Here is a 57,671-nt window from a genome sequence, read left to right as displayed (position 1 = left end):
CAGGCAGGCGTGGACCAGCCGCAGCCCGACCTCACGCCTGAACGCCTCGTCAGCCGCCCAGTCCACCGCCCGCAGGCTCTCGGGCGAGCCGTCGACACCGGCCACCACGCAGTCGATCTCCATCCGCTTCCTCCCATCCGGGCCGGACGGCCCGGCTCGACCCGGCACCACATCGGCCGCCGACCTCACGTCCACGACCCTGGTCCGGCGACCCGACTCCTCCGTATCCCAGCAGCGGGCCGGCCGCGCCGTGAGGGCCGAACGGGGCCGTCCGCCGGGACCAGCGGCCCCACCCGGTGACCGTCTCGGGGACGGAGAACGGGAGCCCAGGGACCTGGTGCCCGGCGAGGTCGGCCACCGGGGTGGCCGGGAGCCCGGGACAGGCCCACTCCCGCCACGGTCGAATCCGTGCCGGTCGACAGCTCCTGCACGCGGGCGGCCCAGCGCGCGTAGCATTTGCCGGGCCCGCGAGGAGCCGAACCACACCGCCACCGGCGGCCGGCCACCCCAGAAGAGGAACCCCACCCATGAGTGACGCCGCCCGCGACGAGAAGACCAAGCGCAGAGCCATGCTCATCCGGGCCGGCGTCTACATCTTCGCCACCCACTTCTTCGCCGGGTTCGTGATCCTCCTCTTCGCCCTCGGCAACCGCCACTGACCCCCGGCCCCACAGCACGAACGAACCGCACACCGCACAGCGGCCCCACGACCGGACAGCCTGCAAGCGTCGAACTGCGCGATGTGTTCAACGCGATCCTCTACGTCAACCGCACGGGAATCCCGTGGAAGGCGTGGGGTCGTGGTGGTCCCTTCGGGACGGAGTCGCGCGGTGGTGGGGATCAGGAGGCGTCAGCCAGCCAGAGGTCGGGGCCGAACACCTCGTACTGGATCCGGCGGGCCGGAACACCCGCGCGCAGGAGCTGGCCGCGGGCGGCGCGCATGAAGGGGAGCGAGCCGCAGAGGTACACCCGGGCATCCGCGGGCACCGTCAGGTCCGTGAGGTCCATCAGGCCCCGCCGGGCGCCTGGCTCGTCGGTGCCCGGCTGCTCGTACCAGAAGACGGCGCCGGCACCTGGCAGCTGCGCGACGAGTTCGCGGGTGCGGGTGCGCAGCGCGTGGTCGACCGGGGAGCGGTCGGCGTGGAGCAGCAGGACGGGCCGGGTGGAGCCGGTGGCGGCCAGGTGTTCCAGGATGCCGACCATCGGGGTGCATCCGATGCCGGCGGAGACCAGGACCAGCGGGTTGTCGGTGTCGTCGACGGCCACGTCGCCGAACGGCGCGGACAGGGTGAGTTCGTCGCCCTGGCGGACGGTGTCGTGCAGCAGGGTGGAGACCTCTCCATCGGGCGTCCCGGGTGCGTGGACGCGCTTGACGGTGATCCTGCGCTCCTTCGCCCCGGGCGCGCTGGAGAGGCTGTACTGCCGCAGCTGGTGGACGCCGTCGGGCATGCGGACGCGGACGCTCACGTACTGGCCCGCGCGGGCGAGCGGAGCCGGGTCGCCGTCGGTGGGGCGCAGCAGGAACGAGACGGTGTCCGGGGTCTCCTGCTCGCGGGCCACGACGGTCCACCGCCGCCAGGTGTCGCCGGGACGGACTGCGGCTTCCTGGTACAGGTTTGCCTCGCGGGCGATGAGGGCGCCGGCCATCAGCCAGTAGACCTCGTCCCAGGCGGCCGCGACCTCGGGGGTGACGGCGTCGCCGAGGACGTCGGCGATCGCCGCGAAGAGGTACTTGTGGACGATCGCGTACTGGTCCTCGGTCACGCCCACCGCGGCGTGCTTGTGCGCGATGCGCTCCAGCAGGGCCTGGGGGTGGCTGTCCGGGTCGGCCGCGAGGGCGCCGGCGAAGGCGGCGACGGATCCGGCCAGGGCCTGTCGCTGGGCTCCGCTGGCCTGGTTGCCGCGGTTGAACATCCCGTCCAGCAGCTCGGGCCGGTCGGCGAACATCGTGGCGTAGAAGCGGGTGGTGATGTCGTCCAGGGCCGCGCCCACGGCGGGGAGGGTTGCGCGGATCACGTCAGCGGAGTCGGGCGAGAGCATGGCAGTCCCTTGGAAGTGGAGAGAGGTGAGGAGAGGGGTTCGGTGGCGGCCGGTTGTTCGAAGGCCGAGACCGGTGTACCAGGCGTCGAGGCCACCATGCCGGGACAATTCGGACGCTGCCTTCGATCGGGGCCGAAGGTCCCGACGACTGAGGTCCGCGGGCCCGAAGCCGGGCTCTTCGGCCTGCACCGTTCGGCCCTAGCGGCCCGCCCGTCGGCTCCGGCGCTGCCTCGATCGGAGCCGGACCGTACTGCGGGGTCGGGATCTCGGAGGGGACGGCGCACGACGGAAGCAGGGCCGAACCCGGAGTGGGTGATCGGCCAACTCATCGACGGGCTCCGGCTCCGGAGCCCGGTGTGCGTCGAACGCGGGCACCGGGCTCCGGGCGCACGGGGTGGTGCGGGCCTGGTCAGCGAACCGGGTGCAGGGCAGCGGTGTCGTCCGTGCGGTGGTCCAGGCGGCTGGTCACGTCGATGACGCCGTCCACGCTTCGGCACAGCCGTTCCACCACCGACACGAGCGCGCGGTGCTCGACCGTGCCGCTCAGGGTGACCCGGCCCTCGCTGACCCGGACGTCGACGCTGCCCGGGGCGAGCCCCAGGGTGCGGTCGAGCAGCTCGTGCCTGATCTCCTCGTTGATGGCACGGTCCTGGCGGAGGAAGACGCGCAGCAGGTCGCTGCGGCTGACGATGCCGACCAGGCGTCCGGCCTCGTCGACGACGGGCAGGCGCTTGAGGTGCTCGCGCTGCATCAGGCGGGCGGCCTCGACCACGGTCCACTCGGGTCGCGCGCACACCGCCGGGCTCGTCATGAGGCCCTCGGCGGTGGCGGCGCGGCTGCGGGTGCGCTCACCGGGTGACAGCTGCGGGGTGAGCAGCAGGCCGGCGGGGTCCTCCTGGGCGGCCTCGTTGAGCAGCAGGTCGGCTTCGGAGACCAGGCCGACCGGCCGTTCCTCGCGGTCCAGGACGGGCACGGAGGTGATGTCGTTCTCGGCGAGCAGACGGGCGATCTCCTTGAAGCCGGTGTCGGGCCGGACGTGCACGACGGCCGAGGTCATCAGCTCTCCCACGATGCGGTGTCGCATGGTCGGCTCTCTCCTTGTCTGGTGCCGGCGGCCCCGGGGCCGCTCGGTCGGGTGTGGTGGGGGTGCGGTGCGGCGTCCGGCGAAGGTCCGGACGGGTGGTGCCGTGCGGTCGGTGGTCAGGTCGTCGCGTGGCGCACCACGACGACGGGGCACGGTGTGTGCTGCACGCAGTGCCCGCTGACGGAGCCCAGCAGCGCGCCGACGAAGCCACCGTGGCCCCGGCTGCCGACGACCAGGAGCTCGGCGCCCCGGGCTGCTTCCAGCAGGCTGGAGACGGTGCCGCCCTGCACCACCCGGGGCCGGATCTCGACCTGGCCCTGCGGGTCGGTCGTCCGCGCGATGGCGTCGTCGAGGACCTTGCGCATGACGGCGGCCAGGTCCTCGTCGGCCTCGAAGGGCACGGTCCAGCCGGTGGAGACCGGGTGCTGCCAGGCGGTGACGGCTTCGACGACGGCGCTGCGGGTGCGGGCCTGGTCGACGGCCCATCGCAGGGCGTCGATCGAGGACGGGGATCCGTCCACACCGACGACGATCCGGCGCTGCGGTTCGGTCTGCTCGGTCACGGTGCTTCTCCTTGTCGTGGTGGTCGCCTCCACCATCGGCTCGACGGCCCGTGGTGGCGAAGGGCCGAGGGGGCCGCCATGCCTGGGACCTTCAGCCCCGGTGCGAGAGGGCTGCCGTTCGCGGGACCGACGGACCTGCCGAACAGGGCCCATGAGTCCCTGTCACCGCCCGGCTCACTGCGGTGCAGTGGGTGCGCGATACCGAGCCCGCCACAGGGGCGGCCACGATGTGAGGAGACGGGTATGGGGCGCGAGGGGCCGGCCATCGAGCTGGCCGGACTGAGCAAGGACTACGGCCGCAAGAAGGGTGTCGACCGCCTCGACCTGACCGTGGAGCGGGGCGAGGTCTTCGGGTTCCTGGGGCCCAACGGCGCCGGGAAGACCACCACCATCCGCTGCCTGGTGGGCCTGCTGCGGCCGAGCGCCGGACGGATCCGGCTGCTGGGCCTGGACCCGGTCGCCGACCACCGGCGCCTGGCCCCGCACCTGGGCTACCTGCCGGGCGAACTTCGCCTGTACCCGGAGCTGACCGGTACTCAGACGCTGCGACTGCTCGGCGATCTGCAGGGCGCCGCCACGCCGCGCCGCACGGAGCTGTGCGAGCGGCTCGGACTGACGGTCGCCGACTTGGCCCGGCCGGTGCGGGAGTACTCGCGCGGTATGAAGCAGAAGCTCGGCCTGGTCCAGGCACTCCAGCACGATCCCGAGCTGGTGGTGCTGGACGAGCCCACCGAGGGCCTGGACCCGCTGGTCCAGGAGGTCTTCTTCGCGCTGCTGGAGGAGGCATCGCACGCGGGACGTACGGTCCTGCTGTCGAGCCACGTGCTGCCCGAGGTGCAGCGCGCCTGCGGCCGGGTGGCGCTCGTGCGGGCGGGGCGGCTGGTGGCGGTGCGGGCCGTGTCCGGCCTGCGCCAGGAGCGCGCCAGGCGGGTGCGGCTGGTCGTGGCCGACGGCCTGGGTGCGCGGCCCCTGGGGCCGGCGGAGCACTGGTCACCGCACTGGCGAGGGGACGAGGTCCAGTTGCTCGTCCCGCCGGCGGAGTTGGTCCCGGGACTGCGAGAGCTCCTGGCCGCGCTGCCGGTGGCGGACCTGTCGGTGGAGGAGGCCGGGCTGGACGAGGCGTTCCTCGACCTGTACCGGCAGGACGTCGAATCAGCGGAGGCACTGTCATGAGAGCCCGGTTCCCCTTGTTCTGGCTCGCTCTGTACCGGCGCCGCAGAATGGTGGCGTTCCTGGCTGCGGGCATGGTCGTCTTCGAGGCACTGATCGTGGCGGTCATCCGGGCGGTGCCGCCGACCCAGCTGTTCGCCGGGACCGGGCCGACCGGACCGGATGCGTTGAAGGCGTTCTCCGGATCGACCGGCGACGTGTCCATCGCCAGCTACCCCGGCCTGCTCGGGGCCGGCCTGGTGCATCCGTTCTGGATCGCCATGCAGCTGACGGCGATCGGCTCGCTCACTGCGGCGGCCGTCGCGGCCGACGTCGAGTCCGGCACGGTGGAACTGCTGATGGTCCGGCCGGTCTCCCGCCTGCGGCTGCTGGCCGAGCGGACCACCGCCGTGGTCGCGGCCTCGCTGGCGCTCAACGCCGCCGCCACACTGGCGGTCGCCGGCGGCGTGGCCCTCTCGCCCGCCCTGCACCACGCGGTCCCCCTGCGCGGCGTGCTCGCGGCCGGCCTGACGGGGTGTGCGTTCACGCTGTGCCTGTCCGGACCGGCCCTGGCCGTCTCGGCCGCGGCGCGCCATCGGGCCCAGGTGATCGGCGCCACCATCACGCTGGGTGCCGTCGGCTTCGCCGTCAACTTCATCGCCATGGCCTGGCATCCGGCCGCGCCGCTGCGGTACCTGAGCCCGTTCCACTACTACACGCCCGGTGACGCACTCGCCCACGGGACTCTCGCCTGGGGCCCGTTCGCCGTCCTGGTGGGTGTCGGACTCGCCGGGATCACCGTCGCGCTCCCACTGCTGCGGCGCCGGGACCTGGCTCCCTGAGCAGCGCCCACCGCCCGCAGCCCGGCCGGTGTTCGACCGCAGGAGGCTCCCCGGTACGGTCGATGAGCTGCGGGTCTCGACCGTTCCGGGGAGTGGGCAGGACGGCCGCGATCAGACGGCGTGCAGCCCGTGGGCGGCGAACACCGCGCGGGCCGCGGTCACCTGGTCGCCGGTCGGTACCGGCGCGTCGGCGAGGGTGAACTCCAGGCCCAGCGCACGCCATTTGGCGGTGCCGAGCTTGTGGAAGGGCAGCACGTCGACCCGGGTGACGTTGCCGAGGGAGGCGGCGAAGGAGGCGACGCCCTCGATGTTCTCGGGAAGGTCGGTGAGCCCCGGGACGAGGACGAAGCGGACCCAGATCTGGGTGTCGAGGCCGGCCAGGCGGCGGGCGAAGTCCAGGGTGGGGGCGAGTCGCTGCCCGGTCAGGTGCCGGTAGAGCGCACGGTCCCAGGACTTGATGTCGAGCAGGACCAGGTCGGTGTCGGCGAGCAGCGCGTCGGTGGCGCGGGCACCGAGGAAGCCCGAGGTGTCCAGCGCGGTGTGCAGGCCGAGTTCGTGCTTGAACCGGTGCAGCAGCTCGCCGGTGAGCTCCGGCTGGAGCAGCGGCTCGCCGCCGCTGATCGTCGCCCCGCCGCCCGAGGCGTGGATGAACTCGGTGTACTTGGCGACCTCCTGGACGATCTCCTCCGCGGTGGCGCGCCGGCCGTCGCGCAGGTGCCACGTGTCGGGGTTGTGGCAGTAGAGGCAGCGCAGCGGGCAGCCGGCCAGGAAGGCGACGAAGCGTGTGCCCGGGCCGTCGACACCGGTCGACAGGTCCCAGGAGTGCAGCATGCCGGTCACCGGGCAGGACGGGGGAACGGCGCCGCCGGCCGAGGCGGCGGCGGAGGTCTTGGTCATGGCGGTTCTCCTTGCGCAGAGGCGCGGTGCCGACGCCCGTGGTCGGGGAGGACGTCGGCACCGCGCGCGGGTGGGCGCTGCTACAGCGCGCCGTGGAAGGTGCGGCCGATCACGTCGAGCTGCTGCTCGCGGGTGAGGCGCACGAAGTTGACCGCGTAGCCGCTGACCCGGATGGTCAGCTGGGGGTGGTTCTCCGGGTGTTCCATGGCGTCCAGCAGGGTCTCGCGGTTCAGGACGTTGACGTTCATGTGGAAGCCGCGGCAGGCGGTGTACCCGTCGAGCACGCCGACCAGGTTGTCGATCCGCTCCTGCGCGGTGCGCCCGAGCGCGTCGGGGGTGACGGTGTTGGTCAGGGAGATGCCGTCCTCGGCCTGCTCGTAGGGGAGCTTGGCCACGGACAGGGCCGCGGCGACGTAGCCGTGGCGGTCGCGTCCGTTCATCGGGTTGGCCCCCGGGGAGAAGGGCTCACCGGCCTTGCGGCCGTCCGGGGTGGCGCCGGTCTTCCTGCCGTAGACGACGTTGGAGGTGATGGTCAGCACGGACTGGGTGTGCTCGGCGCCCCGGTAGGCGGGGTGCCTGCGCACCTTGCCCATGAACTCCTCGACCAGCCGCACCGCGATGGCGTCCGCCCGGTCGTCGTTGTTGCCGTAGGCCGGGTACTCGCCCTCGACGAGGTAGCCGACGGCGAGGCCGGTGTCGTCGCGCACCGGGCGGACGGTCGCGTACCGGATGGCGCAGAGCGAGTCCGCCGCCACCGCGAGGCCGGCGATGCCGCACGCCAGGGTGCGGCGCACGTCCCGGTCGTGCAGAGCCATCTCCAACCGCTCGTAGGCGTACTTGTCGTGCATGTAGTGGATGACGTCCAGCGCGTGGACGTAGGTGGCGGCCAGCCAGTCCAACTGCTCGTCGAACCGGGCCAGTACCTCCTCGTAGTCGAGGACGTCACCGGTGATCGGACCGGTCGCGGGGCCGACCTGGACGCCGGAGATCTCGTCCCGGCCGCCGTTGATCGCGTAGAGGAGGGTCTTGGCGAGGTTGACCCGGGCACCGAAGAACTGCATCTGCCGGCCGACCGGCATCGCCGAGACGCAGCAGGCGATCGCGGTGTCGTCACCGAAGCGCGGGCGCATCAGCTCGTCCGACTCGTACTGGATGCTGGAGGTGTCGATCGAGACCTGGGCGCAGAACTCCTTGAAGCCCTGGGGCAGTTGCGGGCTCCAGAAGACGGTCATGTTGGGTTCGGGGGCGGGGCCGAGGTTGTAGAGGGTCTGGAGGTAGCGGAAGGAGGTACGGGTCACCAGCGGCCGCCCGTCCTGGCCGATGCCGCCGATGGACTCGGTCACCCAGGTCGGGTCGCCGGAGAACAGTTCGTCGTACTCGGGGGTGCGCAGGAACCGCACGATCCGCAGCTTGATGACGAAGTCGTCGACCAGCTCCTGCGCCTGCCCCTCGGTCAACCGGCCCGCGTCGAGGTCCCGTTGCAGGTAGATGTCGAGGAAGGTGGAGGTGCGCCCGAGCGACATCGCGGCGCCGTTCTGCTCCTTCACCGCCGCCAGGTAGGCGAAGTAGAGCCACTGGACCGCCTCGCGGGCGGTCGTGGCGGGGCCCGAGACGTCGTGGCCGTAGCTCGCGGCCATCTGCTTCAGCTCGCCCAGCGCCCTGATCTGTTCGGCGATCTCCTCGCGCAGGCGGATGGTCTCCTCCAGCCGCGACGGGTCGCGCGGCAGCTGGTCCAGTTCGGCCTTCTCGGCCCGCTTGGTCTCGATCAGCCGGTCCACGCCGTACAGCGGGACGCGACGGTAGTCGCCGATGATGCGGCCGCGGCCGTAGGCGTCGGGCAGGCCGGTGATGACGCCGGCCTTGCGGGCGGCGAGGATCTCCGGGGTGTAGGCGTCGAAGACGCCGTCGTTGTGGGTCTTGCGGTACTGCGTGAACACCTTCTCCAGCTCAGCGCAGACGGGGTAGCCGTAGGTCTTCAACGCGCCGGCGACCATCCGCCAGCCGCCGTAGGGCATGATCGCGCGCTTGAGCGGGGCGTCGGTCTGCAGCCCGACGATCAGCTCCCGTTCCCGGTCGACGTACCCGGGCGCGTGCGCGGTGATGCCGGCGGGGACGTCGTAGGAGACGTCATACACCCCCTTCGCCCGCTCCTCGGGGAGGCGGTCGGTGATCTGCTTCCAGACCGCGAGGGTCCGCTCGGTGGGCCCGGCCAGGAAGGAGGCGTCCCCCTGGTAGGGGGTGTAGTTGTGCTGGATGAAGTCGCGCACGTCGACGGCGGCGCGCCACCGGTCTCCCCGGAACCCGTGCCAGGCGGTCGCGGTCCCCTGCTGCTGTGCGGTCATGGTCGGTCCGTCCTTCTCGCTCGGGTGGTCAGGAGTGGTCGCCGTAGTAGGCGTGGCGCATCAGCTGCTGCATGTCGGCCAGCAGCGGCATCCGGGGGTTGGCCGGGGCGCACTGGTCCTCGTAGGCGTTCATCGCCTGCTGCGGCAGGGCGGCCAGGAACGCCGTCTCGTCCACGCCGGCTTCCTTGAAGGAGCGCGGGATGCCCACCCGGTCGCGCAGGTCCTCGATGGCGGCGGCCAGGGACTCCACGCCCTGTTCGGGGGTCTCGGCGGGCAGGCCGAGCATGCCGGCGATGGCCTGGTACCGCTCGGGAGCCACGTAGCTGCGGTACTTGGGCCAGCTGGTGACCTTCGCCGGGGCCGTGCCGTTGTAGCGGATGACGTGGGGCAGCAGCAGGGCGTTGGTGCGGCCGTGGGCGACGTGGAAGGTGGCGCCCAGGGTGTGGGCCATGGCGTGCACCACGCCGAGGAAGGCCGAGCCGAAGGCCATGCCGGCGATCGTGCCGGCGTTGTGCATCTTCTCGCGGGCGACCGGGTTGTTCGGACCGTCGGTGACGGCCTGCTCCAGGTGGTCGAAGATCAGCCGGATGCCCTGCAGGGCCAGGCCGTCGGTGAAGTCGTTGGCGTAGACGGAGACGTAGGTCTCGATGCAGTGGGTGAGGGCGTCGAAGCCGGTGTCGGCGGTGACCGCCGGCGGCAGGTGGGTGGTGAGCGCGGGGTCGACGATGGCCACGCTCGGGGTGAGCGCGTAGTCCGCCAGCGGGTACTTCTGTCCGGTGGCGGTGTCGGTGATCACCGCGAACGGGGTGACCTCGGCCCCGGTGCCCGATGTCGTCGGGATGCACACCAGCTTCGCCTTCTCCCCGAGGTCGGGGAAGGTGAAGGCGCGCTTGCGGATGTCGAAGAACTTCTCCTTCAGGTCGGCGAAGTCGACCTCGGGGTGCTCGTACATCAGCCACATGACCTTGGCGGCGTCCATCGGCGAGCCGCCGCCGAGGGCGACGATGGTGTCGGGCCCGAAGTCGCGCATCAGCTCGGCGCCGCGGCGGACGGTGTCGATGCTCGGGTTGGGCTCGACGAAGTCGACCACCCGGACCTCGACCGGCTCGCGGCGGCGGTCCAGGATGCCGCGGATCCGCTCCAGGTGACCGATCTCCACCATGGTCCGGTCGGTGACGACGACGACGCGGTGGGCGTTCGGCATGCTCGCCAGGTACGCGACCGAGTTGCGCTCGAAGTAGATCTTCGGCGGGACCTTGAACCACTGCATGTTGGTGTTGCGCCGCCCGATCCGCTTGATGTTCAGCAGGTTGAGGGCCGAGACGTTGCCTGCCACCGCGTTGTGTCCGTAGGAGCCGCAGCCCAGCGTGAGTGAGGGGGTGAAGGCGTTGTAGACGTCGCCGATGCCGCCCTGCGAGCTGGGCGCGTTCCAGATGATCCGGCACGCCTTGACCGCGTGCCCGAACTCCTCGACGAACGCCGCGTCCTCGGTGTGCACCGCCGCCGAGTGCCCCAGTCCGTTGAACTCCACCATCGCCGAAGCCAGTTCGACGCCCTCGCGGCGCGAGGCGGCGGTCAGCACGGCCAGCACGGGGCAGAGCTTCTCCCGGGTCAGCGGCTCCGACGGCCCGACCCGTTCGGCGTCCACCAGGATCACCGAGGTGTCGGCCGGCAGGTCGAAGCCGGCCGCCGCCGCGATCTGCACGGCCGAGCGGCCCACCACGTCGGCGTTCAGCCGCTCCCCCGCGCACCCGCTCCCGCCCGCGGCGCCGAACAGGTACCGCTCCAACTGCGCCTTCTCCTCGGCGTTCGCGTGGTGCGCCTTCAGGGCGCGGAACTCGGCGAGCGCCGCGTCGCGGATCTCCGCGTCCAGGATGACGGCCTGCTCGGAGGCGCAGATCATGCCGTTGTCGAAGGTCTTCGACAGCACGATGTCGTTGACGGCCCGCTTCAGGTCCGCACTCCGCTCGACGTAGGCGGGGACGTTGCCGGCGCCGACGCCGAGGGCCGGCTTGCCGCAGGAGTACGCGGCCCGGACCATCGCGTTGCCGCCCGTGGCGAGGATGGTGGCGACGTCCGGGTGGTTCATCAGGGTGTGGGTGGCCGCCATCGACGGCTCCTCGATCCACTGGATGCAGGACTCCGGTGCTCCGGCCGCCACCGCCGCCTCCCGCACGATCCGGGCCGCCTCGGCCGAGCAACGCTGTGCACAGGGGTGGAAGGCGAACACGATCGGGTTGCGGGTCTTCAGCGCCAGCAGGCACTTGAAGACGGTGGTGGAGGTGGGGTTGGTGACCGGGGTGATGCCGGCGACCACGCCGACGGGCTCGGCGATCTCCACGATCCCGTCGATCTCGTCGCGGTACACCACCCCGACGGTCTTCGTGCGGGCCATCACGTGGGTGACGTTCTCGCAGGCGAACACGTTCTTGACGGCCTTGTCCTCGAAGAGGCCGCGCCCGGTCTCCTCCACCGCCAGCGCCGCGAGTGCGGTGTGCTGGGCCAGCGCGGCCAGGGACGCCTTCTTGACGATGTGGTCGACCTGCTCCTGAGTGAAGTCGGCGTACTCCCGAAGAGCCGTCAGCGCGTCGGCGACCAAGGCGTCGACGGCGGTCGTGGGCGCCGGAGCGGGGGCGGGAGGAGCCGGTTCCTCGGCCTGCGGGCGGCGGGGCATGGCGGGACCACCTTTCGGTTCTTCGTCCGGGGATCGTGCGCCGGCGGGTGTCGCCTGCGCTTTCACCCACAGCCTTCCCGAGCAACGACGCGCAGGGAGGCGGCCGTTGGGGTACGCCTGCGGGCCGAAGGTCCCTCCTCCGCAGGCTCCCGGGTGACCACGGCCCGGGGAGGAACACGGCGGTGGCCGTGACAGGACCTGGTGTCGGTCCTGCCACGGCCACCGTGGTGTCGTCGGGTCAGTCGTGCGGCACCACCGCGACGGGGCTGTGCGCGTGGTGCAGCACCGCGTGGGCCACGGCGCCCAGTCCGGGCAGGGCCGGCCGGATCCTGGGGGTGCGCCGGCCCACCACCACCAACGAGGCGCTGCGGGACGCCTCCACCAGTGCCCGCCCGGCCGGCCAGCCGGTCACCTCGGCGTCGACGGGCACCCTGGGGAACTTCTCCCGCCAGGGCGCCAGCGCGTCCTGGAGCCGGACCAGCGCGGCGGCCGCCACGGCGTCGGTGATCTGCAGGGGGTCCACCGGAGCCGCCGTCACGTACCGCCCGGTGGGCAGATCACGGCTCTCCAGCACCCGCAGCTTCGCTCCGCGTTCGGTGGCCTGCTCGAAGGCGAAGGCGACGACCTCGGCGCTGGGCCGGGCGCTGTCCACCCCCACCACCACGTCGGACCCCACACCGTCGCCGTCCTCGCCTGCCCGGACCAGGACCACCGGGCAGGCGGCGTGCGCCGCCGTGCGCAACGCGACCGACCCGACCAGCAGTCCGGCGAGCCCACCGAGTCCGCGCGAACCGAGCACCAGCATGCCTCCACGTTCTCCGGCGGCGACCAGGGCGTGGGCCGGGTGGCCGGGCACGTGCTCGCAGGAGATCCGAAGGCCCGGCAGCACGTCCGAGAGGTGGTCCCACAGGTCGGACACCGGCCGGGGCAGCGACTGCGCCGCGTCCACGGGCTCCGCCGACAGCGCCGGCTCTGCTCCACCGGCGTGGATCATCCGCAGTGCCTGCCCGCTCCGGTGGGCCTGGTGGGCCGCCCACTCGGCCGCCGCCGTGCTCTGCGCCGATCCGTCGACTCCCACCACCACAGCGTGCGACATGATCACGACCTCCTTCGTTTCCACGGTCGCGGCACCGATGTGTGCGACCTCGTGTCTGACGGACAGGCTCGCGCCCGGGTGCAGGGCGGCCACAGAGGCCGAGCAGTCCCCGGCCGGGTCCGAAGGTCCCGGCCGGGGACTGCTCTCACGCCTCGGGTACGACCGTCACCGGGCAGTCGGCGTGGTGCAGGACGGCGTGGGCCACCGGGCCGAGGTGGCCGGCCCGATCCGCCGGGCGGCGGCCGAGCACCAGCAGCCGGGCCTTGGCCGACGCCTCCACCAGGACCGGTCCCGGTGCGGCGTCCTCGGTGTCCGCGATCACCGCGACCTCGGGATGGGCCGCCTGCCAGGGCTCCAGGACCCGGGCCAGCAGCACGCTCTCGCCGCTGTGGCCCTCGCCCGCCCCTGCCGGACCCGCCCCGGCGTGCACGACGCGCAGCGGCAGGCCGTACCTCCGCGCGGCCTGGAAGGCGAAGAGCAACGCCGCCTCGGCGGGGCGGCGGGCGTCCAGCCCCACCACCACCTGCTCGCGCGGATGCGTGCCCGGGCCGTTCGCCGGGAGCAGCACTGTGGGGCTGCCGGCCCACGCGGCGACGTGCAGCGCGGTGGAGCCGACGCGAAGATCCGCAAAGCCGCCGCTGCCGCGTGCCCCGAGCACCAGCAGCTCGGCGTCCTCGCCCGCGGCGACCAGCGCCGAGGTGACGGCATCGTGGACCTCGTCGGTGCGGACCGGCAACTGCGGGTGGCGCACCGCGAGAACGTGCCGGACCTCGTGGAGCAGGTCCCCGGCGGGCCGGGCCGGCCGGCTCCCGCTGGGGAGCAGGTGCGGCATCAGGGGCAGGGCGTGCAGCACGCGCAGCGGGCGGCCGCGCAGCAGCGCCTCGCGGGCGGCCCAGTCGGCGGCCGCCAGGCTCGCTTCGGAGCCGTCGACGCCGATGGTGACGGGCAGGTCCATGGTGTTCGTCTCCTTCCGGTGGAGGGCCTTTCGCTCCGGATCAGCTGCCCGGCCGCCAGTCGGCGATCTCGGGCAGGTCGGTGCCGTGTTCGCGGATCCAGTCGTGGTGCCGACTGCGCTGGTCGGCCATCGCCTGCCGGACGGCGGCCGCTCGCACGGCCAGGCCGGGGACGCGGTCGATGACGTCCATCACCAGGCGGTAGCGGTCGAGGTCGTTGCGGACCACCATGTCGAAGGGCGTGGTGGTGGTGCCGGACTCCTTGTAGCCGCGCACGTGCAGGTGCGGGTGGACGGTGCGGCGGTAGGCGAGGCGGTGGATCAGCCAGGGGTAGCCGTGGTAGGCGAAGATCACCGGCTTGTCCTGGGTGAAGAGGGCGTCGAACTCGGTGTCGGGCATGCCGTGCGGGTGCTCCTCGGCGGGCATCAGCCGGGCCAGGTCCACCACGTTGACCACCCGCACCCGCAGGTCCGGCAGGTGACGGCGCAGCAGCTCGGCGGCGGCGATCACCTCCTGGGTCGGCACGTCACCGGCGCACGCCAGCACCACGTCCGGCTCGCGGGTGCCGTCGTCGGTGCCGGCCCACTCCCAGATCCCGGCCCCGCGCGCGCAGTGGGCGCGGGCCTCCTCCAGGCTCAGCCAGTCGAAGCAGGGTTGCTTGCCGGCCACGACGACGTTGACGTAGTCACGGCTGCGCAGCACGTGGTCGGCGGTGGCGAGCAGGGTGTTGGCGTCCGGCGGGAAGTAGACGCGCACGGCTTCGGGGCTCTTGCTGAGGACGTGGTCGACGAAGCCGGGGTCCTGGTGGGAGAAGCCGTTGTGGTCCTGGCGCCAGACGTGCGAGGTGAGCAGGTAGTTGAGGGAGGCGATCGGGGCGCGCCAGCCGATCGTGCGGGTGGTGCGCAGCCACTTGATGTGCTGGTTGACCATCGAGTCGACGATGTGGACGAACGCCTCGTAGCAGGAGAACAGGCCGTGGCGGCCGGTGAGGAGGTAGCCCTCCAGCCAGCCCTGGCAGGTGTGTTCGGAGAGGATCTCCAGAACCCGGCCGTCATGGGCGAGGTTCTCGTCGGTGGGCAGCGTCTGGGCCTGCCAGGCCTTGCCGGTGGCTCCGTAGACGGCCTGGAGCCGGTTGGAGGCGGTCTCGTCGGGCCCGACCAGGCGGAAGTCGCGGCGCTCGGCGGTGTCGACCATCACCTGTTCGAGCAGGTCACCGAGGACGCGGGTGGGTTCGTGCAGGGTCGTGCCGGGCTTGTCGACGGGGACGGCGTAGTGCTCCAGGGCGGGCAGGGGCAGGTCGCGCAGCAGCAGGCCGCCGTTGGCGTGCGGGTTCGCGCCGAGCCGGCGGGTCCCGTCGGGGACGCAGTCGAGGACCTGCGCGGTGGGCCGGCCGTGCTCGTCGAACAGTTCCTCGGGCCGGTAGGAGCGCAGCCATGCCTCCAGCTGGGCGAGGTGGGCGGGGTCGGTGCGGACCTGGTCGAGCGGCACCTGGTGGGCGCGCCAGGTGCCCTCCACCGGCACGCCGTCCACCTCGGCCGGGCCGGTCCAGCCCTTGGGGGTGCGCAGCACGATCAGCGGCCAGGCCGGGCGCTCGGTGGCCCCGTCCTGGCGGGCGGCGCGCTGGATGGCGGCGATCTTGTCCATGGCGGTGTCCATGGCGGTGGCCATCGCACGGTGCACGGCGAGCGGGTCGTGGCCGGTGACGTACAGCGGGTCGTGGCCGAAGCCGCGCAGCAAGGCGTCCAGCTCCGCCTCAGGCAGGCGGGAGAGGACCGTCGGGTTGGCGATCTTGTATCCGTTGAGGTGCAGGATCGGCAGCACGGCGCCGTCGTGCACCGGGTCGAGGAACTTGTCGCTGTGCCAGGAGGCGGCGAGCGGCCCGGTCTCGGCCTCGCCGTCGCCGATCACGCAGGCGACCAGCAGGGCGGGGTTGTCGAAGGCGGCGCCGTAGGCGTGCGAGAGGGCGTAGCCGAGTTCGCCGCCCTCGTGGATCGAGCCGGGCGTCTCGGGGGCGACGTGGCTGGGAACGCCGCCGGGGAAGGAGAACTGCCGGAACAGTCCTGCCATGCCTGCGGCGTCGCGCGTGACGGACGGGTAGGTGTCGGTGTAGCTGCCGTCCAGCCAGGAGCCGGCCAGCACCGCCGGGCCGCCGTGTCCCGGGCCCCAGACGCAGATGGCGTCCAGGTCCCGCCCGGAGATCACCCGGTTGAGGTGGGTGTACACCAGGTTCAGTCCCGGCGAGGTCCCCCAGTGCCCGAGCAACCGGGGCTTGATGTGCTCGGGCCGCAACGGCTCGCGCAGCAGCGGGTTGGCCATCAGGTAGATCTGACCGGCCGCCAGGTAGTTGGCTGCCCGCCAGCGGGCATCGAGCGCGCTCAGCTCGGCCTCGGTCGGCTCTCCCGGCGTTGAAGCGGTCACGGTCATGGCGGCGGTCTCCTCGGGATTCGGTCGGCTTCGCTGGCCGCCGACGGCGGGCCGTGCCCATCGTCACGCCACGCACCCGGCCGGACACAGGGTCGACCGGGTCACGGCCCAGCGGCTGGGCAGGGACCTGCGGCCCAGCCATCACGCCCTGGCCGAACCCGCCACGGCACCGCGGGACCTGTGGACCGCCTTCGCCCGAACACCGCCGTCGCTCCGGTGGCCGGCACAGGACCTTCGGACCACCCACCGGGCACCGGACGGCCCTGGCCGGGTACCCCGCGCCCGCGAAGACTGACCCGACACGATCACGCGTACCGCGCCCCGGAGAGGATTCACCCATGGTCGACTACCTGCTCGCCGCGATCGACGGTTCGGCACAGAGCATCGCCGCCGCCCGCTGGGCGGCCGACGAGGCCGCCCGCCACGGCCTGCCACTGCGACTGGTCCACGCCCAGACCTGGCTCGACGACCTCCGCGCCGATTCCGGCCAACCGGCCGATGTCCGCGCCCTGACCACGCGCATGCTCTCCGACGCCAAGCAGGCGCTCCGGGCCACCCATCCGGGCCTGGAGATCCGCGCCGAGCTGATCGGGGGCGGCGAGCCGGTCGACATGCTGGTCGACGCGGCCTCGGAGGCTCGTCTGCTGGTCCTCGGCTCCCGCGGCCTCGGCGGCTTCGGCGCACTCATGGTCGGCTCGATCGGGTTGGCCCTCGCCGCCCACAGCGAGGTCCCCACCGTGCTGGTGCGCTCCGGTGAAGCGGGGCGCTCCGCCGGGCCCGACGGCCCCGAGGTCGTCGTCGGCATCGACACCCGCGACCCCGCTGCGGACGTCCTCGACTTCGCCTTCCGCGAGGCCGCCCGGCGTGACGCGGTGCTGCGCGCCGTGCACGGCTGGACGCCGCCGCCGGTCTGGGGCTACGCCGGCTGGGTGCCCCCGCAGCCCGAGGCCGAGCGGTTCCGGGCCATCGAGGACGAACTCCTCACGCTGGCGATGACCGGCTGGCAGGAGAAGTACCCGGAGGTCGCGGTGGTCCGGGACAGCCGGATCGGCAGTGGCGCCGCCGCCCTGGTCGATGCCTGCGCCGACGCGGACCTGCTCGTGGTGGGCCGCCGGCACCGCCCGCACCGCCACGCCGGCCTGCGGCTCGGGCCGATCGCCCACGCCGTACTCCACCACGCGCAGGCGCCGGTCGCCGTCGTCCCGCACGACTGACCCGCGCACCGCGTCGAGGGTGGCGGACCCCGGCAGGCCGGGCGTCCGCCACCCTCTCGGCGTGCCCCGGCCGACGCCCGCCCTTGGAAGGAGCGCGCCGGACCCGGCACCTGAGAACGGCTCCCGGTTCGGCTCCCCTGCCGGCACCCTGGCGGGAGCCGCGGCGCGGAAAGTCGGAGGTGCGCCGCCGGGTACACGCCGCACGCGGCGTTCCGGGCCGGCCCGGCCGACCCCACCGGGCACCTGCCCCATCCGGGTCCCACTGCGCCGCGGAGCGGGAACGCGAGAGCCGGGGACGGCCCCACACCGTCCCCGGCCCCGCCTTTCGTGCCCGGCCGGACCCCCACGGCCGCCGGGCCGGACCCGCGCCCCCTACAGCACGGGAGTGATGAGGCCGTAGTGGCCGTCGTAGCGGTGGTACACCACGTTGCCGCGGCCGGTGGCGGCGTCGGTGAAGAACACGAACGGCAGGCCGCCCAGGTCCAGGCGCGAGACCGCGTCGGCGACGGCGAGCCGCGGCACGGCGAGCGTGCTCACCCGCAGTCCCGGCACCGGTTCGCCCTGCGGGTCGGCGGTGGCCAGCCGGTACCCGTCATCGGACGGGTCGCGGTGGACCACGCTGTCGCAGCCGCTCGCCGCGTCGGTGAACAGGTGGAAGTCGTAGTCCATGGACTCCAGTTCGAACACCGCCTCCCAAGCCGTCTGCCGCGCCAGGCTGTAGGACTTGTGCCGCACGATCCGCCGCTCCTGCTCACCGCGGGCGTGGCGCTGCGGACGGTGCTCGTGCCGGGCGCCGTCCGGCGGGCCGACCGGTGCGCTTGCGTGGCGGCGGTGGTGGTCCCGGTGGTGGCGGACGCGGGCGATCCGGGCGTTCAGGCGGTCCTGGAGCAGGTCGACGGCCTCCTGCATGGTGGTGGCGGCCACGTGGGCCCGCACCGGTGTGCCGTTCAGGTCGATGACGGCCTGGGCGAGCGAGGGCCTGGCCATCGCGTGGTGGGGCTCCTGGGTGAGCTTCACGCGGGCGGCGAGGACCGGCTCGTCCAGCCGCCCGAGCACGGCGAGCATCTTCGTGCGGGCGTAGTCGGGCGCGGCCAGGGTGACCTCGCCGCGGGTCTCCACCAGGACCTCGGTGGCGCTGGCGGGCCAGCTCTGCAGACGGTTCATCACAGTTCCCTTCCTGGTGGGTTCAGACTGTCGCGTGCGGCGCGGCCGGGCCGTGGGCCGAAGGTCCCGCCGGCAGGGCCGCACGTCCCCGGTCATCCGGTGCGGGCAGCGCACGGACCGTGGTGCCGGTGGTGCCGAGCAGTGCGCCGAGGGCGTCGTCCAGCGGGCCGATGACGGCGACGCGACCGGTCCGCTCCGCGAAGGCCGCGGCGGCCTCGACCTTGGGGCGCATCGAACCCGCGGGCAGCTCCAGCTCGTACAGCCGGCCGGGGGTGACCGTGGTGAGCGGGCCGGGGTGAGCCGAGCCGAAGCGCGTGAACACGTGGGTGACGTCGGTGAGGATCAGCAGCGCGTCGGCACCGAGCTGTTCGGCGAGCAGGGCGGCGGTGCGGTCCTTGTCGACCACGGCCTCCACACCCCGCACCTGGCCGGTGTCCGGGTTGTGGACGACCGGTATGCCACCGCCGCCGGCGGCGATCACGACGGCTCCGGTCGCCAGCAGGGTGCGGATGGCGGACACCTCGGTGATCGCCTTCGGCAGGGGCGAGGGCACCGTGCGGCGCAGGTGGTCGCCGTCACGGGCACAGGTCCAGCCGCGGTCGAGCTCCATCATCGTGGCCTGGTGGTCGGTGAGTTGGCCGCCGATGAACTTGTCGGGGTGCTGGAAGGCAGGGTCGTGCGGGTCGACCTCGGTGTGGGTGACCAGGGCGGTGACGGCGCGGCCGGGCAGCCGACCGGCGAGTTCCCGGGCGAGCAGGGTGCCGATCATGCCCTGGGTCTGCGCGCCGAGGACGTCCAGCGGGTAGGGGACGGTCAGGGCCGGGTCACTCTCGCTCTCGACGGCGAGCAGGCCGACCTGCGGGCCGTTGCCGTGCGTGATCACGAGTTCGTGTCCGGCCAGGACGAGTTCGGCCAGCGAGCGGGCGGCGTCGTGGACGTGGTGCTGCTGGACGGCGGCGTCGGGGTGTTCGCCCCGCTGGAGCAGGGCGTTTCCGCCGAGGGCGGCGACGATGCGCATGGTCAGTTGCTCCCGAGGGTGGCGACGAGGATCGCCTTGATGGTGTGCATGCGGTTCTCGGCCTGGGTGAAGACCAGGGAGGCGGGCGACTCGAAGACCTCGTCGGTGACCTCCAGGCCCTCCAGGCCGTGCTCGGTGGCGAGTTCGGCGCCGAGGTCGGTGCGCCGGTCGTGCAGGGCCGGCAGGCAGTGCAGGAAGGCGGTGTCGGGGTTGCCGGTGGCGGCCATGGTCGTGGCGTTGATCTGGTACGGGAGCAGCAGGTCGATGCGCTCCTTCCACCGGTCGTGGTCCTCGCCCATCGAGACCCACACGTCGGTGTAGAGGTAGTCGGCGCCACGTACGGCCTCCTCGACCTGGTCGGTGAGGGTGAAGCGGGCGCCGCTGTCCTGCGCGAGCAGCAGGCACTCGGAGACGATCAGCGGGTCGGGCCACAGCTCGCGGGGGGCGGCGATCCGCACGTCCATGCCGAGCAGACTGCCCATCACCATGAGGGAGTTGGCGGTGTTGTTGCGGGCGTCGCCCAGGTAGCAGAAGGAGATCTGCTCCAGCGGCTTGCGGCTGTGCTCGCGCATGGTGAACACGTCGCACAGGCTCTGGGTGGGGTGGCACTCGTCGGTGAGGCCGTTGTAGACCGGCACCCCGGCGTGGGCGGCGAGTTCGGTGACGGTGTCCTGGGCGAAGCCGCGGTACTCGATGCCGTCGTACATCCGCCCCAGCACCCGGGCGGTGTCGGCCACCGACTCCTTGTGGCCCAGGTGGGAGCTGTCGGGGCCGAGGAAGGTGGTGGTGGCGCCCTGGTCGGCGGCGGCGACTTCGAAGGCGCAGCGGGTGCGGGTGGAGTTCTTCTCGAAGATCAGCGCGAGGCGCCGGCCGGTGAGGTGCTGGCGCTCGGTGCCGGCCTTGCGGGCGGCCTTGAGGTCGGCGGCGAGGTCGAGCAGGTGGTGGATGTCGGTGGCGCTGAAGTCGAGTTCGCGCAGGTAGTGGCGGCCGTGCAGGGTGACGGTCATGGCGGATTCCTCCTGGGGGTGGCTAGTTGGCGGGGTCGCGCTGGATGGGGCAGCTCATGCAGCGCGGGCCGCCGCGGCCGCGGCCGAGCTCGGAGCCGGCGATGGTGACGATCTCGATGCCCTGCTTGCGCAGGTAGGTGTTGGTGGTGGTGTTGCGCTCGTAGCCGACGACCACGCCGGGCGCCAGGGCGAGGAAGTTGCTGCCGTCGTCCCACTGCTCGCGCTCGGCGGCCCGCACGTCCTGCTCGGCGGACAGGAAGCGGACCTTGTCCAGGCCGAGTGCTTCGGCGAGGGAGGCGGCGAGGTCGGTGTCGGGGGTGACGTCGAAGCCGGCGGGGCGCTCGGGGGCCGGGGTGAGGGTCCAGGAGCGCAACTGGTCGGCCAGGCCCGGGTAGAGGGCGAAGGTGTCGCGGTCGATCATCGTCATGACGGTGTCCAGGTGCATGAACGCCCGGCTCCGCGGCAGTCGCACGGCGATCAGCCGGTGCGCGGTGTTGGTCAGGAACAGCTGCTGGGCGAGGGCTTCGACGGCCTGGGCGGTGGTGCGCTCCCCCATCCCGACCATCACCACCCCGGGCGCGAGGACGTGCACGTCGCCGCCCTCCAGGCTCAGGCCGGGGGCCGCGGTGGTGCCGTCGAGCAGCGGGGGCGGGGCTTGCGCGAACAGCGGGTGGAAGCGGTAGATCGCGGCGGTGTGCAGGGTCTCCCGGCGGCGGGCGGCCTTGGCCATCGGGTTGAGGCTGTACCGTCCGCCGACCCAGCAGGAGTTGTCGCGCGGGAAGAGGTGGTTGGGCAGCGGCGGCAGCGCGAAGTCCTGCTCGCCGAGCGTGTGCCAGGCCAGGCTGTGCGGGTTGCGCAGCGGAAGGTCCTCCCGAAGCACGCCGCCGATCAGGTACTCGGCCAGGGGCTTGGCGTCGAGCTGCAGGCACAGCTCGTGGACCGGATCCACCAGGGCCGGGCCGACGGTGGCCGGGGTGACGACCTGGCCGAGCAGCCAGGCCCGGGCCGGCGCCAGGTCGAGCGTCTCGGCGAGCAGGTCGGCGTAGTGGTGGACGCGCACCCGGTGGTCGCGCAGCACCTGGGCGAAGGCGTCGTGCTCCTCGCGGGCGCGCTTGGCCCACAGGATGTCGTCGAAGAGCAGCTCGTCGACGTTGCGCGGGGTCAGCCGGGACAGCTCCAGTCCCGGTCGGTGCAGGATCACCTGGCGCAGGCGGCCCGCCTCGGAATCGACACGCAGGGTGGACATCGGTGGTGCTCCTTCGGGGGTTCAGTGCTGGTGACGCGTGGTCAGGGCGCGGCGCAGGATGGTCGGCAGGCCCACCGGGCGGGCGGTGCGGGCCGCCTTCGGCAGGGGCTGAGCGGTGGCGGGGATCGCAGGCTCGGCCTCGGTGGGTCCACTCGCGGCGGCGGTCCGGGCCGCGGTGTGCGGGCGCTTGAGCCAGATGTAGACGGGGATGCCGAGCAGGACGGTGAACAGGCCGTAGTAGACGGTCTGGTAGCCGCTGCCCTGGATCGACCAGTACGAGAAGACCAGGGCGAGCAACGCGACGGTGACGTCGCGGGCGAAGCGCCGCCGGTCCAGCTCCGCCCGGCCGTGCTGCACCAGCCAGGACAGCTGCGCCGCCGCCGAGACCAGGTACGGGATCACCGCGGTGAGCACGCTCAGCAGCACGATCTCGGTGAAGACCTTGGTGAACTGGGTGTAGCTGACCACGGTCAGCACCGAGGCCAGGACAGTGGCCGAGACGATGCCGAACGCCGGCACCTCGCTGCGGCCCCGGGTGCCGGCGAAGGCGGCCGGGAAGAGCCCGTCGCGGGCCGCCGCCATCGGCATCTCGGCGCAGATCAGGGTCCAGCCGTTGAGCGCGCCGAGGCCGGAGACGACCGCTGCGGCGGCGACCAGGTTGCCGGCCCAGTGGCCGCCGGCGATGTTGTTCATCGCGTCGGTGAACGGCGCTGTGGAGGAACCGAGTTGGGCGTGCGGGACGGTGCCGAGGACGGCCAGGGTGCCGAGCAGGTAGATCGCGGCGCAGGCCAGCGTGCCGTACACGGTGGCCCGCGGCACGTTTCGCCTCGGCTCCCGGACCCGGCCGGCGGCCACCGAGGCGGTCTCCAGCCCGATGTAGCTGAACAGCGCGATCGCGCCCGCCGCGGACACGGCGCCCAGCGCCGAGCCGCCGCTCGCGTTGAAGGCGCCGAAGTTCCCGGACTTCACGAACAGCAGGCCGGCCGTGGCCATGAACGCCAGCGGCAGGAACTTCAGCACCGTGGTGACCACCTGGAAGGCCCCGATGTTGCGCACCCCGGTCAGGTTGACGACCGCCGGCAGCCACAGGCCCACCAGCGCGATTCCGATCGAACCCCAGGTGTGGTGCCCCTTGTCGACGAACACCTCCACGTAGCCGACCCAGGCGACCGCGATGGCCGCGTTCCCGGCCCAGGCGGTGATCCAGTACGACCAGGCGGTCAGGAACCCGGCGAACTCGCCGAACGCCTCCCGGGCGTAGACGTAGGGGCCGCCGCTGCCCGGCACCCGCTCCGACAGCCTCCCGAAGACCATCGCCAGCGCCAGCGCGCCGATCGTCACCAGCACGAACGCCACCAGGGCGATCGGCCCGTAAGGCGCGAGTGCGGACGGTAGAGCGAACACTCCGGTGCCGATGACGCTTCCGACCACCAGCGCGGTCGCGGCGGGCAGGCCGAAGCCGCCGCCCGCGCCTCGCGGCCCGTCAACCGCCTTGCTCTGCCGTGGTCTTCCGCGATCGTGTGCGGACATCGGATGCTCCTCTGCGATGTGCTCCGAGGCGGACGGACGCCGGTGCGTCCGTCGCTCACGGTGACGATCCTGGTGCCGCGGCCGGGCGCGTCCCAGGGACCATCGGGCCCTGCTGTCGGCGCCACCGGTCCCTCACCCGCGTCCCACTGGTCCCGCGTCACCCCGGTGCCGGGGCTCCGGGGACGCCCGGGACCAGTGGCCCACTCCTCGGCCCGGTCGGGCCCTGGGCCAGGCCGGATCGCCACCGACAGAGTTCTCTCGGCGAGGGCCCCGAGCAGGCGGCCCGACCGCGGAGCCGGCCGGGCCCACTGGAGGAGAGAACTGATGGCACGCCGCGTCCTGACCGGGATCGACGGATCCCCGAGCAGCGAGAGCGCGGCCTCCTGGGCCGCCGAAGAGGCGCAACGCCGTGGCGTTGCGCTGCGGCTGCTGCACGCCTGGCCCTGGCTCGGCCCCCAGGACGCCGAGGACACCGGCGACTTCCGGCCCGGCGACCTGCGCCCGGCCGCGCTCCGGGCATCCGGCTCGGCCCCATCACGCACGCGGTGCTCCACCGCGCCGCGGCCCCGGTCGCGGTGATCCCGCACACCTGAGCCCACCCCGGCTACTCACAGCCGCTCACCGCAAGGCAGGCCGACCGTGACCAGCGTTCCCCGTACCCGTCCGGCGCCGCGGCCTGCGCCGAGCGCAACGAGCTGGCCCGGCCCGCACCCCCGCAGGAAGGACACCTCCATCGTGACGTCCGTGACCCTCGACGACGAGCTCGGCCAAGCACTCATCGCCGCGGCGGGAGCCGCGCCCTCCCTCCACAACTGCCAACCGTGGCGGTTCCACCTCGACCGCACCACACACACCATCCGCGTGCACGCCTTACCCCAGCGCGCCCCCGCGCTCACCGATCCGGACACCCGGGCCCTGCACATCTCGGTCGGCGCCGCACTCGGCAACCTCCAGGCCGCCGCCATCCACCTCGGCCGGGAACCCGTCGTACGCCTGCTGCCCCGGCCCGATCAGCCCGACCTGCTGGCCACGGTTCGCCTGGCCGGGCCACCGCGTGCGGCGCTGTTGCGCCGCCCCGACCTCTACCGGGCCATCTGGCGCCGACGCAGCAGCCGCCTGCCGTTCACCGCCGATCCGGTACCCGCAGCAGTCCTCGCCGAACTCGCCGAAGCCGCCCGGCTCGACGGCGCCGACCTGCACCAGCCGGGCCCCGCCGAGCGCCGCACCCTGCTCGACCTCACCGCACGAGCCGAGCGCCGCAACCTCCGCCACCGCGGCCGGCACGCCGAGAACCTCGCCGCCCTCGCCACCCCCGGTACCGGCGTCGGCATCCCCGCCTACGCACTCGGCCCCCAGGACTCCACCGGTGTGGTGCCGTTGCGCACCTTCGCCGCACCCGGCGACGGACTGCCCCGGGAACGCGCCGCGTTCGAGGCCGACCCCCAGTTGCTCATGCTCACCACCCGCCACGACCGCCGGGCCGACTGGCTGCGCGCCGGCCAGGCGCTCCAGCACGTCCTGCTCCTGCTCACCCTGCACGGTCTGCGCGCCTCGATCCTGCACCAGGCCCTGGAATGGCCTGACCTGCGCACACGGATGACCACCGCGGAACACGGCCGCTGCGCCCCGCAGATGCTGCTGCGCATCGGCTACGGACCGGCCGGCTGCCCCACGCCACGGCTCCGCGCCGAGCTGACGGAGTCACCCGGCAAGGCCCTCGCCGCGGCCCCGCCGGCCGGTTCCACCCGCCGGTGACCGGGAGCGGGGAGAATGGGGCCGTCCGGCCCTATCGCGCGTGTCGGAGCGGCAGGCAGACTGCCCGACGGTCCCACTCGCCCCGTTCCGGTGGCGGGTCCAGAGGTACGGAGAAGTGATGGCGGACAGCACGGCGAACCGGGCCAGCGGGCCGGTGAAGGTGTTCCTGCTCGACGACCACGAGGTGGTACGCCGGGGCGTGCACGACCTGCTGGACGCCGAACCCGACCTGAGCGTGGTCGGCGAGGCCGGCACGGTCGAACAGGCACTCGCGCGAGTCCCCGCGCTGCGCCCCGACGTGGCGATCCTCGACATGCGACTGCCGGACGGCAACGGCGTGACCGTCTGCCGCGAGCTGCGCTCGCGCATGCCCGAACTGGCCTGCCTGATCCTCACCTCCTTCGACGACGAGGAGGCGCTGCTCGACTCGATCATGGCCGGCGCCGCCGGATACGTGCTGAAGCAGATCAGCGGCACCGACCTGGTCTCCGCGGTGCGCACCGTCGCCTCCGGGCAGTCCATGCTCGACCCCGGCGCCACCACCCGCCTGATGGCCCGCCTGCGCGGCGACACCGCCCCTCCGGCCTCCGACCTCCCGCAGCTCACCGACCGCGAGCGGGAGATCCTCGCCCTGATCGGCGAGGGCCTGACCAACCGCCAGATCGGCCAGCGCCTCTACCTCGCCGAGAAGACCGTCAAGAACCACATCTCCCGGCTGCTGGCCAAGCTCGGCGTGGAGCGCCGGGTGCAGGCCGCCGTCATCGCCACCCAGGCCCTGGCCGCCCACGACCAGGCGTCCGGCCGGCGCGCCCACTGACAACCGTCCCGGGCCGTTGGACCGCCCGGCCACCGGCCAGGGACCAACGGCCTCTCCTGAACCGCCCGCCACCGGGCCACCATCGATGCCATGACACCTGACGCCACGCCGCTGGAAGAGCGGCAATGCCTGCGCCTGCTGGCCGGGGCACCGGTCGGGCGCGTCGTCTACACCGTCGGCGCTCTACCCGCCGTCCTGCCGACCCGCTACCAGCTCGACGACGACGGCAGCGTGCTGCTGCGGGCCACCGCGGGTTCCGAATTCCTTCGCGCGGTGGCGGGGGTACTGGTCGCCTTCCAGGCCGACGAGATCAGCGCGGCCGACGGCAGCGGCTGGAGCGTCACCGTCCTCGGCACCGCCGAGACCACCGGAGAAGGCGCCGGCACTCGGGCCGCCGCTGCGCCGCCCGCCGGGCAGGTGACCATCCGGATCCGCCCCGAGTGGGTGACCGGCCGCCGCCTGACGGCCGCCCTCACCCCGCACACCTGACCCCTGACCCCTGACCCCGAAAGCCACACGGCCACGCCTCCGGCAGCGGTCAGACCTCCAACGGCACCGCCCAGACAAGCCGCGCCCCGCCCTCGGGCGGACTCGACAGCTCCAGCGCCCCGCCCAGGCTCTCGGCCCGCTCCGCAAGGTTGCGCAGCCCACTGCGCCGGCCCTGCTCCGGGATGCCGACGCCGTCGTCCTGCACGCTCAGCAGCACCTGGGATCCGGTCGCCCGCAACGTCACCTCGACCCGGCCGGCCTTCGCGTGCCGAGCGGCGTTGCTCAGCGCCTCGCCCAGCACCGCCACCACGTGATCGGCCACCTGACCCGGAACGTCCGTGTCCAGCAGGCCCTCCATACTCAGCCTGGGTGCGAAGCCCAGCGCCGCCTGCGCCTCCTCGACCACCCGCACCACCCGCGAACGCAGTCCATGAGCGGCCGAGTCATCGCGCGCCCGCAGGCCGAAGATCGTCGAGCGGATGATCTTGATCGTCTCGTCCAGATCCCCCACCGCCCGCAGCACCCGGTCCGAGGCGCCCGGGTGCTCGATGAACCGGGCCGCGCTCTGCAGCGTCATGCCGGTGGCGAAGAGCCGCTGGATGGCCAGGTCGTGCAGGTCGCGGGCGATCCGGTCGCGGTCCTCCAGTATCGCCAGCTGTTCGACGTCCCGGCGCCTGTCCGCCAGTTCCAGCGCCAGCGCGGCCTGGTCGGCGAACCCGAGCAGCGGACCGATCTCGCGGTCGGTGAAGGCCCGCTCGCCCGTCGGCCGGGCCAGCAGCAGCACGCCCTCGCTCTGCCCGTCCGCCCGGCCCAGCGGCACGGCCACCGCCGGCCCCAGGCCGGAGAACCGGCGCGGCCCGCCGGTCAGCCGGGGGTCCTGCGCCAGGTCGAGGGTCGTGACCGGCGTTCCGAGGCTGAACGCCTCCCCCGAGAGCGTGCCGGCCAGCGGCAGATGGATCCCCGACCGGGCATCCGGGTCGCCTCCCAGCGCCAGTTCGACCCGCAGCCCCTCACCGTCGCCCTCGCGCACCGACAGGTCGACCAGCTCGGCGCCGGTGATCTCCAACGCCCGCCGCGCGATCAGCTCCATCACCTCGGCGCGAGTGGAGCCCGACAGCAGGCCCCGGGTGATCTCCGCGCTCGCACTCAGCCAGCGCTGCTGGCTCTGCGCCTCCTCGTAGAGCCGGGCGTTGTCGATCGCCACCCCCGCCGCCACCGCCAGCGTCGCGATCACCGACTCGTCGTCGGCATCGAACTGTTCCCCGCTCTTCTTGTCGGTCAGGTAGAGGTTGCCGAACACCTCCTCCCGCACCCTCACCGGCACCCCGAGGAAGGTCCGCATCACCGGATGGTGCGCCGGGCAACCGTAGGAGGCCGGGTGCGCGGCCAGATCCTCCAGCCGCAGTGCCTCGGGGTGGTGGATCAGCTCGCCGAGGATCCCCTTGCCGGTCGGGTACGGCCCGATCCGGCCGATCTCCTCATCGCCCAGACCTACGGTCAGGAACTGCGACAGCGACTCGCCGTCCGGACCGATCACCCCCAGCGCCGCGTACCGGGCGTCCACCAGCACCGCTGCGGCCTCCACGATCCGCCGCAGCACCTGCGTCAGATCCAGCTCCCGGCCCACCGACAGCACCGCCTCCAAGAGGCTGTGCACCCGGTCACGGGTACCGCGCGCGGCGTCGATCCGCGCCTGCAGCTCCTCCAGCAGCTCGTCCAGCCGCAACTGCGGGATCCGCGACCGCACCTCGTCCCCGCCCACGCGAGCCTCCTCGTCTCCGCCCACCGACCGGTCGATTCTGGCAGACGCCCGTCGGGACGTGACAGTGGCCGCCTCTCACCCGTTCGCGGCGACCGGCGAGTCTTCGCAGGTCACGTGCGCGTTCAGGACGATCGAGCACAGCAGGTACGAGCACTGACCAGCGCCCGACAGCGGCTCATGCCAACGTCAGTGCCCGCCGCGGTGATCACGCTCGTGATCGTTCCCTCCTCAACGTGATGGTGTGCGGTGCCCGGCAGCAGGTCACTGCCAGGAGATCGTGATGCGCCGGTGGCGCTCGGCGATGACGGCGGAGTCGCTCGGGAGTCGCTCGGAGGGGGCGTCAACGCGTGGACGTACGCGACGACCACACCGGCGGGGTGCCGCGGGCGACCAGGAAATGGGGCGGGCGCTCGGGCGACACCGTGACCGATCCGGGTCTGCCGCGATCGGCTCGTGGGCGTGGAGGACGAGGGGGTCCCGGTCGGCCGGGAGCAGCGGTGCGGCCGGCCGGGACGGGGTGGGTTCGGTGGTGGGGCGTCGTCAGCTGGCGCGTGGGGCGAAGACGCCGAAGGTGGCGCCCTGCGGGTCGCGGATGACGGCCAGTCGGGGGCCGTTCTCCATCTGGGCGTCCGCGGGGCCGTGCACCAGGTCGGCGCCGAGGTCGGCCGCCTGGGCGGCGGTCGCGTCCACGTCGTCGACCTGGAAGAACGGGTTCCAGTGCGAGGGGACCGCGGACGGGACCTCCTCCCCCATCTTCATCACGCCGCCGAACATGGTGTCCGCCATGCCGACCATGGGGTACCGGTCGTCGGGCCAGATCTGCCAGTCGAACCGGCCCTTGTAGAAGGCGACGGCAGCCTCCACGTCCCGCGTCGACAGGTCGATCCAGCCCAGGGAGTTGGGCTCGTCCGCGACGCCGAAACCGCTGAACCTCCTGCCCTCCCACAGGGCGAACGGCGCACCCGTCGGGTCGCTGAGCAGCGCCCAGCGGCCCAGGTCGCCCACGTCCATCGGCCCCATCCACACCTGGGCGCCGGCGCCCTTGGCACCCTCGGCCGCGGCGTCGACACCCGAGGTGGCGAAGGAGAGCAGCCACATCACGGGCTGCTGCGGATTCATCAGCGGAGCCACGGCCGCGGCCGGCTTACCACCGAGGGAGAAGGTCGTGTAGCCGCCGTACTGCGGATCCGGGTCCGTCTCCGCGGTCCAGCCGAAGAGCTGGCCGTAGAAGTGCTGGGCCGCTTCCAGGTCACGCACGCTCAGCTGCGCCCAGCACGGAGCACCGTCGGCGTTTCCGATCACCGTCAACGCGGTTCCTCATCTCGTCTCTGCGAGGGGGTAGGACCGCCATCCAATCGCTGCCCGGGGGCGGACACCACGCGACACACCCGAGAGCCGCACCGGGTGCGTCCCCGCAGGTCGCCCCCTGGAACGCGTCGGCCCGGGTGGGACGGCCGACACCACCGGGTGACCGGTCTCAGTACGCGCCCTTGACCACGAAGTAGGAGCCGCGGATCACCCCGGCCAGCTTCGACTTCTGACGCGCGAACTTGAAGCGCGAGGCCAGCTCCTCGGGAACGTCCATGCCCTCGGAGAGCTTGAACCCCACCGCGCGCTTCCCCGCCTCGTCGATGCTGTACATCACGTTGACCGACAGGCCGGACTCGTAGAACACGTAGGCCATCCGAATACCGTCCACCTCGAAGGAGGTCACCTCCAGCGCGGGGGAGGCGATGACGATCTCGCGCTCCTCGGCGAGGATCCGGGTCACCCAGTCGAGCGCCTGCGGCGCCTCGCCCGCCGGGACGACGGTGAAGACGTGGTCGTACTTGTTCTTGAAGTAGCGCGCCTCGTTGGCACGCAGCCCGGCGAGGGACTCCGCGACCGGAGACGACTCCAGGCCGACGGTGGAGACGTTCACGAAGTCGACGACGTACGGCACGGACCCTCCTGAATGACGATCGGTCAGGGCGACTGTAGTGCCCCTCCCGTCGGCCGCGGCCGGGGGACACGAGTCCGGCCCGCGTCCCCCGGCTGCGCGGTGGGAAGGAATCGCTGCGGGCCCCGCCGCCCCATGCGTTCCATCCCGACCTGCGACGACGCCGCGGTGGCCCCGGGGATCAGCCATTGGGGGGAGGCTGAGGCTTTCGCGTCACCCGATGGGGCCGCGCCGGGCGGGGCCTCCCCCGGTATCGCGCGCCGCTGTCGGAGCATGGGCCCGGTGGGCGGAAGGAGAATCGTGCCGGAGCCTGTCCCGCGGAGCGGCGGATGGCGCCCCTCCCTTCCCTCGGTCCCCGGGCTCACCGTGCTCAGGGGCTACCAGCGCGCCTGGCTGCGCGGTGACCTGTTGGCCGGGGTCACCGTCGCGGCGTACCTGGTACCGCAGGTCATGGCCTACGCGGGTGTCGCGGGGCTGCCGCCGGTCGCGGGGCTCTGGGCGATCCTCCCGGCGCTGGCGGTGTACGCCCTGCTCGGTTCGTCCCGGTTGTTGTCGGTGGGGCCCGAGTCGACGACGGCGCTGATGACCGCCACCGTGGTCGGGCCGCTGGCCGACGGGGACACCGACCGCTACGCGGTGCTCGCCGCCACCCTCGCGGTGGTGGTCGGCGTGCTGTTCGCGCTGGCGTGGCTGGCACGGCTGGGCTTCGTCGCCGACCTGCTCTCGCAACCGGTCCTGATCGGCTATCTGGCCGGGGTCGCGCTGATCATGATGGTGGACCAGTTGTCCAAACTCACCGGCGTCGAGGTGGAGGGCGAGGGGTTCGGCCCGCAGCTGTGGTACTTCGTGCGACACCTCTCGCAGGCCGACACCGCCACCGTGGTCCTCAGCGCGGCGGCGCTGCTCTTCCTCTTCGCCCTCGACCGCTTCCTGCCCAAGCTCCCCGCCCCGCTCCTGGCCGTGGTGCTCGCCACGGCGGTGGTGGCGGCCTTCGGCCTGCAGGACCACGGCATCGCCGTCATCGGCAGGATCCCGGCCGGGTTGCCCAGCCCTTCGCTGCCGGACCTGAGCGAGGTGCACCGCCTGGTGCTGCCCGCACTCGGGGTCCTGCTGGTCGGCTACACCGACGTGATCCTCACCGCGCGGGCCTTCGAGTCCCGGGACGAGGGCGAGCAGCTCGACGCCAACCAGGAGCTGCTCGCCCTGGGCGGGGCCAACCTCGGCGCCGGCCTCCTGCACGGGTTCCCCGTGAGCAGCAGCGCCAGCCGCACCGCGCTCGCCCAGTCGGCCGGCGGGCGCACCCAGGTGTACGGGCTGACGGCCGGCGCGGCCGTGCTCGCCGTGCTGCTGTTCCTCGGCCCGCTGCTGACGTACACGCCCTCGGCCGTCCTGGGCGCCCTGGTGGTGTTCGCCGCGATCCGGATGATCGACGTGGCGGGCCTGCGCCGGCTGAGGCGGTTCCGGCTGCGGGAGTTCCTGCTGGCGCTCGGCTGCCTGGCCGGAGTCCTGGCGCTGGACATCCTGTACGGGGTCCTGGTCGCCGTGGGACTGTCGATCACGGAGCTGCTGAGCCGGGTGGCCCGCCCGCACGACGCCGTCCAGGGCCTGGTGCCCGGTGTGCCCGGCATGCACGACATCGACGACTACCCGCAGGCCCGCACCATTCCCGGCCTGGTCGTCTACCGCTACGACTCACCGCTGTTCTTCGCCAACGCGGAGGACTTCCGGCACCGCGCACTGACCGCGGTCGCGCAGGACACCGGCCCGGTCCGCTGGTTCGTCCTCAACACCGAGGCCAACGTCGAGGTCGACATCACCGCACTGGACTCGGTGGAGGCGCTCCGGGCCGAACTGGCCGAACGCGGCATCGTCTTCGCGCTGGCCCGGGTCAAGCAGGACCTGCGGGACGACCTGGACGCCTACGGGCTGACGGGGTCCGTCGGCGACGACCGGATCTTCCCCACGCTGCCCAGCGCCGTCGCCGCCTACCGGACCTGGGCTTCCGGCACCGGACCCGACGCCGAGTCGACCGCGCCCTGAGATCACCGGGGAGGGTGGACGGGCGGGAATTCACGCCGCGAGGGAGACCTCCGCACCGGTCAGGCGAGCGGTGTGGCGTCGGCCTCCCCCGGTTGCCGCCGACGGTCGACCGCACCCATGATGATCTTGACGGCGAGCCCGAGGACCACGAGATCGGCGACCATCTGCCCGGTGACCACGAGCCGCGCCGCCTCGGTCCTGGCCGTGATGTCGCCGAAGCCGACCGTCGAGAACACGGTGACGGTGAAGTACAGCCCGTCGGTGTGCGTGAGCGGCCCGCCGAAGTTGCCGGCCGACATCGTCGCCATGACCACGTACGTGCTGGCGAACAGCAACAGGAACAGCGGAACGCCGGTGCTCAGGGCTTCGACGGCCCGTAGGCCCGGGAACGGTGACCGGAGGATCGACCGGACCTGGAACGCGACCAGTCCGACGAACACCGCGAGCCCGATCACCAGCATCGTGACGGCCACCCAGCCCGAGGACTGGTTCAGGGGCAGCGCGAAGTAGAGGGCCACCAGCGCGGCGGCGGAGCCCACGATGCGAACCACGGTCCACGCGATCATGCGGGGTGAGGGCCTGGCCCCACCCCGGGGAGCCGACCCCGCGCCATCAGTCAACACGCCCACCGCAATCCACTGACGGCGGGGCGGAACAGAGGGCAGGGCCTCCCGGACCGCACGGCTCCGACCCTCCCACGCCCTGCTCCTCGATCTCGCTCATCACGACACATGTCTACCGCGCGGCATCCCTGAGCCGGGGTCTGACAAGCCGAGGTTGCTCCTGTTGATGCACGGCGCGGCGACTCGCTTCTACAACGACGCGCTGGAGTGTGCGGCGATCGCCGCGGGCGTGCTGATCCTGGTGGACCTGCCGCAGCCCTGCGACTACGCCGCCGAGGGCTACCGGGTGCTCTGGACGTTGTGCGGCGTGGGGATCGGTCTGATCGTCATGCTGCCTGCGGGCCTGCTCGCCAAGCACACCGCCAAGGCTCCGTCGAGCGTGCCTACTGCAGGATGTTGATCGCGCGAGCGATCACCAGTGCGCCGAGGCCGAGGGACGCCACCGATTCCGTGATCATCATCAGCTTGGCCCACCGCTTGATCGCCGAGATGTCGGTCGGGCTGAACGCGGTGGCCGTCCAGAAGGCCAGCACCAGATAGTCGACGAAGATCGGCACCCAGGCGGCCGGCGCGTACTCCGTGTACTGCATCTCGGGGAACACCAGCGCCGGATTCGCATACGGTCGGTGCGCACGGGCGGCGGCGCCACCGCGATCCAGGTCCCAGAACCACAGCCCGAAGGTGATCACGTTCGTGACCCAGATCACGCCGCCGGTGGCCAGCAACGCGACGGCGTTGTTGGCGAACAGCTTGTTGTTGGTCAGGATGTCGGCCACCAGGCGGGCGGCGGCGAAGACGTTCGCCAGCGTCATGAGGGCGATGGTGACGCCGGTCGTGACCCGCAGCCAGGGTTTCCGGCGATCGATGCGGCCCGGGTCCCCGATGATCAGCGCGGCCAGCAACAGGAGCATGACGACCGGGACCACCCAGGAGGGGCTCACCCGGTACTTCGCCGGCAGCCCCACATGGAGAAAGGCGACGACCAGGATCGCCAGCGCCACCGGCCACCAGTGCTCACCCTGCTCAGCGGCCTGAACCGGCGTCAGCGGGGGCGGATCGACCGGGTTCGGACCTGATGCCATGCCTCATTCTGGACTCACCGGTTCCGGTACGGCAGAAGTGACGCGCCACTTCGTGGCTGCGGGACCACGGCGGTGGCTCACCCCTTCGGGTGGGATGCCGGCCAGGCGTGGTGCCGGTCACCTGGCATGGGTACATCCATAGCTCTCTGCGACGCTTTGCCGGCCAACGGCATGCGCGGCTGCGGCTTGACAGGAGTGGCCATGACGGCGAAGAAGACGGGCAGGACCGGCGGGAAGGCTTCTACGGGGGCGTCGTCCCGGGGCGCGGCGCCGGCGGCGCCTCCGAGTCGGGCCGACCGGGTGGCGCTGGGGAAGGACGCCCGCGGGTCGGCTCCGCTGGAGGCGCACGGAGAGTTCCGGCCGGGCAGCTCGCGGGATCCGGTCGGCCTCCTGGTGAGCCAGGCGGCGTCGCGGGTTCCGGAACTGGTGCCGGTACGGCACGGGCGCATGCTGGTGTCGCCCTTCACGTACTACCGGGGTGCCGCCCTGCCGATGGCGGCGGATCTGGCCGGCACACCCACCTCAGGTCTGCAGGTCCAGCTGTGCGGAGACGCGCATCTGTCCAACTTCGGCGCGTTCGCCTCGCCGGAACGGCGACTGGTCTTCGACGTCAACGACTTCGACGAGACGCTGCCCGGGCCCTTCGAGTGGGACGTCAAGCGGCTGGCCGCGAGCCTGATCGTGGCGGGACGCGACAACGACTTCTCCGACAAGGCCTGCCGCAAGATCGTCCTCGCGGCGGCCAGGGGCTATCGCAAGGCCATGCGCGGCTTCGCGAAGCAGCCCTTCCTGGAGGTCTGGTACGCGCACCTGGACATCGAGGAGGCCATCGGGCAGTTCAGGTCCCACTTGAAGGCGAAGAGGTTCAGGACGGCCGAGGACCTGCTGGCCAAGGCCCACACCCGCGACAGCACGCAGGCGCTGGGCAAACTCACCACCCTGGTCGACGGCCGGCGCCAGATCCTCAGCGACCCCCCGACGATCGTCCCCGTCGAAGAGGTCTTCAACGATGTGCAGGCCGATGCCATCTACCAGCTGATCCACACCGTGCTGGGCAAGTACCGGCGCACCCTGCAGTCCGACCGGCGACACCTGCTGGATCAGTTCACGCTGGTCCAGATGGCCCGCAAGGTGGTCGGGGTCGGCAGCGTCGGCACCCGTGCCTGGGTGCTGCTGATGGACGCCGGGGACGGCGTCGAGCCGCTCTTCCTACAGGCCAAGGAGGCCCAGCCCTCCGTCCTCGTGGAGTTCGCCGGGCGCAGCCAGTACGGCAACCAGGGTGAGCGCGTCGTCGCCGGGCAGCACCTCATGCAGGCTCAGAGCGACATCTTCCTCGGCTGGACCCGCGTGGCCGGCGCGGACGGGGTGGACCGCGACTTCTACGTGCGGCAGTTGCGAGACTGGAAGCTCTCCGCGCCGATCGAGATGATGATCCCCTCGGGCATGGCGGTGTACGGTCGCCTCTGCGGTTGGACCCTGGCCCGAGCACACGCCCGCTCGGGTGACCGCGTCGCGTTGGCCGCCTACCTCGGAGGCTCCGACCGCTTCGACGAGGCCATCGCGGACTTCGCCGAGGCCTACGCCGACCAGAACGAAGTCGACTTCGCCGCCCTGCAGATCGCCGTCAAGGAGGGCAGGGTCGAAGCCACCAGCGGGATCTGACGGGTGTTCCGTCTCACCTCGGGGGCAGGCGCGTTCAGCCGGTGGAAGCGGAGGCGGGGGTCATGGCACCGGCCAGGAGGGGCTCGCGGCGCATCACCGGGGCCGCGGACGGGTGCTCACGCCCGCGACCCGGCCCGGCACCCGCTGACCCACCCGACCGAACTCGGCCACCGGCGTCCGGCGGGTGCGTGTGGCTGACGACGGGAACGCAGAGCTGATGGACTCGCCGTCCGTGCACACGGCCGACGCGTGGAAGCGGGGAGGGGCGGTCGGGTTGACCCGACCGCCCCTCCCCATGCCGGACTTCCATCCCATCCGGCCGGTGCCCGCGCCCTCAGCGCGGCACGGGGGCGGGCGACTCCAGCCACGCGTCCGGGCCCGGGTCGCCGCCCTCGGCGCGCTCGACGAGGCGGTCCAGGTAGTGGGTCCAGCCCTCGAGGTGGGGGGCGCACGCCTCGCGGGGCAGGTCGCGGTGGACCAGGGTGAGCAGGGTGCCCTCGCCGTCGGGGGTCAGGGTCACCTCGACCGTGCTGGCGCCGGGCGGCACCGACTTGGCCGCGCCCTCGTAGCCCCAGGTGAAGACGACCCGGTGGTACGGGTCCACGACCAGGAACTGCCCGACGGCGTCGCACTGGGCGTTGACGCCGGTCCGGTACGCCCCGCCCGGGATGAAGGAGAACTCGCCGTCGCGGCCCATCCAGGAGAGCCACTTCTCCCGGTCGGTGAAGAACGAGAACACCGTCTCGGGGCGGGCGGCGATCCGCCGCTCCAGCACCACCTGGTCCGTCGTCGTCATGTGCCGCTCCCGTTGGCTTCCCCGGCCCGTTCGGCCGCTTCCGTCGCCTCTGCCGCTTCCGCCAGTTCGGCGAGCACGTCCAGCTTGTCGGCCCACATCGACTGCAGGTAGGCCGCCAGCGGTCCCATCGCCTCCCGGTCGGCCCGGTAGTACCGCTTGCGGCCCTCCTGGCGCAACGTGACCAGGCCCGCGTCGCGCAGCACCTTCAGGTGTTGGGAGACCGCGCCGAAGGTCACCTCGAACCGCTCGGCGATGTCGCCCGCGCACAGCTCGTCGTCCCAGACCAGCCGCAGGATCTCGCGCCGGCGGGGTTCGGCTACCGCTTGGACCGCTTCCATGCCTGTCATTTTAGTCGGGGCTTCAGCTTGCGCTCCGCAGGGTCGTCATTTTAGTGTCAACTAAAGCATTGATCCGCGACCGACGACCCAGAGAAGCCAGAGGCCCCTGCCATGCAGACCGCACTGACCGAGTTCGCCACCCTGTTCGCCCGCACCGCCCGGGCCATCCCGGCCGACCGCCTCGGCGCCGCCACCCCGTGCGCGCAGTACACCGTCGCCGAGCTGTTCGCCCACCTCGGGGGCGTGCTCCCCGACTCCGAGCTCGCGGCCGCCAAGCTCCCCCGCCACGGCGAGCCCACCCCCCTCACCGAGCCCGCCGCGGTGGCGGCCGGCGCCGAGCGCGCGGTCGCGGCCTGGCTGAAGCCGGAGGCGATGACCGGCGAGACCCGGTTCGGCCCCGGCACCTACCCCGCGAGCCTCGCCGCCGGCATCACCCTGCAGGAGCTCGCCCTGCACGGCTGGGACCTGGCCCGCGCCACCGGCCAGCCCTTCGTGGTCGGTGAGGAAGCGGGCACCGTACTGCTCGGCGTGGTCGAGCAGATCGCCGACCAGGCCCGCGCCAACGGCGGTTACGGCCAGGCCGTCACGGCACCGGCCGACGCCTGCGCCTTCGACCGCGCGCTCGCCCTCAGCGGCCGCACCCCGGGCTGGATCGGCTGACCCACCGACAGGAGGCCGGTGGGCCAGTCCACCAGGGGCTGACCCACCGGCCTCCCCTCTGCCCCGGCCGCGCGGCGGCGGTCAGCGCCGCGCGGCGGCGGTCAGCTCGGCCGTGCCCACGATGTGCCCGCTCATCGCCAGCGAGAAGGACGCCAGCGCGGGGGTGCTGTCCGCCGCCAGGCCCAGGGTCGGCACGTCCAGCGCCACCACCCGGATCACGTAGTGGTGCGCCACGTCCCCGACGGGCGGGCAGGGTCCCAGGTAACCGGCGGTGCCGGCGTCGGTCGTCCCGGTGACCATGCCGGCCGGCGCCGGGCCCACGAGCGTGGTGGTGGTGCCCGGCAGGTCCCAGGTCATCCAGTGCCAGAAGCCGCTCCCGGTCGGCGCGTCCTGGTCGAACATCGAGATCGCGTAGCTGCGGGTGCTCGCCGGCGCCCCGGACCAGTGCAGGCTCGGCGCGTGGTTGGCGCCGGTGCAGCCGAAGCTGCTCGCGTAGTCCGCCGCCGGGAAGGTGCCGTGCGCCAACTCGGGGCTGGTGACGGTGAATCGGGGCGTGTGCTGGGGAATGCTCGCGCGGACCCGGGTGTGACCGAAGCGGTCCGGGTGGGTCGCGGAGTGGGCCGCGGTCGCCGTGCCGAGGGCGAGGACGGCGGCGGCCGTGGTGGCGGCGGCCGATATGAGGGTGCGGGTCGTGCGCTGCATGGGTGTCCCCGTCAGGTCGGTTGTCGGTGTCCACCGGCGTGCGGCCGGTGACGTGCACCAGCGTTCCGGCCCGCCCGCCGGCCGGGGAGGCCGCCCGCAGCCTGGTACCCGGCGTGCCACCCTCGGGCGTGGACCGGGCCCGGTCGCGTCGGCGACGATGGCCGACGTGAACGATCGACAGAGCGGTAGGCGGGCCGAGTTGGCGGCCTTCCTGCGCGCGGCGCGCGCGCGGATCCGGCCCGAGGACGTCGGGCTGCGGGGCGGCGGACGGCGTCGCACGCCCGGCCTGCGCCGCCAGGAGGTGGCCGAACTGGCGGCGGTGAGCGTCGACTGGTACATCCGGGTGGAGCAGGGCCGGGTCGGGGCGCCCGGGTCCGCGGTGCTCGACGCCATCGGCGCGGCCCTGCGGCTGACGCCCGCCGAGCGCGAGTACCTGCACCTCACCGCACGCGGTGAGGCACCGCCGCGCCGGCACGTGGCGGCGCCGGTGTCGGCGTCGCTGCGCGCGGTGCTGGACGGCATGCCCCTGCTGCCGGCGTACGTCGTCGACCACCGGCTCGACGTCATGGCGTGGAACGGCGCGGCCTCGGCCCTGTTCGGTGCCGGCTTCGGCTCGGGCCGGGCCGACAACACCGCCCGGCTGACCTTCCTGGACCCCGAGAGCCGCCGGACCCAGCTGACCTGGGAGCAGTTCGCGCGCGAGACGGTCGGCGCCCTGCGGTCCGCCTCCGCCCGGCACCGCGACGACCGGCGGCTGCGCGCGGTCGTGGCGGAGCTGCGGGCCGGCAGCCGGGAGTTCGACCTGTGGTGGGAGGACCGGACGGTCCGTGAGCGCTCGCACGGCTCGAAGCGGATCCGGCACCCGGTGGGCGGCGAGCTGAGTGTCTGCTACGACCTGCTCGCCGCCACCGACGGCTCCGACCAGCGGCTGGTGATCCTCACCCCCGCCGACGAGGCGACCGAGCGGGCGGTGCGCCTGCTGGTCGCCGACTACTCGCAGGGCGCCGTGGGCGGGCCGAACCAGGTCCTCAGGGCGGCCCGGACCGCCTGACGCCCGGGCTGACAGCGGCCTCGCGCCCGCCCGCTGTCAGCCCCGGCCACTACGCTGGGGACCCGTGGCAGCCCACCCGCCCTCCCGTCATCTGCTGCGCGCCAAGGACCTCGTCGACGCCCGGTACGCCGAGCCGCTGCGGGTCGCCGAGCTGGCCGCGGCCGCCGGCCTCTCCCCCGCGCACTTCAGCCGCGCCTTCCGCCGTGCCTTCGGCGAGTCGCCGCACGTCTACCTGCTCACCCGCCGCCTGGAGCGGGCGGCCGCGCTGCTGCGCACCACCGACCGGCCGGTCACCCAGATCTGCTTCGACGTGGGGCTCAGCAGCCTCGGCTCCTTCACCACCAGCTTCACCCGGATGTTCGGGCTGGCCCCCGCCGCCTACCGCGCGGCCTTCCCCCCGGCGGTCGCGCACGCCATCGTCCCGGCCTGCGTGCTGCGCGCCTACGGGCGGCCACAACACCGCACGTTTCGAGAAGACGGTGCGGACGGGCCCGGAATAGCGTGACGGTATTCCCCCCGACATTCCGCCCGACGAAGGCCAGGAGAGTCCGATGATCCGCATCACCAACGCACAGATCTGGGTCCACGACCAGGAGGAGGCGCTCGCCTTCTACACCGACAAGGTCGGCCTGGAGGTCCGCGCCGACGTGACCATTCCCGAGCTCGGCGACTTCCGCTGGCTCTCCGTCGGCCCGGTCGGGCAGGACGACATCGCCATCGTGCTGATGGAGATCCCCGGCCCGCCGCTCTTCGACGCCGAGACGTCGGCGCAGGTGCGCGAGCTGACCGCCAAGGGCGCCACCGGCACGGTCTTCCTGGGCACCGACGACTGCGACGCCTCCTACGCCGAGATGGTGGCCCGCGGCGTGGAGTTCATCGACAAGCCGGAGGACCGCCCCTACGGCCGGGACGCCTCCTTCCGCGACCCGTCCGGCAACAACATCCGGCTGACCCAGGTCAGCGAGCAGGCCTCCCCCACGCCGCCTCCCCGCCCCCGGGCGGCCCCCCGCGCGGGGGGGGGGCGGGCGCCGGTGCTCCGAACGGCGCAGCACCGGCGGCCGGCCCGGCGGGCGCGGCGTAGCTTCAGGGCCATGCCCCTCGACCCGGCCCTCGCGACGCTGACCGAGCAGGTCGACGCCCGCCCGCCCCTGCTGATCGCCGACACCGCCCCCGACGAGCTGCGGGCGGTGATCGGCCGGGCGCACGCCGCCACCGCCGCCCGGCCGGTCGAGGTCGGCTCGGTCGTGGACGGCGCGCTGCCGGGTCCGGACGGGGACGTGCCGGTGCGGGTCTACCGTCCGTCCGGCGGCGGCCCCGCCCCCACGGTGGTCTTCTTCCACGGCGGCGGCTGGATCGCCGGCGACCTGGAGACCCACGACGGGGTGGCTCGGCGGATCTGCCGCGACCTGGACGCCGTCGTCGTCGCGGTGCACTACCGCCGCGCCCCCGAGCACCCGTTCCCCGCGCCGCTGGCGGACTGCCTGGCGGCGGCCCGCTGGGTGGCCGACCACATCGAGGAGTTCGGCGGGCGCCGAACGGCGCTCGCGGTGGCGGGCGACGGCGCGGGCGCCACCCTGGCGGCGGTCACCGCGCTGACCTTCCGGGACGAGGGCCGCCCGCTCGCCGCCCAGCTGCTCGCCTACCCGCCGGTGGACTTCCTCGGCGGCTACGGCTCGCACGTCGAGTACACCGACGGCTACCTGCTCACCTTCCAGATGCTGCAGGACATCCGGGAGTTGTACCTGGGCGACGACCAGCAGGCAGCTGCCGACTGGCGGGCCTCGCCGCTGCGCGCGCCGTCCCACCAGGGTCTGGCGCCGGCCGTGATCGGGACCGCCCAGTACGACCCGCTCTGTGACGAGGGCCTGGCCTACGCCAACAAGCTGCGCGCGGCCGGCGTCGACGTGGTGCACCACACCTGCGACGGTCTGACCCACGCGTTCCTGCACCTGACTGGCACCTCGCGCGGCGCCGACGCCGCGACCGGCCGGCTGCTCGCCGAACTGGCCCGCCGGCTCACCTGACCACGCCGCCGCGGCCGATCAGCACCGCGCGCCGGTGTCCCGGCCCACCCGACACGGGGCGGGCCGGTCCGGGCCACCGGCGCGCGGGTCACTCCTGCACGTGCTCCTCCGCCTGCGGCGACACCTCGCGCTCCTGTGACTCCTCGGCCGGCAGTGCCAGTTGGACCACGGTGGCCGGGTGGCTGCGGCGCACCAGCAGCCCGCGCCCGGGCGGGCGCACGCTCGCCCGCTCCCCGCCGACCAGCGCGCCCTCGCGCGGGTCCCCGGAGAGCAGCAGGCCGGCGGCGCCCAGCTCGCGGGCCCGCCCCAGCAGCGGCTCGGTCAGCTGGGTGCGGCTGCTGTCGGCCACCCGCCGGGCGGCCACCAGGTGCAGCCCGATCTCGCGCGCCTGCGGGAGGTAGTCGGCCAGTGGCGCCAGCGGCGACTGGCGGCCGCCGCCGACCAGGTCGTAGTCGTCCACCACCAGGTAGAACTCCGGGCCGCTCCACCAGCTGCGCTCGCGCAGCTGGCGCTGGGTCACCTCGGCGGGCGGGAGGCGCTCGGCGAGCTTGGCGGTGACCTGCTCGACGTAGGCGCGGGCCGCGGCCGAGTCGCCCGCGTAGGCGCCCAGGTGGTCCTCGGGGACGCCGCCCAGCAGGCTGCGCCGGTAGTCGAAGACCACGAAGCGGACCTCGGAGGCCGGGCGCCGGGCGGCCAGCTGGGCCATCCACATCCGCAGGAAGGAGGACTTGCCGGCGCCCGAGTCGCCGTAGACCAGCAGGTGCGGCTCGTCGCCGTCCAGGTCCAGGTGGACGGCGGCCAGATCGTCCTCGCCGATGCCGATCGCCGGCCCGGCGGGCAACGGCGTTACCGGGGCCGGCAGTTCGGCCGGCGTCAGCCGGGCGGGCAGCATCCGGATCGCCGGGGCCGGGGTGCCGGTCCAGCCGGCCGCGATCTTGGCGATCGCCTCCTGCTGGGCCTCGGCCAGCCCCTCGGTGCCCTCCCGGCCGTCCAGGCGGGGCAGCGCGACCTGGAACTCCAGGCCCTGCGGGGAGAGTCCGCGGCCGGCCCCGGCCCCGACCAGTCGGCGGGCCGCGCGCCGGTCGAGTTCGGAGTCGGCCGGGTCGTTGAGCCGCAGTTCGAGCCGGGCCGAGAAGGCGTCCCGCAGCGCCATCCGCAGGTCCGCCCAGCGGTTGGCGGTGAGCACCAGGTGCACGCCCACGCCCAGTCCGCGCCCGGCGATGTCCAGCAGCGCCTCGTCGATGCCCTCCACCTCGGCCCGGGCCGCGCCCCAGCCGTCCACCAGCAGGAAGAGGTCGGCGGCCCGGGTGCCGGGCGCCAGCTCGCCGGCCTCCCGCCGGCGGCGGAACTCGGCGACCGCGTCGATGCCCGACTCGCGGAAGAACCGCTCGCGCTCGCCGATCAGTTGGGCCACCTCGGCGAGCGCCCGGCGGACCCGCTGGCCGTCGTGCCGCCCGGCCACCCCGCTCACGTGCGGGGCGGCCTCGAAGGGCAGCAGCGAGCCGCCGCCGAAGTCCAGGCAGAGGAACTGCAGTTGGTCGGGCGTGTGGGTGAGCGTCGCGGAGAGCAGCAGCGAGCGCAGGAAGACGCTCTTGCCGGACTGCGGGGCGCCGACCAGGGCGAGGTGGCCGTGCTCGCGGCCGAAGTCCGGCACCAGCGGCTGCTGTCGCTGGCGCAGCGGGATGTCCAGCACGCCCACCGGGACGCTCAGTTCGCCGCGCCTGGGCCACCACTCGGCGGTCAGCCCGTGACCGGGCTGCAGGGCCACCGGTCCGGTCAGGCTGTCCAGCGGCAGCGCGCCGGGCAGCGGCGGCAGCCAGACCTGGTGCACCGACTGTCCCGAACGGCAGAGGCGTTCGACCAGCACCTGCATCTCGGTGGGACCGGCCAGCAGCGGCCGGGGCCGCTGGGTGCCGGCGGGCAGCGCCGGTTCGGCGTCCGGGTCGGCCGCCACCCGCAGCGCGAACTCCGCCACCGTCGGTGTAGTGGAGCCGAGTTCGGCCCGACGCTGGTCGGCCGACAGGTGCGGCCCGGAGACGTGGGCGACCCGGAAGCGCTCGTAGAGCGACTCGGCGACCTTGAGGTAGGCCGAGCCGGGGATCGGCGGCAGCCGGTAGGCGTCGGGGGTGCCGATCACCGTGCGGGACTCGGCGGCGGAGAAGGTGCGCAGGCAGATCCGGTAGGAGAGGTTGGCGTCCAGGCCGCGCAGCCGGCCCTCCTCCAGCCGCTGCGAGGCCAGCAGCAGGTGCATGCCCAGGCTGCGGCCGACCCGGCCGATCTGCCCGAAGAGCTCGATGAAGTCGGGCCGCCCGTTCAGCAGTTCACCGAACTCGTCGACGACGATCAGCAGGTAGGGCAGCGCCTCCAGCGGCTTGCCGTCCGGGCCGGGGTGGCCGGCCGCCCGGCGCAGCTGGTACTCGCGCACCGAGTCCAGGTTGCCCGCGTCGCGCAGCATCCGCTGCCGGCGCTGCTGCTCGCCCACCAGCGCGTCACGGACCCGGTCGACGAGCGCCAGGTCGTCCACCAGGTTGGTGATCAGGCCGGCCACGTGCGGCAGTTCGGTGACGCCGGCGAAGGTGGCACCGCCCTTGAAGTCGATCAGCACCAGGCTCAGCAGGTCCGGCGCGTGGGTGGTGGTCAGCCCGCTGACCAGGGTCCGCAGCAGCTCGCTCTTGCCCGAGCCGGTCGCGCCGACCACCAGTCCGTGCGGGCCCATGCCGCCCTGGGCCGCCTCCTTGAGGTCCAGCAGCAGCGGCCGCCCCTCGCCGTCGAAGCCGATCGGGACCCGCAGCACCGCCTCCTGGTCGGGGGCGACCCACTGGTCCTGCGGCTCGAAGGTCTCCAGGTCGGCCACCCCCAGCAGGGCGGGCAGCGAGACGGTCTGGGCCAGGATCTCCTCGCCCTCGGCGGAGAGCCGCAGCGGGGCCAGCGCGCGGGCGATCGCCTCGCAGAGCTCGGGCTCCGGCCGGTCGGCGACCGCGTCGCCGACCTGGGCGCCCTGGTCGGCGCGCCGGCCCTCGACCGCCAGCGCGCCGTCCGCTGCGACCCGCACCCGCAGGTCGGCCCGGGTCGGCTCGTCGGACTCCCGCTCGACCACGCAGACCACGGTGATCGCGGTGCCCGGTCCGGCCGCCTCCAGCAGCTGGGTGGCGACGGCCGAACGGGCCCAGGCGGTGCGCGGGTCGTAGCGGTCCAGGAAGACCACCAGGCGCCGGCGGGTGTCGGCGCCGCCGGGAGCCGCCAACGGGCCGCGGCGGGCGGACTGCTGGTGGCGGGCGGTGGTCAGCCGGGCCTGCAGGTGGTCGGCCAGGCCCTCGAAGTCCTCGGCCACCAGGGGGACGACCCCGGCCTCGCCGACGGCCTCCGGCTCGTGGGTGTGCGGCAGCCACTTCGCCCAGTTCCAGTCCTCGCCACCGGTGACCACGGCGATCGCCAGGTCGTCCGGGGCGTGCCCCACGGCGAGCTGGCAGAGCACCGCGCGGGCCAGCGCCCGGGCCAGCTCGGCCGGGCCGAGCACGCTCACCACGCCGGCCCGGGCCAGGTCGATCACCGCGGGCTGCCGGCCGACCGCGGACATCGAGGCGATCAGCTGCTCGGCCGCGGTCCTGGCCCGCAGGTCGTACTCGACCGTCGGGTCGTTGCGGCCGGCCAGCCGGATCGGGGTGGTCAGCGGCGCGTGCCCCACCCCGATCCGCACCCGCAGGAAGTCGGGGTCGGTCACCCGCCGTTCCCAGACCCGGCGGCGGCGGACCGCGATCGCCCGCAGCCGGTGCGGCGAGGGGTGCTGCCAGGCCGACACCACCCGCTGGTCGGCCGCCACCTGACGGGCCGTGCGACGGACCTCGATCAGGTGCTCCAGGTAGCGGTCACGGGCCCGGGTCCGGGCCTTGCGCTGGGTGCCGCGCAGCTGCATCCGCACACCGACGGTCACCCCGATCGAGAGCAGGACGAAGGCAATGCCGAGCAGGATCAGCATCTTCTTGCCGGCCACGATCATGTAGCCGGCCATGCTGATGCTGGAGAGCAGCGGCATCAGCAGCATCACCCAGGACGCGTTGGAGTCCTTGCCCGGGGGCTGCGGCGGCGCGGCGAGCACCACCGGCTCGGTGGGCAGCTGCGGCGGCAGGACCCGGGCCGGGCGGTGGAAGACGATCCGGGACATCAGGGCTCCCGGCGCGCGGTCGGGGCGGGGGCAGGGGCGGGGTCCGCGGGTCCGGCCGGTCCGGGGGCGGGGGCTGCCGGGCGGAAGGTCCGGCGGGCCGCGAAGCCGGCCGGGGCCGGGAAGGCCGGGGGCACCGGGAAGGGGGGCGGCGCGGCCGGGCGGCGCACCGCCGCGGCCTGCCGGATGGTCGCCAGGATCCCCGTCAGCTCGCCGGAGACCGCGCCGAGCTGCTCGGAACGCCGCTCGATCGCGGCCTGGTGCGCGTGCTGGACGGCGGTGACGACCAGGTCGGCCAGCCCCTGCGGATCCTCCGGGTCGATCACCGACGCGTCGATCAGCAGGTCCAGCAACCGCCCGTCACCGCCCACCCGCGCGGTCACCAGGCCGGCGGCGGCGTGCCCGGTGCTGGACCCCTCCGTCAGCTCCTCCTGCGCCTCGCGCAGGTCGTCCTGGAGGCGCTGCGCGCGCTGCCGCAGGGCAGCGAAGTCGGGCTGTACGGGGTCGGGCATGGAGCGGCTCTCTTCTCGTACGGGTCGGCATCGGCCCGGCCGGCGAGGGGGTGCGGCCGGGGCCTGGGCGGTCGGGGTCGGCGCGCGGCGGACGGCCGCCGGTGACCTGGGCACTCCTGCACGATCATGGTGCTGGCGACGGGCCGGATCTGCCCAGGTCCCCGTTCGGGGACCACCGGTCGTCGCGCCGCCCGCCGGTCGGCACGGCCGGGGCCGCGGGGTCAGGGCGTCTCGCAGTTGCCCACCTTCAGGTCGGGCGCCTCGGGCCGGCCCGCCAGCGCTTGCTGGAGGTCGGGCCGGGTCACGTGCCAGAGCCGCTCGTCCGGATCCACCGGCAGCAGGCCCAACGGACGCAGCAGTCCGGGCTCCTCGGCGCTGGTGCCGGTGCTCACCAGGACGTGCTCGGCGGCCTCGTCCACGGCGAGTCTGGCCACCCGGTGGAAGAGCGCGTCGGTGATCTGCCGCTGGCGGCCCTCGCTGTCGTCGGGGAGCAGCGAGGCGGTGTGCACGACCCGGAGCGGGTGGCCGCCGGTCGCGGTCAGCGGCAGCAGCGGGTGGTCGGTGGGCAGGGAGGCTCCGTCGAGCTCGCCCACCTGGTAGCGCAGCAGGCCCATCGCCCGGCCGTCCCGCGGGTCCAGGGTGCCGTCCGGAGCCGGGGCGTGCCAGCTCTGCGCCTCCAGCCGGCCGGTGATCAGGTCCTTGGCGGGCAGCAGCGGGACGGTGACCGGCGGGGTGGGGAGCGGCGGCGCACTGGTCGTGGGCTTGGGGCTCGTGGCGGTGGTGCTCGTGGGCGTGGTGCTCGTGGGCGTGGTGCTCGTGGCGGTGGTGACGGCCCTGGGGTCGGCCTCCAGCCGCGCGGGCGGGTGGACACCGGTCACCACGACGGCCGGCTCGGGCAGGTCGACGTCGAGGTCGAGGTCGATGGTCTCGACGGTGAACGTCGGCGCCACCTGGACGACCGCCGGGGACGGCTGCGGCAGCTCGATCTCGATGGTCTCCACCGTGAACGCCGCGGGGACCCCGGGGTCCACCGTCACCGGGAGGACACCCGCCGGGTCGGCCTCGACCTCCACGGACTCCACCGTGTACCCGGTCGCGGCGGGCGCGCTGGTGACCGACGTGACCGGTGCCGGGACGGGTGGCGCGGTCACCACGATGGTGGGCACCGCCGTCGGGATCGCGGTCGGCACCGCGGTCGGCACCGGCGGCCACTGGGTGCCCTGGCGGGCGGTGCTGGTGAAGTAGGTCTGCCGGGTCCCCTCGACCTGCTCCCTGACCTCCTCCTTGGGGATCGAGACCGCGAACGGCACCACCCCGGCGAGCGCGGGCGCCGCGGCCTGCGCCTTGGCACCGGTCCCGTGGTGGAAGGTGAAGGTGAACTCGACGTGCCCGTCGAAGTGCACCAGCGGGATCGGGATCTTCGAGCTGGCGATGGCCCGCCCGCCGTCCGCGTGCTCCGCGCCGCGGCGCTTGCGGTAGCCACCGCCGAAGGTGAGGACGGTGGCGAACCTGCCCGGCAGCTTGGAGAACTCCGCGCCCAGCTGAGCGGTGAACTGGCCGTGCCGTGAGGTCAGGTCGCGCTCGGTGCGCCGCCCGCTGGTCTCGCCGGTCAGCGCGACCTCGGCGCCCTTCTCCTCCCGGTCGTAGGCGAGGTCGACCACCTTCGCGGTGACCGAGACCCAGGCGCTCCTGCCGTTCACCAGGAAGGGCTCGCTGCGCAGTTCCCCGCCCGCGGTCAGCCGCGGCAGGTTCGTGCGGAGCTTCTCGCGGCTGAAGGCGCCCATGACCTTGTCCGAACGCCGCACCCCGCCGGGGCCCTTGCTGTCCCAGGCACCCCGGTAGGCCTGCCGGCCACCGGCGTCCAGCAGGCTGCGCAGCGAGCCGACGTCGGGCAGGTCGCGGATCGGGTGGTGGGCGGCCAGGCCCTCGTCCCAGAGGGCGGGCGGCGGCACCTGGAGGGTCCGCGGCTCGGCCTGGCGCACGGCGTCGACCGCGCGGGCCTCGGGGGTGTGCTGGCCGCCGGCCGTCGCGCGGGCCGAGCCGGCGTCGCTCGCCGGTACGGCGTCGGCGGTCTCCACCAGCGCCTGGAAGAAGACCTCGGCGTAGCCGTGCGCGTGCTCCCTGACGCCGATGCCGGACGTGGTCATCGGGCTGACGGCACCGCCGCCGGTCGCCGCGGCGGCGAGTTTGGCCTGGGCCGCGGCCCGGATCCGGTCGCCGGTCCGGTTGGCCCGGGCGTCGTACTGGCGGCGCAGCGCCGCCACCTCGGCCTCGGTCCCGGGCTGTCCGCGCAACAGGTCGATCCGGTGCTGGAGCCAGTCGAGCCGGTGCTGGACCGCCGGGGTCTCGACCGGGATCCGCTGGTCGACCTTGCGGCCCCACGGCCGCCAGGGCCGGCGGAACTCGAAGTGCAGGACCGCCACGCCGTCGTAGACGCTGCCGGGGACCTTGCTCTTGGTGGAGACGCCGCCGCGCGCCGCACTGTTGCTCTGCGCCGTGTGGTCCTGGCCGCTGACGTGGGCGAGCGTCCCGCCGGCGACCAGCGCGGCCGGCAGCACGCCGATCGGGTCGGTGGTGGCCACCACCTGCAGGCTGGTGGCCTGGCTCGCGCTCGTCGTCCTCGTCGCCACCGCGTCGGTGACGGCACCGGCGAGGCCGCCGGTGGAACCGCTGTTGAACTCGGTGGCCTTGGTGTTGGCGCTGTGCTGCAGCTCCTTGATCCCGGCGGTCACCGTGACGCTGCCGCCCTTGACCGCGATCACCCACGGCTGGCCCGCCATCAGGGACTTCATCCGCGGCTGCAGGGCGCCGGCGGTGAACTTCCGGCCCAGGCTGCGCTTCGCGGCGGCCCAGGCGGCGGGCGAGCCGAAGACGTGCTCGCCGGTCCGGTCCAGCTGGTCCAGGACGGCCGCGGTGGCCGCCCGGTCCCCCGGGGCGTGCAGGGGCGGCGCCGTAACGGTGGCGGTGGCACCCGGGACCGGGACCGGCAGCGGGGGTTGGACCGTCAGCACGATGTCGCTGGCGCCGAGCACCAGCGACTTCGCGATCCGCGGCGGCGGGCTGTAGTACCGGGTGGGCGCCGGCTTCTGCTGGGTGGCCGGGTCGATCGGCAGGTCACGCAGCGGGACGGCGAACTCCGCCTCGGTGGTGGCCCGCAGGGTCCGCGTGCCACCGGGGACGCCCAGCGGGTGGGTGAGCCTCACCTCGACGGCGAAGTCCAGCGTGCCCCTGAAGAGCGCGGCGGGCTCGACCGTCTTGCCCTTGGAGACCGCGCTGGCCGCGCTGTCGAGGATCTCGCCGGTCAGGCTGTCGGCGGTGCGCACGTGGCCGGCGGTGATCGAGGTGTACGGGACCTTGGCGCTCACGGCGGCCGAGGCACTGCGGCTGCCCTGGTCGTCGCTCGCCTCGCCGGCGGTGACGGAGGACTCGGTGCCGATCTCGAACTCGAAGTCCTTGATGGGCTTCAGGTACTCCGTCGTCGCCACCGAGGCGCCGGTGACGGTGATCTCGGCCGTCGTGCCGTTCGCCGAGACCGTGGTGCCCCAGCGCTTGTCGGCGGTCAGGGCGGCCAGCTGGGGGCGCAGCGCGATCGCGTCGAAGTACGGCGTCAGGTCCGCCTCGACCTGGTCCCAGTGCTCCCCGAAGGTGGGGCGCAGGGCCGCGCGCAGCGACTTGACGACGGCGAGGCCGTCGCCGAATCCGGTGACCACGTCGGAGGCGCCGAGCTGACCGAACTGCGCCACCCGCGCGGGCGGTTGGACCGCCGGCACCGGCGTGGTCGCGGCCGTGGCGGCCACCGGTGGCGCTGCCGTGGCGGTGACCGCGGCCGTGGCAGCGGCGGCGGCCGCGGCCGTCACCGCCGCCTCGGCGTCGGCGAGCGTGAAGACCTGCCGGCTCGGCTGCGCGTCGGTCGTCACGTACGGCTCAGTGAGCGACTTCGGCACCGCCACCACGAACCGGACGTCCGTCTGCCCGCCGACCCCCTGCGTGGGCCTGCCCTGTTCGGTGATGCCCAGGCCCACCGTCGCGGTCGCCAGGTAGAGCACCATCGGCTCGGCGAACTTGCCGGCCGCGACCGCGCTGCTGCCCTGTCCCGAGCGCAGCCCCTCGCGGTGCCGGGATCCGTGGCCGCCGCCGACCAGCGGGACCGACAGCGAGCTGCCACCGGGCAACTCGCCCTGGTAGCCGCCCTGTCCCTGCCCCGCGAAGGTGCGCCAGTGGGTGTCGCGCAGTGAACTGCTCTCGGCGGCCTCGTTGGTGAGGTTGAGCTCGGCCTTGTCCATCACCCGGAGGAACTCCAGCCGATGCACCTGGGCGGTGGCCGAGACCCGGGTGTCGCCGTGCAGCGGGCGGGCCGGCGCCGGGCTCTGCGCCGGCAGGCCGCGGGACATCGAGGGCAGCCAGGCGGCCAGCTTCTCGCGGCCGAACGCGCCGCGCAGTGAGGGCCGCAGTCCGCTCCAGTCGCCGCCGAAGAAGCGCCCGCCCAGGGTGTTCAGCAGGGCGTCCAGGCTCGGCAGGGGTCGGCTGCCCGGGGTCCGCGCGGGCTGCGGGCCGAGCAGGACGTCGTAGACCACCGCGTTCTGCGGCAGTCCGGGGGTGCCGCCGGGCTGCAGGCCCCAGAGCTCGGGGCGGGGGCGCCAGGCCGTCGACTGCGGTGCCAGCAGCGGCGCTTCGAGCAGCTGCGGACCGCTCGCACCGGCCGGCGCGGTGAAGGTCTCGGGGGCGTCCACGCGTTGGGCCTCGCCGACCTCGATGACCGCCTGGAAGCCGACGGTCGCGGTGGCCGTGGGGGTGCCGGCGGTGACCGGAGCGGTCACCGACACCCGTGCCGGATCGGAGACATGACGGAACGTCAGGGTGGCGATGCCCTGGAAGACCACGCCCGGCACCTTGGCCTTGACGCCGCTGCCGGAGCGCAGCGCGACCTGCTCGACCTCGGTGTGGTCCCGGCCGAACTGCGCCGAGCCGCCGCCGGTCGCCCGCAGCGGGCCACCGCCGATCGCGGTCTGCTGGACGGTGAAGGGCAGTTGGCCGCTCAGGCTGGTGGTGGCGCCGGTGCTGTAGGTGCGCAGCGCGTCCGTGCCGGTGTTGAACTCGGTCTGGTCGGTGGTGCGCAGCTGGGACATCTCGGCCACGTGGGCGGAGATCACGATGCTGCCCCGGCCCCCGGAGAGCAGCACCTCCAGGGGGTCGCCGGCCATCATCGACTTCAGGGCGGTCTGCAGGCCCAGCAGGCTGACCTGGCCGAGGAGTTCGGCCCGCACGGTGGGCCAGGCCGAGCCGAACTCGCCCCGGCCGAAGGCCTCCAGCGAGCCCGGGGTGCCGGCGTCGCCGAGCAGCGAACGCACACCGGTCCCCAGGCGCCGGCCGCCCGCGTCCACCGCGTAGAGGTCGCGGACGATGTCCGATCCGCCCAGCGCGAGGCTCTGCTCCACCCGCAGCGGCGGGCGGTGGTGGCCGGCCTTGGCGGGTACCGTGGCGTTCGCCGCCTCGGCGGCGGGGACGGCCACCGGTACCGGGAGCGTGATCTGGGCGCGGTTGGCCCGCGGACCGGTCGCGGCGCCCACCGGCATCCGCTGGTCGGCGCGCTTGACCTTCGAGAAGTCGAAGTCGAGCCGGATGTCCGCGGTGATCCGCAGCGCCGGCTCGGGAGTCTTGCCGCGGTTGAACATCCGGCCGCTGGAGGAGACCAGCGTGCTGTGCGAGGAGTCGGCGACCGCCGTGAGCTGGCCGCCGGGCGTGGTGTCGGCGGTCGCCTTGCCGCGCAGCAGCAGGCCGCCGGTCGCCCGCCACCGGCGCTCGTGGAAGGTGCCGGTGGTGCCGAAGGAGTCGCTGCCGTCCTCGAACTCCAGCTTGGGGAAGGCTCCCTGGGTGGTGGCGCTCAGCACGGTGGCGGTCACCGCGATCGTGCCGCTCCAACCGCCGACCTCCAGGGAGACCGGCAGGGCGTCGCCCCGGGTCATCCCGGAGAGCCGCGGCTGCAGCGACTGCAGGCTCAGCTCCTGGGCCACCTGCTGCTTCACCTCGAGGATCTCGGCCGGTTCCAGGATGCCGACCAGGTGGCCGCCGAGCGCCTCGACCACCAGGTCGTCCGCGCCCGGGATCGGCAGCACCCGGTCGCCCGCGCCGAGTTGACCGTCCTCGGTGAGCCGGGTGGGCGGCGGGTGGAGACCGGGCACGCCCGGCAGCATGAGCTGGTCGGGGCCGGAGGCACCGTCGTGCAGCACGGCCTTGATCGGCCGACCGGTGGCACGGCCGACCGACCCGCGCAGCGCGCCGTCGGCGCCGCGCACCTCGATCGAGAGGTCGAGTCCGTGCGCCAGCGCCTCGGCGAAGAAGGGCAGGTCGTCGCGGTGGTAGCTGGTGTCCCAATCGCGGACGGCGGCGGCGAGTTCGGCGGCCGTGTGCTGGGCGCCGGCGCTCGCGACGGTGGTCGGGCCGACCGCGGCGAAACGGACGGGGTCGGAGTGCTCCACCCGGTTGGCCAGCACGGCCGTCAGGTGGGCCCGCACCGCCGGAAGGTACGGCAGCTTCGGGTCGCGGCGGTAGTCCGCCAGCAGCCGGCCGGGGTCGGAGAGCCAGGCGTGCAGGGGGTCGGCGGGGGTGAGCGCCCCCGCGGCGGTGAGGTGGTCCCGGACGTGCACCGGGTCGCTCACGATCACCAGGTCGAGCAGCTCGAAGGCGTCCCGGGGGACGGGGACTTCGGTGGACTTCTTGGCGGCGGGCACGGGCGGCTGCACCGGCGGAGCGGTCTGCGCGGGTGGGGCCGTCTGCGCGGGTGGGGCGGTCTGCACGGGCGCGGCGGTGACCAGGGGCACGGCCACCGGCGGGGTGAGGACCGGCGGGGTGAGGACCGGCGCCGGCGCCACCGGACGCAGTGCCGAGTAGTGCGGGCTGCCGCCGCCGTCGCGGTAGAGGTGAACGGTCGGCCGGCCGGGGACGGTGAGCTGCGTGCCCAGGCCGCCTCCCGCGAACACCCCGAGGTTCAGGCCGAGCGCCTCGGCCGTGACCACCGGGACCTCGTCGAAGAACCCGGTGCTCCACAGGGCCCGGTGCCGGATGGCCGCGTCGACCATCGTGCTGATGCTCGTCCCGTGCAGGGTGACCGGGTCGAGCGGTCGGGTGGTCGGATTGCCCGGGTCGAGCTGCAGCGGCTGGGCGAACTGCGGGCGCTGGGTCAGCACCCGGGCCCAGGTCCGGTTCGACAGGGCCAGCGCGGCCGCCCGCCCCGGGTCGGCCGTGGCCAGCGTGGCCGGGGCCGACAGCGCGTTCAGCACGCTGTCGCGCACCCCGGCCTGCCAGCCGTCCCCGGTCGGGATCGGGCCGGGCAGGCCGGCGACCTGCCAGAGCTGGAAGTCCGTCAGGTCGGCGAGGATCACCTCCAGCGGCCGGCGGCCGATCGAGTCCATGTTCTGCCGGAGCGTCGCCCCCCGCGGGCCGCGCAGCCAGTCCGAGACGGTGCTCCGCAGCCCGGGCACGTCGAGCGACTGCCCGCCCCAGTCGCCGAGTTGGTGGTGGGCACCGGCCAACAGGGAGACAAAAAAGCAGTCGCCGTCCCCCGGCACCGTGAGCGCCTGGTAGGACTGCCCGTGGACGGTGAGGTGGTCGACGTACACGTCGCGCCGGCGGGTGGCGATCTCGGCGGTCGGCACGACCGTAGGGGTGCTCACGGCGGTCGCGGCGGCGCTGCCGGAGCCGGCGGCCGCACCGGCGCCGGTCATGATCGTGCCCGTGAAGGCGCCGGCCGAGGTCACCTCGTCGAGTCCGGCGGGCGGCAGCGCGGCGGGCAGCAGCGCAGCGGACGGCAGCGCCGTCGTGCCGTCCGCCGCACTCACCGCCACCGGGGGCCGGGTCGGCGTCGGCAGGAACTTGACCCACTGGCCCGGTCGGCCCCGCTCGTCCGGCAGCAGGCCGAAGGACGCCCGGCCGATCGTGTCGGAGACGATCACGTCGGTGGTGGCCGCCCAGACGGCGTGGCCGGTCCGGTCGGCCACCGCCTGACCCACGGCGAGCCGGTCGTCCACGGTCGACCCGGCCTTGCAGACGGCCAGGATGATCTCCGCGTGCGCCCCGAGGTTGCCCAGGCTCGGGCGGCGTGCGAGCACCTCGCCGAACTGCGGGCCGTGCAGCTGGGTCTTCCCGGCCGAGGCCGACGTGGTGGCCACCGTCGGCCCGGTCGCCTTCGTCGGCACGGTCGAGACCGTCACCGTCACCTCGGAGCCGTGCGCCACCGCCGTGTAGAGCGGCGTCGAGGCGTCCCATGGGGTCCGGGCGAAGGAGCGGATGTCCGTGCCCGTGAAGTGCCCGCGGCCCGGCTCGACGGCGTTGAAGTGCGCGAACTCGGGCTTGCGGGCGTCGAAGTGGGTCAGCGTCAGCTCGCTGTCGAAGACCCGACCGATCGCGGCGCTCCCCGGGGCCGTGTCGAGCACCGTGCTGACGATCGAGCCGATCTCGTCCGAGGCGCCCGGGAAGGCCGGCAGCGGGCGCTCCGCCACCGGGCCGGGCTCACCTCCGGCCGGCGGGTCCACCACCGCCCCCGGCACCGGCTCCTCACCCGGTCCGCCCCGCGACCCGTCACCCGGGCCCGGCCGGCCGGCGTGCTCCATCCCCCGGTGGAAGGCGTCCCCGCTCGACCGTTCGTCGTCCAGCCAGCGCCCGAGGTCGAGAGCGCCGTCGCCGGTGAGCTTCTCGTGCAGTTCCAGCCAGTCGCGCCGGAACGCCGCCACCTCGTCGCCGAAGCCGCTGTGCGCCGGGTCCCCGGCGTCGATGCCGTAGGAGCGGGCCCCGCCGAAGGCCTCCCCGAAGGCCTCGCCACCGCGCCAGTCGGCGCCCTCCAGGTACGCCTCGTGCTCGATCCGCCGGTCCAGGCCGGCCAGCAGGTCGCGGACGTCCTGCTGGAACGCCCGGTGGCGCGGGTCGAGCGTGTCGTGGACCAGCGGTTCCCTCCCGCTGCGCAGCCCGCCGAGGTGCTCTTCGGCCAGCTCGGTGATCTTGGCCGCGTAGCCGTCGCCGATCCGGTCGAGACCGGCCTCGTCCAGGGTGAGCCCGGCGCGCTCGTCGAGGCGCCCGCGCATCGACGCGAGGGTGTCCTCCAGGTTCTGGTGGTAGCGCAGCCGACCGTCCAGCGCACCGGGCTTCAGCAGGTCCCCCGTGGCGCCGGGGCCACGCAGCCGGTTCGCGGTGGGCGCGCTGCGGTGGCCGTCCCCGGCCGGATCCGAGCCGACCGCCTTGCGGAGGTCCTCGGCCAGGCTCTGCTTGGCCGCGTCGATCACCTCGGGCGACAGACCGCGCCGGTCGCCGGCGTGGTCGAGGGCCGCGTTGGCCTCCGGCAGCACCTCCAGCTCCAGGGTGAAGTGCGCCTGCATCCGCACGCCGGCCCCGCGCAGCGCGTTCTCCGCCGCGTCCTGTTCGCCCGTCAGGTAGTCCCGGAAGCCGCTGCCGCTCTCGTGCGCCGCGCCGAGCTGCTGGAGGACGTCGGACCGCACGGCCTCGACCCGGTGTCCCGGCAGTCGCTCCCCGGGCCCGCCGTCCGCACCGACGCGCCCGTCGTGCAGCGTGGCGAGGTGGTCGAGCACGTACTGGGTGTGCTCCCGCACCTTCTGCGCGTACGCGAAGCGGCCCGGCAGCGAGTCACCCGCCCGATCGAAGACCGGGTCGAGCGAGGTGTGCGGGTCGGCCGAGGAGAGGATCGTGTCGAGGTCGGCCGCCCAGCGGTCCCGCACCACGTCGGCCAGTTCCGCGGAGTCGGCACCGTGCTCGATCTTGCGGCCGAACTCGCTCTTGCCGTTGGACAGTTCGAGCTTACGGTCGAACCGGTCGGGCAGCTCCCCGAGCCGGCGGTCCACGCCGGCGGCCCAGTCGTGGTGCAGGACGGTCAGCTGGTCGCCCGTCAGGTCGTGCAGCCTCCGGTCGCCGATCAGCGCCCGGAAGTCGTCCCGGAGCGCGCTCGCGACCTCGGCCACGACCTCCTTGACCGCACCCGCGTCCAGACCGTCGTGCAGCAGGCCGGCTCCGGTGTCCTTCTCCCAGGCCGCCAGCGCCTGGTCCACCTGGTCGGGGAGCTTCTCCAGGTCCCAGTTGCGCCGCTCGGCCAGGCCGAGCAGGTGGTCGGTGTGTGCCAGCAGCCGCTGCTCGCCGGCGCTGATCAGGTGATCGAGGGCCGAGTCGGGCGCGGGTCGTCCCCCGTGGCCGCCGACCGGACGGTCCGCGGCGTTCAGCCGCCCCCCGGTTGCCACCTCGTCGAAGCCGCCCACCCAGTCGTGGTGGAACCGCGACTCCAGCTCGCTCAGCACGGGCTTGGGCAGATCCGGGTGCCGGTCGGCCAGCGCCTGCCACGCCGCGTGGGCGTCGTCGCGCACACCCGGCAGGTGGTCGGCCGCCGCGTGCAGGTCGGGCAGCGCGTCGGTCACCGCGCGCAGGTCGGCGTCCAGGTCCTCCAGGGCGCGTGCGACGGCGTCGGGGGCGTAGCCGGCCTGGTTCAGCCCGGCCCGGGCCCGGTCGAGCGCGGCCTCGATCTCCAGCGCGGCCTGGTGGGTGACCAGCGCGCCGGTCTCGGGCCGCGGCCGGTGCCCGCCCTCGGGCGTCCAGTCGGCGGCGGAGTGCAGCGCGGCCTGCGCCCGGTGACCGGCCTGGTCCTCGAAGTGCAGGCGGTCGGGCAGGGTGTCGGTCAGGCCGTGCAACTGCTCCTTGACCCGGTCGGGCAGCGCGGGCCCGGCACCGTTCGGATCCTGCGGGCCGTGCGGGTCCGTCGGGCCGTGCGGGCCACCGGGGTCGCGCGGGCCGTGGGCGTCGCCGATGAGCCGGTCCACGATGCCGCGCGCGTCGTGGGCCGCCACCGCCGCGGCGGCGCCGTGCGCGTGGGCGTGCGGGGCGCGGTGGCCGCCGGCGAGCACCGCGTCCAGCTGTGCGTAGTGCAGCCCGCGGGTGACGGTGGGGCCCAAGTCGTGCAGGTGCTGGGTGGCGTCCAGGGTGTCGCGCAGGTTCGCCAGCAGCTCGTTCTCGACGCCGCCCCAGCCCTTGCGGACCCGGTCCAGCGCCGTCGCCCGCGCGCCCCCCTCGGCGGCCGGGTCGCCGGGCGGGGTCCTGCGGAGCTTGGTCAGCTCGTCGTCGAGGCTCGCGCTGAAGGCGTCCCGCAGGTTCTGCCGGCTCTGCTCCCGGACGTCGCGCAGGTCCTGCTCGGACCACTCGGGGTGCGCGGTGTGCCAGCGGTCGAGCGTGCTGTCGAGCAGGCGCCCGGTGTCGCCGAGCAGGTCGCCCGCCTTCGCGTGGAACGCACCGCGGCCGGAGAGGTCGTGGTCGACGGCCTCCAGCGCCCGGTCGAGGGCTCCCTTGGCGTCCACCGTGGTGAACGGCTTCTCCTCCAGCGGCCGGTAGGCGTGGTCGAAGGCGTGGTCGAGGTCGGCGCGGTACTGCGCCGCGGCGTCCTCCACGGTCGCCTCGGAGAGGCCCTCGTGCTTCCACCGGCGCTCGGCACCGGCGACCTTGGAGTCCACCGTGGCGGACCACTTCTGCTGTGCCGCCTCCTTCTCGGCCCGACCGGGGAAGGTCTTGCCGAGGCGGTCGGCGTTCCTGTCCAGCGCCTTGGCCGCCTTGGCCCAGTCGCCCGGGCGGGTGTCCCTGCCGCCGAGGCCCTTCAGGTCCCGGTCGAAGGCGGCGCGCAGGTCGCTCTCGGCCTGCGCGAAGACCTTCTCGCGGCTCGCCGGGTCGAGCTGCCGCAGGCGCCGCGACCCGTTGACCGCCCGGTCGAACTTCTCCCGGAAGGCGTCGCCGGTCCTGCGGTACTTCTCCTCCAGGGCGAGCTTCTGCTCGTAGTCGCCGCGCAGGCGGGCGGTCCTGTCGTCAAAGGCCCTGCCGCGCTCGGGATCGTCACCGAACCGGTCGGGCCGCTCGGGGTGGTCGGCGCCGCCCCTCCCGCCCCGCCCCGACCCGGAGCCCTCGCCACCCCGGCCGCCGGCGTCGGGCCCGCCGTGCCCGTGACCGCCGGCGTCGACCGCGCGCGCGCGGTCGCCGGGGGCGCC

General features: G+C 73.7%; 41 protein-coding genes and 1 pseudogene (1 of these 42 running past the window's edge). 16 read left to right on the top strand and 26 right to left on the bottom strand.

The window, feature by feature from the left end:
- Positions 1-123, bottom strand: partial view of a universal stress protein gene (locus tag ABD323_RS08980; RefSeq protein ID WP_344440712.1) — the start only. 729 nt of this gene lie to the left of the window's left edge; only the first 123 of its 852 coding nucleotides appear in the window; it begins with the start codon at positions 121-123; its stop codon lies beyond the left edge, outside the window.
- 404 nt (positions 124-527) lie between these two features.
- Here ABD323_RS08980 and ABD323_RS08975 point away from each other — a divergent pair, with 404 nt between their 5' ends.
- Both ABD323_RS08975 and ABD323_RS45945 read left to right on the top strand, forming a co-directional pair.
- Positions 528-659, top strand: coding sequence for a DUF6126 family protein (locus ABD323_RS08975; protein ID WP_344440711.1), 132 nt, complete (start codon positions 528-530; stop codon positions 657-659).
- Positions 647-790 (top strand): annotated as a pseudogene (locus ABD323_RS45945) (transposase); the annotation flags it as partial. The gene ABD323_RS08975 and the pseudogene ABD323_RS45945, both read left to right, overlap by 13 nt.
- 50 nt (positions 791-840) lie before the next feature.
- Here ABD323_RS45945 and ABD323_RS08965 read toward each other — a convergent pair.
- The 3 genes from ABD323_RS08965 to ABD323_RS08955 all read right to left on the bottom strand — a co-directional run bounded on the left by ABD323_RS08965 (position 841) and on the right by ABD323_RS08955 (position 3,687).
- Complete coding sequence (locus tag ABD323_RS08965) at positions 841-2,040, bottom strand: globin domain-containing protein (RefSeq protein ID WP_344440710.1); 1,200 nt, start codon at positions 2,038-2,040, stop codon at positions 841-843.
- Positions 2,041-2,449: 409 nt separating this feature from the next.
- Positions 2,450-3,124: a CBS domain-containing protein gene (locus tag ABD323_RS08960; RefSeq protein WP_344440709.1), complete on the bottom strand. Its 675-nt coding sequence runs from the start codon at positions 3,122-3,124 to the stop codon at positions 2,450-2,452.
- Positions 3,125-3,240: 116 nt separating this feature from the next.
- Positions 3,241-3,687, bottom strand: a complete 447-nt coding sequence (locus ABD323_RS08955; protein WP_344440708.1) for a universal stress protein — start codon at positions 3,685-3,687, stop codon at positions 3,241-3,243.
- A 243-nt stretch (positions 3,688-3,930) separates the two neighbouring features.
- Between ABD323_RS08955 and ABD323_RS08950 the strand changes: the two genes are divergently transcribed.
- Positions 3,931-4,860, top strand: coding sequence for an ABC transporter ATP-binding protein (locus tag ABD323_RS08950; RefSeq protein WP_344440707.1), 930 nt, complete (start codon positions 3,931-3,933; stop codon positions 4,858-4,860).
- On the top strand, positions 4,857-5,678 hold the full coding sequence (locus tag ABD323_RS08945) for an ABC transporter permease subunit (protein WP_344440706.1): 822 nt from the start codon (positions 4,857-4,859) through the stop codon (positions 5,676-5,678). The genes ABD323_RS08950 and ABD323_RS08945 overlap by 4 nt, the downstream gene beginning before the upstream one ends.
- Before the next feature lie 111 nt (positions 5,679-5,789).
- Here ABD323_RS08945 and pflA read toward each other — a convergent pair whose 3' ends face one another.
- The 6 genes from pflA to ABD323_RS08915 form a co-directional block, all read right to left on the bottom strand.
- Positions 5,790-6,575 (bottom strand): pyruvate formate-lyase-activating protein, encoded by a 786-nt coding sequence (gene pflA / locus ABD323_RS08940; protein WP_425555918.1) that lies wholly within the window; start codon positions 6,573-6,575, stop codon positions 5,790-5,792.
- A gap of 80 nt (positions 6,576-6,655) precedes the next feature.
- Entirely contained in the window at positions 6,656-8,917 is a 2,262-nt protein-coding gene (gene pflB, locus ABD323_RS08935) for a formate C-acetyltransferase (RefSeq protein ID WP_344440705.1), read from the bottom strand.
- A 28-nt stretch (positions 8,918-8,945) separates the two neighbouring features.
- Positions 8,946-11,591 carry a bifunctional acetaldehyde-CoA/alcohol dehydrogenase gene (gene adhE, locus ABD323_RS08930; RefSeq protein ID WP_344440704.1) on the bottom strand — a complete coding sequence of 882 codons (2,646 nt, stop codon included), beginning with the start codon at positions 11,589-11,591 and terminating at the stop codon, positions 8,946-8,948.
- Between the two features lie 238 nt (positions 11,592-11,829).
- Complete coding sequence (locus ABD323_RS08925; RefSeq protein WP_344440703.1) at positions 11,830-12,687, bottom strand: universal stress protein; 858 nt, start codon at positions 12,685-12,687, stop codon at positions 11,830-11,832.
- Positions 12,688-12,832: 145 nt separating this feature from the next.
- Positions 12,833-13,642 (bottom strand): universal stress protein, encoded by an 810-nt coding sequence (locus tag ABD323_RS08920; RefSeq protein ID WP_344440702.1) that lies wholly within the window; start codon positions 13,640-13,642, stop codon positions 12,833-12,835.
- 40 nt (positions 13,643-13,682) lie between these two features.
- Positions 13,683-16,064, bottom strand: coding sequence for a phosphoketolase family protein (locus ABD323_RS08915; protein ID WP_344440701.1), 2,382 nt, complete (start codon positions 16,062-16,064; stop codon positions 13,683-13,685).
- A gap of 338 nt (positions 16,065-16,402) precedes the next feature.
- Between ABD323_RS08915 and ABD323_RS08910 the strand changes: the two genes are divergently transcribed.
- The gene (locus ABD323_RS08910) at positions 16,403-17,278 is read left to right on the top strand and encodes a universal stress protein (protein WP_344440700.1); all 876 of its coding nucleotides are present in this window, start codon (positions 16,403-16,405) and stop codon (positions 17,276-17,278) included.
- 372 nt (positions 17,279-17,650) lie between these two features.
- Here the strand turns inward: ABD323_RS08910 and ABD323_RS08905 are convergent, their stop codons facing one another.
- The 5 genes from ABD323_RS08905 to ABD323_RS08885 are packed head-to-tail and all read right to left on the bottom strand — an operon-like array spanning position 17,651 to position 23,144.
- Positions 17,651-18,442: a ribosome hibernation promotion factor gene (locus tag ABD323_RS08905; protein ID WP_344440699.1), complete on the bottom strand. Its 792-nt coding sequence runs from the start codon at positions 18,440-18,442 to the stop codon at positions 17,651-17,653.
- 22 nt (positions 18,443-18,464) lie between these two features.
- On the bottom strand, positions 18,465-19,460 hold the full coding sequence (locus ABD323_RS08900) for a carbamate kinase (RefSeq protein WP_344440698.1): 996 nt from the start codon (positions 19,458-19,460) through the stop codon (positions 18,465-18,467).
- Positions 19,461-19,462: 2 nt separating this feature from the next.
- Positions 19,463-20,467, bottom strand: a complete 1,005-nt coding sequence (gene argF / locus ABD323_RS08895; RefSeq protein WP_344440697.1) for an ornithine carbamoyltransferase — start codon at positions 20,465-20,467, stop codon at positions 19,463-19,465.
- A gap of 22 nt (positions 20,468-20,489) precedes the next feature.
- Positions 20,490-21,713, bottom strand: coding sequence for an arginine deiminase (locus ABD323_RS08890; protein WP_344440696.1), 1,224 nt, complete (start codon positions 21,711-21,713; stop codon positions 20,490-20,492).
- Between the two features lie 21 nt (positions 21,714-21,734).
- Positions 21,735-23,144 carry an amino acid permease gene (locus ABD323_RS08885; RefSeq protein ID WP_425555919.1) on the bottom strand — a complete coding sequence of 470 codons (1,410 nt, stop codon included), beginning with the start codon at positions 23,142-23,144 and terminating at the stop codon, positions 21,735-21,737.
- Between the two features lie 423 nt (positions 23,145-23,567).
- Between ABD323_RS08885 and ABD323_RS45940 the strand changes: the two genes are divergently transcribed.
- From ABD323_RS45940 to ABD323_RS08865, 4 genes are all read left to right on the top strand, one after another.
- The gene (locus ABD323_RS45940; protein WP_425555916.1) at positions 23,568-23,822 is read left to right on the top strand and encodes a universal stress protein; all 255 of its coding nucleotides are present in this window, start codon (positions 23,568-23,570) and stop codon (positions 23,820-23,822) included.
- Positions 23,823-23,978: 156 nt separating this feature from the next.
- Positions 23,979-24,998 (top strand): Acg family FMN-binding oxidoreductase, encoded by a 1,020-nt coding sequence (locus ABD323_RS08875; protein ID WP_344440694.1) that lies wholly within the window; start codon positions 23,979-23,981, stop codon positions 24,996-24,998.
- A 118-nt stretch (positions 24,999-25,116) separates the two neighbouring features.
- Positions 25,117-25,815 (top strand): response regulator, encoded by a 699-nt coding sequence (locus tag ABD323_RS08870; RefSeq protein WP_344440693.1) that lies wholly within the window; start codon positions 25,117-25,119, stop codon positions 25,813-25,815.
- A 90-nt stretch (positions 25,816-25,905) separates the two neighbouring features.
- Positions 25,906-26,304: a pyridoxamine 5'-phosphate oxidase family protein gene (locus ABD323_RS08865; protein ID WP_344440692.1), complete on the top strand. Its 399-nt coding sequence runs from the start codon at positions 25,906-25,908 to the stop codon at positions 26,302-26,304.
- Between the two features lie 49 nt (positions 26,305-26,353).
- On the opposite strand, the gene ABD323_RS08860 is transcribed toward ABD323_RS08865, so the two are convergent.
- The 3 genes from ABD323_RS08860 to ABD323_RS08850 all read right to left on the bottom strand — a co-directional run bounded on the left by ABD323_RS08860 (position 26,354) and on the right by ABD323_RS08850 (position 30,008).
- Positions 26,354-28,066 (bottom strand): sensor histidine kinase, encoded by a 1,713-nt coding sequence (locus tag ABD323_RS08860; RefSeq protein ID WP_344440691.1) that lies wholly within the window; start codon positions 28,064-28,066, stop codon positions 26,354-26,356.
- Between the two features lie 540 nt (positions 28,067-28,606).
- Positions 28,607-29,368: a VOC family protein gene (locus ABD323_RS08855; protein WP_344440715.1), complete on the bottom strand. Its 762-nt coding sequence runs from the start codon at positions 29,366-29,368 to the stop codon at positions 28,607-28,609.
- Between the two features lie 175 nt (positions 29,369-29,543).
- On the bottom strand, positions 29,544-30,008 hold the full coding sequence (locus ABD323_RS08850; RefSeq protein ID WP_344440690.1) for a phage tail protein: 465 nt from the start codon (positions 30,006-30,008) through the stop codon (positions 29,544-29,546).
- Between the two features lie 297 nt (positions 30,009-30,305).
- Between ABD323_RS08850 and ABD323_RS08845 the strand changes: the two genes are divergently transcribed.
- On the top strand, positions 30,306-32,045 hold the full coding sequence (locus ABD323_RS08845) for a SulP family inorganic anion transporter (RefSeq protein ID WP_344440689.1): 1,740 nt from the start codon (positions 30,306-30,308) through the stop codon (positions 32,043-32,045).
- Between the two features lie 59 nt (positions 32,046-32,104).
- Here ABD323_RS08845 and ABD323_RS08840 read toward each other — a convergent pair whose 3' ends face one another.
- Positions 32,105-32,611: a potassium channel family protein gene (locus ABD323_RS08840; RefSeq protein WP_344440688.1), complete on the bottom strand. Its 507-nt coding sequence runs from the start codon at positions 32,609-32,611 to the stop codon at positions 32,105-32,107.
- Positions 32,612-32,822: 211 nt separating this feature from the next.
- Between ABD323_RS08840 and ABD323_RS08835 the strand changes: the two genes are divergently transcribed.
- Entirely contained in the window at positions 32,823-33,068 is a 246-nt protein-coding gene (locus ABD323_RS08835; RefSeq protein ID WP_344440687.1) for a hypothetical protein, read from the top strand.
- On the opposite strand, the gene ABD323_RS08830 is transcribed toward ABD323_RS08835, so the two are convergent.
- Positions 33,052-33,669, bottom strand: coding sequence for a hypothetical protein (locus ABD323_RS08830; protein WP_344440686.1), 618 nt, complete (start codon positions 33,667-33,669; stop codon positions 33,052-33,054). The two genes, ABD323_RS08835 and ABD323_RS08830, sit on opposite strands and share 17 nt — an antisense overlap.
- Positions 33,670-34,197: 528 nt before the next feature.
- On the opposite strand from ABD323_RS08830, the gene ABD323_RS08825 reads away from it, so the two are divergent.
- Positions 34,198-35,412, top strand: coding sequence for a DUF2252 domain-containing protein (locus ABD323_RS08825; RefSeq protein ID WP_344440685.1), 1,215 nt, complete (start codon positions 34,198-34,200; stop codon positions 35,410-35,412).
- 334 nt (positions 35,413-35,746) lie between these two features.
- Here ABD323_RS08825 and ABD323_RS08820 read toward each other — a convergent pair whose 3' ends face one another.
- Entirely contained in the window at positions 35,747-36,208 is a 462-nt protein-coding gene (locus tag ABD323_RS08820; protein WP_344440684.1) for an SRPBCC family protein, read from the bottom strand.
- Positions 36,205-36,546 carry an ArsR/SmtB family transcription factor gene (locus ABD323_RS08815; RefSeq protein ID WP_344440683.1) on the bottom strand — a complete coding sequence of 114 codons (342 nt, stop codon included), beginning with the start codon at positions 36,544-36,546 and terminating at the stop codon, positions 36,205-36,207. Before ABD323_RS08815 ends, ABD323_RS08820 begins: the two co-directional genes overlap by 4 nt.
- 111 nt (positions 36,547-36,657) lie before the next feature.
- On the opposite strand from ABD323_RS08815, the gene ABD323_RS08810 reads away from it, so the two are divergent.
- Positions 36,658-37,206 (top strand): TIGR03086 family metal-binding protein, encoded by a 549-nt coding sequence (locus ABD323_RS08810; protein WP_344440682.1) that lies wholly within the window; start codon positions 36,658-36,660, stop codon positions 37,204-37,206.
- A gap of 81 nt (positions 37,207-37,287) precedes the next feature.
- On the opposite strand, the gene ABD323_RS08805 is transcribed toward ABD323_RS08810, so the two are convergent.
- Positions 37,288-37,908, bottom strand: a complete 621-nt coding sequence (locus ABD323_RS08805; protein WP_344440681.1) for a YbhB/YbcL family Raf kinase inhibitor-like protein — start codon at positions 37,906-37,908, stop codon at positions 37,288-37,290.
- Positions 37,909-38,074: 166 nt separating this feature from the next.
- Here ABD323_RS08805 and ABD323_RS08800 point away from each other — a divergent pair, with 166 nt between their 5' ends.
- The 3 genes from ABD323_RS08800 to ABD323_RS08790 all read left to right on the top strand — a co-directional run bounded on the left by ABD323_RS08800 (position 38,075) and on the right by ABD323_RS08790 (position 40,983).
- Complete coding sequence (locus tag ABD323_RS08800; RefSeq protein ID WP_344440680.1) at positions 38,075-38,959, top strand: helix-turn-helix transcriptional regulator; 885 nt, start codon at positions 38,075-38,077, stop codon at positions 38,957-38,959.
- Between the two features lie 64 nt (positions 38,960-39,023).
- Entirely contained in the window at positions 39,024-39,464 is a 441-nt protein-coding gene (locus tag ABD323_RS08795) for a helix-turn-helix domain-containing protein (RefSeq protein ID WP_344440679.1), read from the top strand.
- A 46-nt stretch (positions 39,465-39,510) separates the two neighbouring features.
- On the top strand, positions 39,511-40,983 hold the full coding sequence (locus tag ABD323_RS08790; protein ID WP_344440678.1) for an alpha/beta hydrolase fold domain-containing protein: 1,473 nt from the start codon (positions 39,511-39,513) through the stop codon (positions 40,981-40,983).
- Between the two features lie 88 nt (positions 40,984-41,071).
- Here the strand turns inward: ABD323_RS08790 and eccCa are convergent, their stop codons facing one another.
- The 3 genes from eccCa to ABD323_RS08775 form a co-directional block, all read right to left on the bottom strand.
- Positions 41,072-45,145, bottom strand: a complete 4,074-nt coding sequence (gene eccCa, locus ABD323_RS08785; protein WP_344440677.1) for a type VII secretion protein EccCa — start codon at positions 45,143-45,145, stop codon at positions 41,072-41,074.
- On the bottom strand, positions 45,145-45,654 hold the full coding sequence (locus ABD323_RS08780; RefSeq protein ID WP_344440676.1) for a YbaB/EbfC family nucleoid-associated protein: 510 nt from the start codon (positions 45,652-45,654) through the stop codon (positions 45,145-45,147). Before ABD323_RS08780 ends, eccCa begins: the two co-directional genes overlap by 1 nt.
- Before the next feature lie 221 nt (positions 45,655-45,875).
- On the bottom strand, positions 45,876-57,671 hold an 11,796-nt coding region (locus ABD323_RS08775), incomplete at its 5' end, for a hypothetical protein (protein WP_425555915.1).

Source organism: Kitasatospora nipponensis, assembly GCF_039528135.1.
GTDB classification, from domain to species: Bacteria; Actinomycetota; Actinomycetes; order Streptomycetales; family Streptomycetaceae; genus Kitasatospora; species Kitasatospora nipponensis.
The sequence above is the reverse complement of the archived record's forward strand: the minus strand, read 5'-3'. Positions and strand labels throughout refer to the sequence as shown.

Excerpts from the sequence above, each read along its gene's own strand:
- argF (WP_344440697.1), bottom strand. The coding sequence starts at position 20,467 with ATGACCGTCACCCTGCACGGCCGCCACTACCTGCGCGAACTCGACTTC.
- ABD323_RS08825 (WP_344440685.1), top strand. The coding sequence starts at position 34,198 with ATGCTGGTGTCGCCCTTCACGTACTACCGGGGTGCCGCCCTGCCGATG.
- ABD323_RS08840 (WP_344440688.1), bottom strand. The coding sequence starts at position 32,611 with ATGATCGCGTGGACCGTGGTTCGCATCGTGGGCTCCGCCGCCGCGCTG.
- ABD323_RS08920 (WP_344440702.1), bottom strand. The coding sequence starts at position 13,642 with ATGGACCTGCCCGTCACCATCGGCGTCGACGGCTCCGAAGCGAGCCTG.
- ABD323_RS45940 (WP_425555916.1), top strand. The coding sequence starts at position 23,568 with ATGGCACGCCGCGTCCTGACCGGGATCGACGGATCCCCGAGCAGCGAG.
- ABD323_RS08950 (WP_344440707.1), top strand. The coding sequence starts at position 3,931 with ATGGGGCGCGAGGGGCCGGCCATCGAGCTGGCCGGACTGAGCAAGGAC.
- ABD323_RS08890 (WP_344440696.1), bottom strand. The coding sequence starts at position 21,713 with ATGTCCACCCTGCGTGTCGATTCCGAGGCGGGCCGCCTGCGCCAGGTG.
- ABD323_RS08915 (WP_344440701.1), bottom strand. The coding sequence starts at position 16,064 with ATGACCGTGACCGCTTCAACGCCGGGAGAGCCGACCGAGGCCGAGCTG.
- pflB (WP_344440705.1), bottom strand. The coding sequence starts at position 8,917 with ATGACCGCACAGCAGCAGGGGACCGCGACCGCCTGGCACGGGTTCCGG.
- ABD323_RS08805 (WP_344440681.1), bottom strand. The coding sequence starts at position 37,908 with ATGCAGCGCACGACCCGCACCCTCATATCGGCCGCCGCCACCACGGCC.
- ABD323_RS08960 (WP_344440709.1), bottom strand. The coding sequence starts at position 3,124 with ATGCGACACCGCATCGTGGGAGAGCTGATGACCTCGGCCGTCGTGCAC.
- ABD323_RS08815 (WP_344440683.1), bottom strand. The coding sequence starts at position 36,546 with ATGGAAGCGGTCCAAGCGGTAGCCGAACCCCGCCGGCGCGAGATCCTG.
- ABD323_RS08820 (WP_344440684.1), bottom strand. The coding sequence starts at position 36,208 with ATGACGACGACGGACCAGGTGGTGCTGGAGCGGCGGATCGCCGCCCGC.
- ABD323_RS08790 (WP_344440678.1), top strand. The coding sequence starts at position 39,511 with ATGATCCGCATCACCAACGCACAGATCTGGGTCCACGACCAGGAGGAG.
- ABD323_RS08865 (WP_344440692.1), top strand. The coding sequence starts at position 25,906 with ATGACACCTGACGCCACGCCGCTGGAAGAGCGGCAATGCCTGCGCCTG.
- ABD323_RS08780 (WP_344440676.1), bottom strand. The coding sequence starts at position 45,654 with ATGCCCGACCCCGTACAGCCCGACTTCGCTGCCCTGCGGCAGCGCGCG.
- ABD323_RS08910 (WP_344440700.1), top strand. The coding sequence starts at position 16,403 with ATGGTCGACTACCTGCTCGCCGCGATCGACGGTTCGGCACAGAGCATC.
- ABD323_RS08975 (WP_344440711.1), top strand. The coding sequence starts at position 528 with ATGAGTGACGCCGCCCGCGACGAGAAGACCAAGCGCAGAGCCATGCTC.
- ABD323_RS08870 (WP_344440693.1), top strand. The coding sequence starts at position 25,117 with ATGGCGGACAGCACGGCGAACCGGGCCAGCGGGCCGGTGAAGGTGTTC.
- ABD323_RS08965 (WP_344440710.1), bottom strand. The coding sequence starts at position 2,040 with ATGCTCTCGCCCGACTCCGCTGACGTGATCCGCGCAACCCTCCCCGCC.
- ABD323_RS08900 (WP_344440698.1), bottom strand. The coding sequence starts at position 19,460 with ATGCGCATCGTCGCCGCCCTCGGCGGAAACGCCCTGCTCCAGCGGGGC.
- ABD323_RS08925 (WP_344440703.1), bottom strand. The coding sequence starts at position 12,687 with ATGTCGCACGCTGTGGTGGTGGGAGTCGACGGATCGGCGCAGAGCACG.
- ABD323_RS08810 (WP_344440682.1), top strand. The coding sequence starts at position 36,658 with ATGCAGACCGCACTGACCGAGTTCGCCACCCTGTTCGCCCGCACCGCC.
- eccCa (WP_344440677.1), bottom strand. The coding sequence starts at position 45,145 with ATGTCCCGGATCGTCTTCCACCGCCCGGCCCGGGTCCTGCCGCCGCAG.
- ABD323_RS08945 (WP_344440706.1), top strand. The coding sequence starts at position 4,857 with ATGAGAGCCCGGTTCCCCTTGTTCTGGCTCGCTCTGTACCGGCGCCGC.
- ABD323_RS08905 (WP_344440699.1), bottom strand. The coding sequence starts at position 18,442 with ATGAACCGTCTGCAGAGCTGGCCCGCCAGCGCCACCGAGGTCCTGGTG.
- adhE (WP_344440704.1), bottom strand. The coding sequence starts at position 11,591 with ATGCCCCGCCGCCCGCAGGCCGAGGAACCGGCTCCTCCCGCCCCCGCT.
- pflA (WP_425555918.1), bottom strand. The coding sequence starts at position 6,575 with ATGACCAAGACCTCCGCCGCCGCCTCGGCCGGCGGCGCCGTTCCCCCG.